General features: G+C 31.8%; 48 protein-coding genes and 4 pseudogenes (2 of these 52 cut by a window edge). 50 read left to right on the forward strand and 2 right to left on the reverse strand.

Annotated features, from left to right (window positions below; genetic code table 11):
• The 18 genes and pseudogenes from nikB to CIW83_RS10435 all read left to right on the forward strand — a co-directional run.
• On the forward strand, positions 1–106 hold the end of the coding sequence (nikB, locus tag CIW83_RS10350) for a nickel ABC transporter permease (protein WP_094900898.1). Its footprint begins 821 nt before the window's first position; the window shows 106 of its 927 coding nt (coding positions 822–927); the start codon falls outside the window, past its left edge; it ends in the stop codon at positions 104–106.
• 29 nt (positions 107–135) lie between these two features.
• Positions 136–1,035, forward strand: a complete 900-nt coding sequence (locus CIW83_RS10355; RefSeq protein WP_094900900.1) for an ABC transporter permease — start codon at positions 136–138, stop codon at positions 1,033–1,035.
• 16 nt (positions 1,036–1,051) lie between these two features.
• Positions 1,052–2,041 carry an ABC transporter ATP-binding protein gene (locus CIW83_RS10360; RefSeq protein WP_094900902.1) on the forward strand — a complete coding sequence of 330 codons (990 nt, stop codon included), beginning with the start codon at positions 1,052–1,054 and terminating at the stop codon, positions 2,039–2,041.
• On the forward strand, positions 2,042–3,001 hold the full coding sequence (locus CIW83_RS10365; RefSeq protein WP_094900904.1) for an ABC transporter ATP-binding protein: 960 nt from the start codon (positions 2,042–2,044) through the stop codon (positions 2,999–3,001).
• Positions 3,002–3,110: 109 nt separating this feature from the next.
• Entirely contained in the window at positions 3,111–4,193 is a 1,083-nt protein-coding gene (eutH, locus tag CIW83_RS10370) for an ethanolamine utilization protein EutH (RefSeq protein WP_235601291.1), read from the forward strand.
• Positions 4,183–5,961 (forward strand): aminopeptidase P family protein, encoded by a 1,779-nt coding sequence (locus CIW83_RS10375; RefSeq protein ID WP_094900908.1) that lies wholly within the window; start codon positions 4,183–4,185, stop codon positions 5,959–5,961. Before eutH ends, CIW83_RS10375 begins: the two co-directional genes overlap by 11 nt.
• Positions 5,962–6,131: 170 nt before the next feature.
• Positions 6,132–7,358, forward strand: a complete 1,227-nt coding sequence (locus tag CIW83_RS10380) for an FprA family A-type flavoprotein (protein WP_094900910.1) — start codon at positions 6,132–6,134, stop codon at positions 7,356–7,358.
• A 172-nt stretch (positions 7,359–7,530) separates the two neighbouring features.
• Positions 7,531–9,404: pseudogene (uvrC, locus tag CIW83_RS10385) on the forward strand (excinuclease ABC subunit UvrC).
• Complete coding sequence (locus tag CIW83_RS10390; protein ID WP_094900912.1) at positions 9,401–9,592, forward strand: PspC domain-containing protein; 192 nt, start codon at positions 9,401–9,403, stop codon at positions 9,590–9,592. Before uvrC ends, CIW83_RS10390 begins: the two are co-directional and overlap by 4 nt.
• Positions 9,593–9,804: 212 nt before the next feature.
• Positions 9,805–13,326, forward strand: a complete 3,522-nt coding sequence (gene nifJ / locus CIW83_RS10395) for a pyruvate:ferredoxin (flavodoxin) oxidoreductase (RefSeq protein WP_094900914.1) — start codon at positions 9,805–9,807, stop codon at positions 13,324–13,326.
• A 354-nt stretch (positions 13,327–13,680) separates the two neighbouring features.
• Positions 13,681–14,625, forward strand: coding sequence for an ABC transporter ATP-binding protein (locus CIW83_RS10400; protein WP_094900916.1), 945 nt, complete (start codon positions 13,681–13,683; stop codon positions 14,623–14,625).
• The gene (locus CIW83_RS10405) at positions 14,622–15,317 is read left to right on the forward strand and encodes an ABC transporter permease (protein ID WP_094900918.1); all 696 of its coding nucleotides are present in this window, start codon (positions 14,622–14,624) and stop codon (positions 15,315–15,317) included. The genes CIW83_RS10400 and CIW83_RS10405 overlap by 4 nt, the downstream gene beginning before the upstream one ends.
• Positions 15,318–15,492: 175 nt before the next feature.
• A complete protein-coding gene (murB, locus tag CIW83_RS10410; RefSeq protein ID WP_369819391.1) occupies positions 15,493–16,404 on the forward strand; it encodes a UDP-N-acetylmuramate dehydrogenase in 912 nt (303 codons plus the stop codon).
• Positions 16,405–17,172 (forward strand): PHP domain-containing protein, encoded by a 768-nt coding sequence (locus CIW83_RS10415; RefSeq protein WP_235601292.1) that lies wholly within the window; start codon positions 16,405–16,407, stop codon positions 17,170–17,172.
• 12 nt (positions 17,173–17,184) lie between these two features.
• A complete protein-coding gene (gene rapZ / locus CIW83_RS10420; RefSeq protein ID WP_094900920.1) occupies positions 17,185–18,042 on the forward strand; it encodes an RNase adapter RapZ in 858 nt (285 codons plus the stop codon).
• Positions 18,043–18,054: 12 nt separating this feature from the next.
• Entirely contained in the window at positions 18,055–19,059 is a 1,005-nt protein-coding gene (gene yvcK, locus CIW83_RS10425) for a YvcK family protein (protein ID WP_094900922.1), read from the forward strand.
• 246 nt (positions 19,060–19,305) lie between these two features.
• Entirely contained in the window at positions 19,306–20,229 is a 924-nt protein-coding gene (locus CIW83_RS10430) for an ABC transporter ATP-binding protein (RefSeq protein WP_094900924.1), read from the forward strand.
• Complete coding sequence (locus CIW83_RS10435; RefSeq protein WP_094900926.1) at positions 20,230–21,021, forward strand: ABC transporter permease; 792 nt, start codon at positions 20,230–20,232, stop codon at positions 21,019–21,021.
• Positions 21,022–21,178: 157 nt separating this feature from the next.
• Here the strand turns inward: CIW83_RS10435 and CIW83_RS10440 are convergent, their stop codons facing one another.
• Positions 21,179–21,700 (reverse strand): hypothetical protein, encoded by a 522-nt coding sequence (locus CIW83_RS10440; RefSeq protein ID WP_094900928.1) that lies wholly within the window; start codon positions 21,698–21,700, stop codon positions 21,179–21,181.
• A gap of 538 nt (positions 21,701–22,238) precedes the next feature.
• On the opposite strand from CIW83_RS10440, the gene CIW83_RS10445 reads away from it, so the two are divergent.
• Positions 22,239–23,858: a hypothetical protein gene (locus CIW83_RS10445; protein ID WP_094900930.1), complete on the forward strand. Its 1,620-nt coding sequence runs from the start codon at positions 22,239–22,241 to the stop codon at positions 23,856–23,858.
• A gap of 391 nt (positions 23,859–24,249) precedes the next feature.
• Positions 24,250–25,146, forward strand: a complete 897-nt coding sequence (locus CIW83_RS10450) for an AraC family transcriptional regulator (protein ID WP_094900932.1) — start codon at positions 24,250–24,252, stop codon at positions 25,144–25,146.
• Positions 25,147–25,274: 128 nt separating this feature from the next.
• On the opposite strand, the gene CIW83_RS10455 is transcribed toward CIW83_RS10450, so the two are convergent.
• Positions 25,275–26,300 carry a M42 family metallopeptidase gene (locus CIW83_RS10455; protein ID WP_094900934.1) on the reverse strand — a complete coding sequence of 342 codons (1,026 nt, stop codon included), beginning with the start codon at positions 26,298–26,300 and terminating at the stop codon, positions 25,275–25,277.
• Positions 26,301–26,456: 156 nt separating this feature from the next.
• On the opposite strand from CIW83_RS10455, the gene CIW83_RS10460 reads away from it, so the two are divergent.
• The 30 genes and pseudogenes from CIW83_RS10460 to CIW83_RS10605 all read left to right on the forward strand — a co-directional run.
• The gene (locus tag CIW83_RS10460; protein WP_094900936.1) at positions 26,457–26,858 is read left to right on the forward strand and encodes an NUDIX hydrolase; all 402 of its coding nucleotides are present in this window, start codon (positions 26,457–26,459) and stop codon (positions 26,856–26,858) included.
• Positions 26,859–26,880: 22 nt separating this feature from the next.
• A complete protein-coding gene (gene whiA, locus CIW83_RS10465) occupies positions 26,881–27,840 on the forward strand; it encodes a DNA-binding protein WhiA (protein ID WP_094900938.1) in 960 nt (319 codons plus the stop codon).
• Positions 27,833–28,219: a GrdX family protein gene (locus tag CIW83_RS10470; protein ID WP_094900940.1), complete on the forward strand. Its 387-nt coding sequence runs from the start codon at positions 27,833–27,835 to the stop codon at positions 28,217–28,219. Before whiA ends, CIW83_RS10470 begins: the two co-directional genes overlap by 8 nt.
• A gap of 117 nt (positions 28,220–28,336) precedes the next feature.
• On the forward strand, positions 28,337–31,810 hold the full coding sequence (locus CIW83_RS10475) for a DNA polymerase III subunit alpha (RefSeq protein ID WP_094901014.1): 3,474 nt from the start codon (positions 28,337–28,339) through the stop codon (positions 31,808–31,810).
• A 78-nt stretch (positions 31,811–31,888) separates the two neighbouring features.
• On the forward strand, positions 31,889–32,083 hold the full coding sequence (locus CIW83_RS10480) for a hypothetical protein (protein ID WP_094900942.1): 195 nt from the start codon (positions 31,889–31,891) through the stop codon (positions 32,081–32,083).
• Between the two features lie 22 nt (positions 32,084–32,105).
• Positions 32,106–33,065, forward strand: coding sequence for a 6-phosphofructokinase (pfkA, locus tag CIW83_RS10485; protein WP_094900944.1), 960 nt, complete (start codon positions 32,106–32,108; stop codon positions 33,063–33,065).
• A gap of 47 nt (positions 33,066–33,112) precedes the next feature.
• Entirely contained in the window at positions 33,113–34,870 is a 1,758-nt protein-coding gene (gene pyk / locus CIW83_RS10490; protein WP_094900946.1) for a pyruvate kinase, read from the forward strand.
• A 12-nt stretch (positions 34,871–34,882) separates the two neighbouring features.
• Positions 34,883–35,893 (forward strand): aldo/keto reductase, encoded by a 1,011-nt coding sequence (locus CIW83_RS10495; RefSeq protein WP_094900948.1) that lies wholly within the window; start codon positions 34,883–34,885, stop codon positions 35,891–35,893.
• Positions 35,894–36,046: 153 nt separating this feature from the next.
• Complete coding sequence (locus tag CIW83_RS10500; protein ID WP_094900949.1) at positions 36,047–36,688, forward strand: GntR family transcriptional regulator; 642 nt, start codon at positions 36,047–36,049, stop codon at positions 36,686–36,688.
• A 192-nt stretch (positions 36,689–36,880) separates the two neighbouring features.
• On the forward strand, positions 36,881–37,354 hold the full coding sequence (grdA, locus tag CIW83_RS10505; protein ID WP_094900950.1) for a glycine/sarcosine/betaine reductase complex selenoprotein A: 474 nt from the start codon (positions 36,881–36,883) through the stop codon (positions 37,352–37,354).
• Positions 37,355–37,409: 55 nt separating this feature from the next.
• On the forward strand, positions 37,410–37,793 hold the full coding sequence (locus tag CIW83_RS10510; protein ID WP_094900952.1) for a GrdX family protein: 384 nt from the start codon (positions 37,410–37,412) through the stop codon (positions 37,791–37,793).
• A 30-nt stretch (positions 37,794–37,823) separates the two neighbouring features.
• A pseudogene (locus CIW83_RS10515) lies at positions 37,824–39,109 on the forward strand (glycine/sarcosine/betaine reductase component B subunit).
• Between the two features lie 24 nt (positions 39,110–39,133).
• Positions 39,134–40,433: pseudogene (locus tag CIW83_RS23690) on the forward strand (glycine/betaine/sarcosine/D-proline family reductase selenoprotein B).
• Positions 40,434–40,535: 102 nt separating this feature from the next.
• The gene (locus tag CIW83_RS10525; protein WP_094900954.1) at positions 40,536–41,633 is read left to right on the forward strand and encodes a hypothetical protein; all 1,098 of its coding nucleotides are present in this window, start codon (positions 40,536–40,538) and stop codon (positions 41,631–41,633) included.
• A 340-nt stretch (positions 41,634–41,973) separates the two neighbouring features.
• Positions 41,974–43,298, forward strand: a pseudogene (locus tag CIW83_RS10530) (MATE family efflux transporter).
• 135 nt (positions 43,299–43,433) lie between these two features.
• On the forward strand, positions 43,434–44,159 hold the full coding sequence (locus tag CIW83_RS10535; RefSeq protein WP_094900956.1) for a linear amide C-N hydrolase: 726 nt from the start codon (positions 43,434–43,436) through the stop codon (positions 44,157–44,159).
• Between the two features lie 2 nt (positions 44,160–44,161).
• The gene (locus tag CIW83_RS10540) at positions 44,162–44,371 is read left to right on the forward strand and encodes a hypothetical protein (protein WP_143598548.1); all 210 of its coding nucleotides are present in this window, start codon (positions 44,162–44,164) and stop codon (positions 44,369–44,371) included.
• A 113-nt stretch (positions 44,372–44,484) separates the two neighbouring features.
• Positions 44,485–45,213, forward strand: coding sequence for a GntR family transcriptional regulator (locus CIW83_RS10545; RefSeq protein ID WP_094900960.1), 729 nt, complete (start codon positions 44,485–44,487; stop codon positions 45,211–45,213).
• A 76-nt stretch (positions 45,214–45,289) separates the two neighbouring features.
• Entirely contained in the window at positions 45,290–46,459 is a 1,170-nt protein-coding gene (locus tag CIW83_RS10550) for an SIS domain-containing protein (RefSeq protein WP_094900962.1), read from the forward strand.
• 103 nt (positions 46,460–46,562) lie between these two features.
• Positions 46,563–47,468, forward strand: a complete 906-nt coding sequence (locus CIW83_RS10555; RefSeq protein WP_201259795.1) for a Gfo/Idh/MocA family protein — start codon at positions 46,563–46,565, stop codon at positions 47,466–47,468.
• Positions 47,420–47,809: a hypothetical protein gene (locus tag CIW83_RS22900; RefSeq protein ID WP_201259796.1), complete on the forward strand. Its 390-nt coding sequence runs from the start codon at positions 47,420–47,422 to the stop codon at positions 47,807–47,809. Before CIW83_RS10555 ends, CIW83_RS22900 begins: the two co-directional genes overlap by 49 nt.
• A 33-nt stretch (positions 47,810–47,842) precedes the next feature.
• Positions 47,843–48,835, forward strand: a complete 993-nt coding sequence (locus CIW83_RS10560; RefSeq protein WP_094900964.1) for an N-acetylglucosamine kinase — start codon at positions 47,843–47,845, stop codon at positions 48,833–48,835.
• An 82-nt stretch (positions 48,836–48,917) separates the two neighbouring features.
• Positions 48,918–49,772: a tagatose-bisphosphate aldolase subunit GatY gene (gene gatY, locus CIW83_RS10565; RefSeq protein ID WP_094900966.1), complete on the forward strand. Its 855-nt coding sequence runs from the start codon at positions 48,918–48,920 to the stop codon at positions 49,770–49,772.
• A 22-nt stretch (positions 49,773–49,794) separates the two neighbouring features.
• Positions 49,795–50,724 carry a 1-phosphofructokinase gene (pfkB, locus tag CIW83_RS10570; protein ID WP_094900968.1) on the forward strand — a complete coding sequence of 310 codons (930 nt, stop codon included), beginning with the start codon at positions 49,795–49,797 and terminating at the stop codon, positions 50,722–50,724.
• 114 nt (positions 50,725–50,838) lie between these two features.
• The gene (locus CIW83_RS10575; RefSeq protein ID WP_094900970.1) at positions 50,839–51,696 is read left to right on the forward strand and encodes an AraC family transcriptional regulator; all 858 of its coding nucleotides are present in this window, start codon (positions 50,839–50,841) and stop codon (positions 51,694–51,696) included.
• A 259-nt stretch (positions 51,697–51,955) separates the two neighbouring features.
• Entirely contained in the window at positions 51,956–52,237 is a 282-nt protein-coding gene (locus CIW83_RS10580) for a CD3324 family protein (RefSeq protein WP_094900972.1), read from the forward strand.
• Positions 52,238–52,461: 224 nt separating this feature from the next.
• Positions 52,462–53,028 (forward strand): DUF1062 domain-containing protein, encoded by a 567-nt coding sequence (locus tag CIW83_RS10585; protein ID WP_094900974.1) that lies wholly within the window; start codon positions 52,462–52,464, stop codon positions 53,026–53,028.
• Between the two features lie 561 nt (positions 53,029–53,589).
• Complete coding sequence (locus CIW83_RS10595; RefSeq protein ID WP_094900978.1) at positions 53,590–54,219, forward strand: helix-turn-helix domain-containing protein; 630 nt, start codon at positions 53,590–53,592, stop codon at positions 54,217–54,219.
• 244 nt (positions 54,220–54,463) lie between these two features.
• Entirely contained in the window at positions 54,464–56,350 is a 1,887-nt protein-coding gene (locus CIW83_RS10600; RefSeq protein ID WP_094900980.1) for an ABC-F family ATP-binding cassette domain-containing protein, read from the forward strand.
• Between the two features lie 16 nt (positions 56,351–56,366).
• Positions 56,367–57,671 carry the 5' portion of a DNA topoisomerase III gene (locus CIW83_RS10605; protein ID WP_094900982.1) on the forward strand. The gene runs 879 nt beyond the window's last position, so only the first 1,305 of its 2,184 coding nucleotides appear in the window; the start codon lies at positions 56,367–56,369; its stop codon lies off the right edge, out of view.

Here is a 57,671-nt window from a genome sequence, read left to right on the forward strand (position 1 = left end):
TTTAGCATCCGTTGTATTTATATCTGTAACTTTTAGTGTTGTTAACCTTTTAGTTGACATGCTATATGCATTTATAGATCCAAGAATAAAATCACAATATAGATAGTTAAGTACTTAGGCAAGGAGGTAAAATAAATGGATAGTAGTGTTAAAAGTAATGGAAACGACTCTAAGGTGAATAAAAAGAAAAGAAGTCAATGGTCAGAAGTGTGGAGAAGATTAAGAAAAAATAAAATGGCTATGTTAGGCTTAACTATAATCGTTATTTTAATATTATTAGCTTTATTTGCAGATATAATTGCTGACTATGAAGAAGTAGCTATAAAAATGAACACTTCAATAAGACTTCAAGGTCCAAGTAAAGAACATATCTTGGGCACTGATGAACTAGGTAGAGATATATTTGCTAGAATGATACATGGTGCTAGAGTATCTTTAAAGGTAGGTATAATAGCAGTAGGTATTGCTATTATAATAGGAGGTACTTTAGGAGCAATTGCTGGATTTTATGGTGGAAAGCTTGATAATGTCATAATGAGAGCAATGGATATTTTCTTAGCGATTCCAAGTATATTACTTGCTATTGCTATAGTGTCTGCTCTTGGTACAAGTATGCTAAATCTAATGATTGCAGTAGGTATATCATCTATACCTAGTTATGCACGTATTGTAAGGGCTTCAGTACTTTCCATTAAGGATCAAGAATTTATTGAGGCTGCAAAAGCAATTGGGGCTAAAGATACTAGAATTATATTAAAGCATATATTACCAAACTCTATGGCACCTATAATTGTACAAGGTACTTTAGGAGTTGCTGGTGCTATATTATCAACAGCGGGTTTAAGCTTTATAGGATTAGGTATTCAAAAGCCAGCTCCTGAATGGGGTGCGATGCTTTCATCAGGCAGACAATTCATTAGAGAGGCATGGCATGTTACTACATTTCCGGGAATAGCTATTATGATTACTATACTTTCGTTAAATTTACTTGGTGATGGTTTAAGGGATGCTCTAGATCCTAGACTAAAACAATAAGGGAGGAGGAACTTAAATGAGCAAGGAATTCTTAAATATTAAAAATTTACACATTCATTATATAACAGAAGAAGGTACTGTTAAAGCTGTAAATGGTATTAATATAGATTTAAACAAAGGTGAGACTTTAGGGCTTGTTGGAGAAACAGGAGCAGGAAAAACAACAACTGCTTTAGGAATTCTAAGGTTAGTTCCCAATCCTCCTGGAAAGATTATTGACGGGGAAATATTTTTAGAAGGTGAAAATATACTAAAGCTTTCAGAGGAAGAAATGAGAATGATAAGAGGGAATAAAGTATCTATGATATTTCAGGATCCTATGACTGCTTTAAACCCTGTAATGACAGTAGGAGAACAAATAGCGGAAGTTATTGAAATACATGAGGATTTATCTACTAAAGAAGCAGACGAAAAAGCTAAGAAGATGCTTGAATTAGTTGGTATACCTGGAGCTAGAGCTAATGACTATCCACATCAATTCTCAGGTGGTATGAAGCAAAGAGTGGTTATAGCCATAGCATTAGCATGTAATCCGGGACTTTTAATAGCTGATGAACCTACTACGGCTCTTGACGTTACTATACAGGCTCAGGTTCTAGACCTTATGAATAATTTGAAAAATGAATTTAATACGGCTATGCTTTTGATTACTCATGATTTAGGTGTTGTGGCAGAAGTTTGTGACAAAGTGGCTATAATGTATGCAGGAGAAATAGTAGAGTACTCAAATATTGAAGATCTTTTTGAAAATCCAAAACATCCATATACCTTAGGATTATTTGGATCTATTCCAAGCCTTGATGAAGACGTAGATAGATTAAAACCAATTAAAGGATTAATGCCAGACCCTACTGATTTACCTTCAGGCTGCAAGTTCCATCCAAGATGTCCACATGCAACAAATGCGTGTGCAGCTAATCATCCAGAAGATATAGAAGTGTCTCCTGGTCACAAGGTAAAATGCTTAATTTATACTGGACAAGTAAAACAGGAGGGGGAAATATAAATGGAACCAATTTTACAAGTTCGAAACCTAAAAAAATACTTTAATACCCCTAAAGGACTACTTCATGCAGTAGATGGTGTTACTTTTGACATTAACAAAGGAGAGACTCTTGGAGTTGTAGGGGAATCAGGCTGTGGAAAATCAACTTTAGGTAGAGTGATACTTCATCTATTAGAATCAACAGACGGTGAATTAGTTTACGAAGGACAAAATATTACAAAGGTTACAAAATCACAGTTTAGAGAATTAAGAAAGAAAATGCAAATTATTTTCCAGGACCCATTTTCATCTCTAAATCCTAGGATGACTGTTAGTGAAATTATTAAGGAACCATTGATAATTCATAAAACCATAAGGGATAAAAAAGCAATAGATAAAAAAGTGTCTGAATTAATGGATACTGTAGGTCTAGCTGAAAGACTTGTAAATACTTATCCTCATGAACTTGATGGAGGTAGAAGGCAAAGAATTGGTATTGCTCGTGCCTTAGCGCTTAATCCGGGATTTATTGTCTGCGATGAGCCAGTATCAGCTCTTGACGTGTCTATTCAGGCGCAAGTATTAAATCTAATGCAAGATTTACAAAAAGAAATGGATTTAACTTATATGTTTATCACTCATGACTTATCTGTTGTTAAACATATTTCAAATGATATACTTGTAATGTATCTTGGTCAACTAGTTGAAAAGGCTGATTCTAAGGAATTATTTATGAATCCATTGCATCCTTATACAAAGGCGTTACTTTCAGCTATTCCAGTACCAAGCTTAAAGTATAAGAGAGAGAGAGTTTTATTAAAAGGTGAAATCACTTCTCCTATAAATCCAAAGCCAGGATGTAGATTTGCACAAAGATGTATCTATGCAAAAGACAACTGTCATGTTGACAATCCAGTAATAGAAGAAATAATGCCAGGTCATTTTGTGGCGTGTCATCATATTAGAGAAATAAATGGATAAAAATAGTTAGATATCAAAGGGAAAAGCTAAAGGCAGATTATCTGCCTTTTTTCTTTTCTAAAATATATAAGTATAGTATAATAAGAATATTATATAGTTGAGGTGGAAAATGCTTAATATAATGGTTGTTTTTTCAATTCTTGCAGGAATTGACAAGATATTAAATAATAGGTTTGGATTAGGAGAGAAATTTGATGAAGGGTTCAAAGCCTTGGGAGGACTTGCTTTAACTATTATTGGGATATATAGTATATCTCCTATTGTAGCAAAGAGTCTTACACCAATACTTTATCCATTGGCAAGAGTTATAAATACGGATCCTTCTGTATTTATAGGCAGTTTATTAGCTCCAGATTTGGGAGGATATACTACTAGTATTGGTATAGCGGCATCAAGAGCTGTTGGAGAGTTTAACGGACTTATACTTTCATCTATGCTCGGAACAATTATATCTTTTACTATACCAGTTGCTGTAGGGCTAATATCTAAAGATGACTTTTATTATTTTGCCAAGGGAGTTTTAGCTGGAATCATGACTATACCATTGGGGATGATTGTAGGCGGGCTAATGATGGGACTGAAGGCAGTAGATATTATTTTTAGCTTGATTCCGGTAGTAGTATTCTCCATAATAATAGTATTTGGGCTGTTAAAGGCCCAAAAAAGCATTATTAAAATATTTAATATTTTAGGTAAGATTATTATAATCGTCAGTACATTTGGATTGATTTTATCTATTGTAAATTTCATGTTTAGAATTGAATTGATCAAAGGTATGATTCCAATTGAAGAGGGAGCTATATTGGTGGTAAAGATAGGTATTATATTGTCAGGAGCCTATCCTATGTTCCACGTTATATCTAGAATATTACATAAGTACTTGTCTAAAATAGGAAAAAAATTTGAACTTGATGAATATTCTATACTTGGAATCTTTAGTTCCTTAGCTAATTGCATTCCAATGTTGGGAATTTATGATAAAATGAATGAAAAAGGAAAGATATTAAATGCAGCATTTGCTGTATCTGGTGCATTCACTTTTGGAGGTCAACTAGGTTATATTTCATCAGTTTCACCAGAGACAGTTAATCCATTTATAATATCTAAGTTAGCAGCAGGTATTTCTGCTATTTTAGTAGCTGTGCTATTATTAAAATTAGAAAAACCTAGGAGGGGTGAGTATGAAAATTAATGAAAGAGTAAAGAAATTAAGAGATTTAATGAAAGATAGAGGTATTAATGCCTATATCGTAAACACTGCAGATCCTCATCAATCTGAATATGTGGCTGACCACTATAAGGGAAGAGTATGGATATCAGGATTTACAGGTTCAGCTGGTACTGTAGTCATTACCCAAGAAGAAGCAATTCTTTGGACAGATGGCAGATATTTTATTCAAGCAGAAAGGCAATTAGAGGGTAGTGAATATAAATTATTTAAAATAGCAATACCTGGATTTCCTACTTATACAGAATGGTTAAAAGATAATCTAAAAGATGGAGATGTTCTTGGATTTGATGGTAAAGTATTTCCACAATCCTCAGTTGAAAACTTGGAAAAAGAATTTAAGGAAAAAGATATTAAATTTGTTGATGAATATGACTTAGTGGGTGAGATTTGGGAGGATAGACCTAAGTTACCTAATGGGAAAGCATTCATACACCAATTAAAATATACAGGTAAAACTGGTAAAGAGAAAATTGAAGAAATAAGATCTGAGATGAAAAAGCACAATGCGGACTATTTTCTTATAGCAAGTCTAGATGATATAGCTTGGACTTACAATATAAGGGGGAAGGATGTAATAAACAATCCTGTTGTAATCTCATATGCTTTAATTTCAATGAATAAGTCTTATTTATTTGTAGATAAGGAAAAGATAAATCTTGAGGTAGAATCTTTCTTAAATGAGAATGGAGTTGAAATTGCTACATATGAAGAAGTAGTCCATTATGTAGAAGAAATAGATAAGAAATCGAGAGTATATGTAGATAAGAATAGAGTTAACAGATGGATATATAAAGCCATACCATCTGAATGTAAAATAATAGATGGTATGGATATTACCACAAAACTAAAGGGAATTAAAAATTCTATTGAGATTGAAAATCAAAGAAATGCTTATATAAAAGATGGAGTTGCATTAGTTAGGTTTTTGTATTGGCTAGATAAAAATATAGGCAAAATACCTATTACTGAAATGTCAGCACAGGAAAGATTACTAGAGTTTAGAAAAGAACAAGAAGGATTTATTGAACCAAGTTTTAATACTATTTCAGCATACAAGGCAAATGCAGCCATGATGCACTATTCTGCTAGTGAAGATTCTAATGCAGAAATTAAAAAAGAAGGTCTATATTTAGTTGACTCTGGTGGACAGTATCTGGATGGAACTACTGATATTACTAGAACAGTAGTTATGGGGCCTATAACTGCAGAGGAAAAAAGAGATTTCACTTTAACTCTAAAAGGGCATATTAATTTAGGGAATGCAAGATTCCTTTATGGTGCAACAGGACATAGTCTTGATGTATTGGCTAGATATCCATTATGGCAGGAAGGTATTGACTATAAATGTGGTACTGGTCATGGTATAGGATATTTGTTAGGAGTACATGAAGGTCCTCATAGAATAGCTATGGTAGCAAATACAGTTGTACTGAAAAAGGGTATGATTGCAAGTATAGAACCAGGTGTATATAAAGCAGGAAGTCATGGAATAAGAATAGAAAATATAGTTGTAGTACAGGAAGATATAAAAACTGATTCAGGTCAGTTTATGAAGTTTGAAATATTATCATTTGTTCCAATAGATATAGAAGCGATAGATGTAAATCTATTATCTGAAGAGGAAAGAAGTTGGGTGAATGAATATCACAAAGAGGTGTTTGATAAACTTTCTCCTTATTTAAATGAAGAAGAAAAAGCTTGGTTGAGAGAGGAAACTAGAAGTATATAAGTTATGATGAATTAGAATAAGTATAACTTTCGGTGCCAGGCACCAAAGGTTATACTTATTCTATTCATGGTTTTGAATAGGTGAAATATGGGTATAAGAAGTAAAGGAATTTTGTTTTTTAAATATTAATTGGAGTTATTAATACATATTAGAATTAGGGGGAAATGAGAATGAACGTGACAAAAGTTAGTGATGATACCTATTTACTTTCAGTAAATGTGGAAAATATATTATTTGAAGGATTATGGGAAATACCAAATGGAGTTGCATTAAATTCTTATATAATTAAAGGGGAAAAAACTGCAATTATAGATGGAGTTTGTGGTTGGGATGGAGTTCCTGAATCATTATTTGCTCTTTTAGATAAGCTAAATATAGACCCTAAGTCAATAGAATATCTTATAATAAATCATATGGAGCCAGATCATTCAGGATGGATTGAAGATTTTAAGAAAATAAATCCCAATTTTAAAGTTGTTTGTAGTAAAAAGTCAGCTGAGTTATTAGATGCTTTCTATGGACATACTGAAAATATTACTGTTGTAACAGATGATGATACTTTAGATTTGGGTAATGGTCATATTTTAAAATTTGTAGAGATCCCTAATGTACATTGGCCAGATACAATAGCAACCTTTGATACTTTAACAGGTACTTTGTTTTCCTGTGATGCTTTTGGATCATTTGGTAATGCTACAGAATCCAATTATGATGATATGTTAAAATCTGATGATATTGATTTCTATGAGAATGAGGCTGTTAGATATTATGCAAATATTGTAGCAGCATTTTCTATGCCGGTTAAAAAAGCTATTGATAAATGTTCTGCCTTACCTATCAAGATTATTGCACCAGGTCATGGAATAGTATGGAGAGAGAATCCTAATAAGATTATAGAAGACTATATTAGATATGCTTCCTATCAGAAGGGACCTGCAAAAGAAGAAATAACTCTTATATGGGGATCAATGTATGGAATGACAGAAAAAGCAGTAAATTATGTTGTGAAAGTATTAGAGGAAGAAAATATAAAGTTTAATGTTCATAGAGTTCCAGAAGTCTCTTGGGGCACAGTATTAGCATCAGCATGGAATTCTACAGGAATAATACTTGCTATGCCAACCTATGAATATAAAATGTTCCCACCAATGGCTGCAGTATTAGAAGAATTAGGAAAGAAAAAAGTATTTGGAAGAAAAGCTTTTAGATTTGGTTCCTATGGTTGGTCAGGTGGAGCTCAAAAAGAACTTGATGAGATTATGAATAAATATTGTATGAAGTGGGATTTCATAGATCCAGTCGAGTTTAAAGGAAGTCCAAGAGACGAAGATTTACAATTAATTGAAACAAGAATTAGAGACTTAGTAAAAGAAGTGAGGAATGCAGTGAATAGTTAAAAGTAAATAGTTAATAGAATGCGATACTAAAAATATTAGTATCGCCTTTTATATATAAATGCGATAATTTTAACAACTAAAAGCTAATTAATTTGCTATAATATAAATATAGGCTTTAATTTAAAGTTTAACATTCAAAATTCAAAATTGGCGAAAGCTGAAGGGTGATCAAATGTTCAACATAGAAGAAGAATTAAAAAAGTTACCTGATAAACCAGGTGTTTATATAATGAAGGATAAGAATGATGAGATAATTTACGTGGGAAAAGCAATATCTCTCAAGAAAAGAGTAAGGCAATATTTTCAATCAGGAAAAAATAATCCACCTAAAGTTAACGCTATGGTTAAGAATATCTCTGAATTTGAATATATAATAGTAGATAATGAAATAGAAGCTTTAATACTTGAAGCGAATTTGATAAAAAAACATAAACCTAAATATAATATTCTATTAAGGGATGATAAGCAGTATCCATATATTAAGGTAACTGTTAATGAAAAATATCCTAGAGTTATGAAAACTAGGCATATATCAAAAGATGGAGCTAAATATTTTGGACCTTATCCTAGTGTATATGCAGTAAATGATGCAATAGAGATTATAAGGAATTTATATCCTCTTAGAACATGTAACCGTAATCTAGATAAAGATATAGGAAAAACAAGGCCTTGTTTAAATTTTTATATAGGAAGATGTTTAGGACCTTGCCAAGAACGTGATGAAAAAAAATATATGGATATGGTAAATGAAGTACTTTTATTTTTGAATGGGAAAGAGGATAAGCTAGTGGATATAATAGAAAACAAAATGAAGGAAGCTGCTAAAGGCCTAGACTTTGAGGGAGCAGCAAAATATAGAGATCAAATAAATTCTTTAAACTTACTTCATGAAAAACAAAAGATTGTATCAACAACAAATGTGGTAGACCAAGATGTAATTGGAATGGCGAGAGGTATTGAAGAAGTATGTATTCAAATCTTTTTTATTAGAGACGGGAAGATAGTAGGTAGAGAACATTTTATATTAGAAGATACTTTTGAAGAAGAGAGAAAGGAAATACTAAGCTCATTTATTAAACAGTTCTATATAGGGGCAGCTATGTACCAAAAGAGATAATAATTGAAGAGGATATTGTTGATATAGAGATTATAAGTAAATGGCTAAGTGAAAAGAAAGGTGCTAAGGTAAATATATTAATACCAAAACGTGGAGACAAAGTAGACTTGATGGAGATGGTAAGAAAAAATGCCTTAGATATGTTAAATCAATATGGCGATAGGTTTTTAAAAAAGGCTAGGGAAAATCAAAAAGCCTTGGAAGAGTTACAAAATATTATTGGTATTTCTAGTGAATTAAATAGAATTGAAGCCTTTGATATATCAAATATTAGTGGAGTAGAATCAGTAGGTTCAATGGTAGTATTTGAAAAGGGAGAGCCTAAGAAGTCAGATTATAGAAGATTTAGAATCAGAACCATAACTGGATCAGATGATTATGGCAGTATGGAAGAGATATTGTTGAGAAGATTTACTAGGGGCATTGAAGAGAGAAAGTTGATGACAGAGAATAAAATAGAGGTAAAAGGATTTTCAATTTTCCCAGATTTAATAATGATGGATGGTGGTAAGGGTCAAGTCAATGTGGCAATTCGAGTATTAAAAGATTTAAATATAAATATTCCTGTGTGTGGTCTTGTAAAAGATGATTTTCACAAAACTAGAGGCATAATATATAATAATAAAGAGATTCGATTAGAAGAAGATTCTTTAGGGTTTAGATTAATATATAAAATTCAAGAGGAGGCCCATCGCTTTGCTATATCTTATCATAGATCACTTAGAACTAAAAAAATGTTTAAGTCTGAATTAGATGATATAAAAGGTATAGGAGAAAAAAGAAAGGTCGAACTTTTAAAGCATTTTGAAAGTATTGATAAAATAAAAAAAGCATCTCTGGAAGAATTAGTAGAAGTAAAGGGTATGAATAGAGTAGTAGCAGAAGAATTATATAATCATTTTAATAAAGAAAAGGAGGAAAAAAGATGAAACAATTATTTTTATCTGATACTGATAAAAAAATATGTGGAGTATGTGGCGGAATTGCAGAATATTTTGATATTGACTCTACTTTAGTAAGACTTGCTTGGGTATTATTATCTCTTTTTACTGTAGCTTTTCCGGGAATAATAGCATATATTATAGCTTGCATGATTATTCCAAAAAGAAGCTTTTAATATTGAAGATGTATTAGATGAAACAAAGCAGATAACAGAATAATGCAAATAATCTGTTATTAAAATTGGGCCTTTCAGAGATTGACTTTCGCTCCAATATTTCATATACTTGAATAGGAACACACTGTCATAAATTACTAATGTTTTAATTGACAGAATGTTAAAATATCTACAAACTATAATAGTTTTTATAATAAAAAGGAGGTTTATATATGGCAAAAATAATGAAGACCATGGATGGAAATACTGCTGCCTCTCATGTTGCTTATGCTTTTACTGATGTAGCTGCGATCTATCCAATTACACCATCTTCAACAATGGCAGAATTAGTAGATGAATGGTCTGCCAATGACAGAAAAAATATATTTGGACAAGAAGTATTAGTTACAGAAATGCAATCTGAGGCGGGAGCAGCAGGGGCAGTACACGGTTCCCTATCAGCAGGAGCATTAACTACTACTTTTACGGCTTCACAAGGTTTATTACTTATGATTCCAAATATGTATAAAATGGCAGGAGAACTGTTACCGGCAGTATTCCACGTTACAGCAAGAGCTATAGCTGGACATGCCCTTAGTATATTTGGAGATCACCAAGACGTTATGGCAGCTAGACAAACAGGATTTGCTTTACTTGCTTCAGGATCTGTTCAAGAAACAATGGATTTAGCAGGTGTTGCACATCTTTCCGCTATAAAAGGAAGAGTTCCTTTCTTACATTTCTTCGATGGATTTAGAACATCTCATGAAATACAAAAAATTGAAGTAATGGATTATGCAGATTTAGAGAAATTAGTTGATTATGATGCCCTTAATGAGTTTAGACAAAGAGCATTGAATCCAGAAAGACCATATACAAAAGGAACGGCACAAAATCCAGATATTTATTTCCAAGCTGCAGAAGCTGCTAATCCATACTATGAAAAGATAGTAGATGTAGTAGTAGAATATATGAACGAAATAAACAAAATTACAGGCAGAGATTATAAACCTTTCAATTACTATGGACATCCAGAAGCTGAAAGAGTAATAGTTGCTATGGGTTCAGTTACCGAAACTATAGAAGAAACTATTGATTACTTAATAGCAAAAGGGGAAAAAGTAGGAGTTATAAAAGTTCACCTATACAGACCTTTTGCACCAAAATACTTCTTCGATGTGTTACCAAAAACTGTAAAGAAAGTAGCAGTATTAGACAGAACTAAAGAAAAAGGCGCTGTTGCTGAACCACTACATTTAGACGTTAAAAATATATTCTATGATTCAGATATAAGACCGGTTATAGTTGGTGGAAGATATGGGCTTGGTTCAAAAGATACTACTCCATCACAAATATTAGCTGTATATGAAAATTTAAAAGCTGATCAACCAAAAGATAGATTTACTATTGGTATAGTAGATGATGTAACTAACCTATCATTAGATATTAATGAAGTTATAAAGACTGAGCCAGAAGGAACAATTAAATGTAAATTCTGGGGCTTTGGTTCTGATGGAACAGTTGGAGCTAATAAATCTGCTATAAAAATCATTGGTGACGATACTGATATGTATGCTCAAGGATATTTTGCATATGATAGTAAAAAATCAGGTGGAGTTACTATTTCTCATTTAAGATTCGGACATAAACCAATTAAATCAACTTATTTAATTACTGATGCAGATTTTGTTTCTTGTTCGAAACAATCCTATGTATATCAATATGATTTACTTAGAGGATTAAAAGATGGAGGAACTTTCCTTCTAAACTGTACTTGGAGTCCAGAGGAATTAGACAAACATCTTCCATCATCAATGAAGAAATATATTGCAGAACATAATATCAACTTCTATACAATAGATGCTACTAAGATGGCAGTGGAAATAGGATTAGGCGGAAGAATCAATATGATAATGCAATCAGCATTCTTCAAGCTATCAGAGGTATTACCATTAGATGAAGCAGTTGCTCACCTAAAAAAATCTATAGTTGATGAATATGGTAATAAAGGTGAAGAGATCGTTAGAATGAATTATGAAGCAGTAGATAAAGGCATCGATGCTTTAGTTAAGATAGATGTTCCAGCATCATGGAAAGATGCAGAAGCTGGAAAGGTAGAAGGTAAAGATGTACCAGAGTTTATTGAAAAGGTATTGATACCAATGAACAGGCAAGAAGGGGACGATCTGCCTGTAAGTACTTTTGTTGGTAGAGAAGACGGATCCTTCCCACATGGAACATCTGCTTATGAAAAACGTGGTATTGCAGTAGATGTACCAAAATGGATACCAGAAAATTGTATCCAATGTAACCAATGTTCATTTGTTTGTCCACATGCAGTTATTAGACCATTCTTGTTAGATGGAGAAGAAGAGAAAAATGCTCCAGAAACCTTTACGACACTAAAGGCTACAGGAAAAGGCTTAGAAGACTTAAGATTTAAGATTCAAATCAGTCCACTAGACTGTACAGGATGTGGAAATTGTGCTGATGTATGTCCAGCTAAACAAAAAGCTCTAGTTATGACTCCATTTGAAGAAGAATATGAAGTTGAAACTAAAAATTGGGAATATGCTATGACAATTAAGGCTAAAACAGATGTAATGGACGAATATAGTATTAAGGGATCTCAATTCCAAGAGCCACATCTTCAATTCTCAGGAGCATGTGCTGGATGTGGAGAAACTCCATATGTAAAACTAATCACTCAATTGTTTGGAGATAGAATGATGATTGCCAATGCTACAGGCTGTTCATCAATCTGGGGTGGATCTGCACCATCTATGCCATATTGTAAAGGTCAAGACGGCAGAGGACCATCATGGGCAAATTCATTATTTGAAGATAATGCTGAGTATGGCTATGGTATGGCAGTAGCTGTTAAACAAATGAGAGATAAGATTGAAAGATTAATGAAAGAATTTATTGAATTAAATATAGATGAAGAATTAAATGGATACTTTAATGCTTGGATAGAAGGTATGAAGGATGCTAAGGCTTCAAAAGCAGCTACAGGAATGATTTTACCAAGATTAAACAAAGATGTAGCGAGTGCAAGAGGAAAAGAAATTCTTGCTGAAATTGAAGAACTTAAAGACTATCTAATTAAGAGATCCATGTGGATATTTGGTGGAGACGGTTGGGCTTATGACATTGGATTTGGTGGACTAGACCATGTTCTAGCATCAGGAGAAGATGTAAACATATTAGTTATGGATACTGAAGTATATTCAAATACAGGTGGTCAATCATCTAAAGCGACACCAACTGCAGCAGTTGCTAAGTTTGCAGCTTCTGGTAAAAAAGTAACTAAGAAAAACTTAGGGCTTATGATGACTTCCTATGGATATGTTTACGTAGCTCAAGTAGCTATGGGTGCTAATATGAATCAACTTATTAAAGCACTTAAAGAAGCAGAATCCTATGATGGACCATCTATAGTTATAGCTTATGCACCATGTATTAACCACGGTATTAGAGTTGGAATGGGTAAGACAATCAAGCAAGAAAAGAAAGCTGTAGATACAGGATATTGGCATCTATTTAGATTCGACCCAAGACTTAAGGAAGAAGGAAAGAATCCATTTGTTCTTGACTCCAAAGAGCCAACAGAACCATTTATGGACTTCATCAACTCTGAGGTTAGATATACTTCATTAAGAAGAACATTCCCAGAGATAGCAGATGAATTATTCCAAGCAGCTGAGGCTGATGCTAAGGCAAGATATGATCAATATAAGAAAATGGCTGAGTAATAATATATAAAATAAAGTTATCGTGACGACGATAACCTTTTTATTTTATATATTATATCAAGATATGTCGAAATATGTCGAAAAACCAGTAAAATCAATAAGTTGACTATGGCATTTAGTAAGGATATAATGGCTTTAATATACAATAGAACAATATAGGAATTCAATAGGAGATATATTTCAAAAGAAGAATTTCAATAGGTATTTGGATGGACTAAAAATTTAAATAAAGAGATATAAGAACAGGGGGAAGGTTAATGAGTCAATGGGGATACTTTGCAATATTCTTAGCTATAGCAATTATAACTAAGGGTTATGGATATTATAATAAAAAGAAAGGAAAGAAAAGGATAGATGAATAAAATAGTACAGGTTAAAAATGTACAGAAAAGCTTTGGGAATAATATAGCTCTTGATGATATTAGCGTTGATTTTAATGAGGGATGTATACATGGATTATTAGGTCATAATGGAGCTGGGAAAACAACATTAATAAGGATTATAGGGGGAACATATAAGCAAGATAAGGGAGAAGTAGAGGTATTGGGACTAAATCCAACTGATGATGGGTATGAGCTTAGAAAAAACATAGGTATTTTATCTGAAAATATGTCCATGTATGATAGATTAAGTATTTATGATAATTTAATATTTTATGGAAGACTTTATAATATAGAGAATAAAGAATTAAAGAATAGAATAGATAGTTATCTTAAGATGTTTCAAATTTCAGAGTTTAAAAATAAGCTTATTAAAGATTGTTCCACAGGGATAAAAAAGAAGGCAGGAATAATTAGGGCAATTATCAATGAACCAAAATTGCTTCTATTAGATGAGGCTTCTAATGGACTAGATCCTATAAGTAAAAGTGAATTTCATGAACTTATTGAGGAACTAGTTAAAATGAAAAAAATCTCTGTGGTTTTATGTAGCCATGACTTAGAAGAAGTGAAGAAACTATGCGAATACATTACTATAATTAAAAAAGGAAAAATTGTATATAGTGATAATATTAATAGCTTATCAAGGAATAAAGAATCTATAGGAATTGTAATAAATACTATTCAAGATTTATTTCAATTTAAAGAACAAATAGAAGAGGAATTAAAAAAGAATAAGGTTGATAATATAGAGTTTGATATGAATTCTATAAAGATGGAGATTGATAGTTTAAATGATATAAATAGCATTCTAAAAATCTTTATGGAATATAACTTTAATATTGTAAATGTAGAACATGAAATATTTGATTTGAATAAACTTTATGTAGATAGCCATAGAGAGGAAAATGCAATATGATAAGAGCTATTATGGAAAAAGAAATAAAAGAATTATTAAAATCAAAAGAATTTATATCATATTATATAATGCTTATTGCTGTTATAGGGATTATTATACCTATATCTGCAAAAGAAAGTATATTGAATAGAAGTTGGTATATAATGGGATTTGTCTTTCAGATTATAGCCAGTATTATTCCATCAGGGTTAACAGCAGATTCTTTTGCCGGAGAAAAGGAACGAAAAACAATAGAAACACTTTTGCTCTCACCAGTACCATTGGCATATATTTTTTTAGGGAAGGTAATATATATAGTTATTGTAACTTTAAGTATTATAGCTATAATTTTTGGAATAAGCTACATATTATTTATAATAATGAATTTTATAGAATATAAAAATTTAGTTTTAAACTTCTATTCTTTCAAAGCTATATATTTTATATTTATTAATTCATTAATAGCATGTTTTTTTACTACTTTTCTAGGAGTTTTAATTTCTTTAAAGAGTAAAACCGTAAAGTCAGCAAATCTATTTAATTATTTTATAGCTATGCCTGTAATTGCACCAGTTCTAGGGAAATTATATACTGGATCTATATCATGGGCTTTTATACTAGTATATCAGTTGATTTTATTGTGTGGTATCGGTTTATTATCATTGATAATTAAAAATAAATTTAAGGCATATTCTATATTAGAAAACATGTAGATATAAAATATTTTAGATGAATTAACTAGGTAGAGCTTAAGCTCTACTTTTTCTTTGCACATAAAGAGTAGCATATAAGAATATTATATTATGATGAATATAAAATAAATTAGTAATACTATAGGAAATTTGATACAATAATAAAGATATGGAGATTACATAAGGAGTGGTTTATTTGAAAAAAGAAGAAATGCAGAAAATGTTTGAAAATAAATCTTTTGGAAAAATATTATTAGATGAGCCAATGAGAAATCATACTACATTTAAAATCGGTGGACCAGCAGATGTAATGGTTATTCCATCTAATGAAGAGGAACTAATAGAAGCAATTAAATTCTCAAGAGAAAATAATATAGATTTTTTAATTATGGGTAATGGAAGCAATTTACTTGTTAGAGATGGTGGTATAAGAGGTGTTGTAATTAAAGTAAATGAAGGATTTAATAAAATAAAAGTAGATGAGACTAGGGTTTATTGTCAAGCGGGAGTCTTATTATCCACTACTAGCAAGGTAGCTTTAAAGCATAGTCTAAAAAACTTTGAGTTTGCATCTGGTATACCTGGTACCATAGGAGGAGCAATTACAATGAATGCAGGTGCCTATGGTGGGGAAATGAAAGATGTAGTGACAACAGTTAGAGCATTGGATAAAAATAATGAAATTAGGGAATATACAAATGAAGAGATGAATTTCAGATATAGAAATAGTAGGGTATGGGATGAAGGATTGATTGTACTTGAAGTGGAGCTAAGCTTAGAAACTGGAGAATACTCAGCTATTGAAGAAACAATGAAAGATTTAACATATAAAAGAACATCAAAACAACCTCTTGAACTACCAAGTGGAGGTAGCACATTTAAGAGACCAGAAGGATATTTTGCTGGGAAATTAATAGAAGATGCAGGACTTCGTGGGCTAAGACATGGTGGAGCCCAAGTTTCAGAGAAACATTGTGGTTTTGTAGTCAATGTTGATAATGCAACTTGCAAGGATGTATTACAGCTGATTTCTGTTATACAAAAAGTAGTAAGAGATAAATTTAACGTAGAACTTGAAAGAGAGATAAAGCTATTAGGAGAGGATTAGATGATAAAGCTAATAGGGGATTATCATACTCACACTATTTATAGTAGTGGTTTTAGAAAAGAAGGTAAACATGCAATAGGTACCATTAGAGATAATGCAGAAGCTGCTTTAGCTAAGGGACTTAGTGAAATTGCAATCACTGAGCATGGACCTGGACATTATCTTTATGGTGTTAGGAAAAAAAGAATTCCTCTTATGAGAGATGAAATAGATAGATTGAATGAAGAATTTATGCCTAAGGGATTAAAGATTTTACTTGGGATAGAGTCCAATTTAGTAGGATTAGATGGAACTCTCGATGTAGATGAAAAACTCCTTAAATATATTGACTTCCTAATTATGGGATATCACTATGGTGCTACCCCAAAAACTTTAAAGGATGGCATAGGATTATATGTATTAAATCCAATATCTAAAATTTTTCATATAGGTAAGGAAAAAGCCAAGGAGTTAAATACCAGAGCATATATAAAAGCTTTAGGGAAATATCCTATAAATATGATTTCTCATCCAGGATCTAAGGCAGTAGTTGATATTGTAGAATTAGCTAGGGAGGCTAACAAATATGGTACGGCTCTGGAGATAAGTGCAAAACATAGCCAATTATCTGTAGAAAGCATTAAACTTTTATTAGATATGGATGTTATTTATATGGTAAATAGTGATGCCCATAGACCAGAGGATGTTGGAAATGTTGAAAATGGAATAAGAAAAGCAAAAGAGGCAAATCTGCCTCTAGACAGAATAAAAAATATTGAGATAAACTAATGAGGTGTTTTTATGGAATTTTTATTGATTACTGGTATGTCAGGAGCTGGTAAATCTCAAGCAATGAAGGTAATGGAGGATATGAATTATTATTGTATGGATAATCTACCTCCTGCCCTTTTGGCGAAATTTGCGGAATTATGTTACAAATCTAGAAAAGATATAGATAAGGTAGCTGTAGTAGTTGATATTCGTTCTGGTGAATTCTTTGAACATCTCTTCAAAGGATTACAAGAACTAAATGATGGTGGAATGACACATAAAATTCTTTTCTTAGATGCAGCTGATAATGTATTGGTAAAGAGATATAAGGAGTTAAGGCGGCCTCATCCATTAAACCCAGAAGGAAGTATAATTGAAGGTATTAAAAAGGAAAGAGAGCTTTTAGAGAATGTGAAGGGAAGAGCAGATTATATAATAGATACGTCTAATTTGACTTTAAGCATGCTAAAAGAAGAGATGTCAAATATATTTCTAGAAGGAAAAGGATCAAGAAATATATCTCTCTCGGTAATTTCTTTCGGTTTCAAGCATGGGACATTATTAGATGGTGATTTGATATTTGATGTACGATTTATTCCAAATCCTTTCTATATTCAAGAGCTAAGAGAGTATACAGGAGAAGATGAGAATGTAAGAGATTATGTATTTAAATGGCCTCAAACCAATATATTTATATCTAAGGTTATAGATATGTTAGAATTCTTGATTCCTCATTATACAAGAGAGGGAAAAACTCAATTGATTGTAGGCATAGGATGTACAGGAGGTGTCCATAGATCTGTGGCAATAGCTAATGAAATAGCTGACATATTGGAAACAAATGGTCATAGGGTAGCAGTAAGCCATAGAGACTATAGATTAAAATAAAGGGGAATATTTATGAGAAGTTTTAAAGTAGAGAAAGAATTATCCATGGAACCTAAATTTGTAGTCATAGGTGGTGGTACAGGACTTTCCATTTTATTGAGAGGACTTAAAAAACTTACATCTAATATTACAGCTATAGTTACTGTGGCAGATGATGGTGGAGGATCAGGTATACTTAGAGAGGATCTAGGAATGCTTCCTCCAGGGGACATTCGTTCTTGTTTATTGGCTCTGGCTAATACGGAGCCTACTATGGAGAAACTTTTACAGTATAGATTTACTGATGGGATACTAAAGGGTCAAAATTTTGGCAATTTATTTATAGCAGCTATGAATGAAATATATGGTAGTTTTGAGAAGGCAATAAAGGAGACAAGTAATGTACTGGCTGTAACTGGAAAGGTACTTCCTATGACTTTAGAAGACGTGAAGCTTTGCGCCGTTCTAGAAAATGGTGATATATTAAAGGGAGAATCCCATATCCCACTTGATGCAATGAGGGCTGGCAGCAGAATAGACTATATCTATACTGAGCCTAAGATATCTTATCCTTTAGATGAATCTGTGGAAGCAATTAATAATGCAGATTTAATAGTCCTTGGACCGGGAAGTTTATATACCAGTGTTATACCTAATCTTTTGGTGAACCATATAGTAGATACTATATATAATGCTAAAGCTCCAAAAGTATATATTACAAATGTAATGACTCAACCTGGAGAGACAGATGGATATGATGTCTTAGACCATGTAAATGCAATACTAAAGCACAGTACATTAGATTTCTTAGACTATGTAATAGCAAATAAAGAAGAAATCCCTATAGATACTTTAGAGAAATATATAATGGATGGTTCTAAGCCAGTATTGATGGGATCAAATGATGAAAAGATATTAAAATCTAGAAATATAAAATTAATAGGTGAGAACTTAATAAATATTAGAAAAGATTATATTAGGCATGATAATATTAAACTTAGTAAACTATTAATGGAAATAGCTAAAAAAGAAAAATAAGCAAAATGCTTATTTTTTCTTTTAGTAAGAATAGATTATGGAAAAATAAAACTATATATAACCATTTATTTTATATATGACTAAAGTCATATATAAAACATGACCCAAAATATTAATTAAGGTTGTAGAAATATTCTATATTTTCATATATACTATATGGGAATAGAGGAAGAGGTATATAGAGATTTAACAGCAAAAGAAATTATATAATTAATCTATTAACAATGGAATCGGAGGGATGATGGGATGGAGGCTGTGGAAGTTATTAATCTGACAAAGCATTATGAAACGGTTAAGGCAGTGGATGATATTTCTTTTAGAGTTGAAAAAGGAAGTATATGTGGAATACTTGGGCCAAATGGCTCGGGGAAAACTACAACTATTAAAAGCATTTGCAATTTAATAATTCCTGATAAGGGCGATATTAAGATATGTGGGAAAGACAACAAGAAGTCTACAAATCGAATTTCAGCCGTATTTGAAGGTACTAGAAATCTCTACTGGAGACTAACCCCAAGAGAGAACTTACGTTACTTTGCAGGTATAAGAGGATTGGGAGGAAAAAGACTAGAAAAAGACATAGATATGATATTAGATAGATTTAATTTGACAGATAAAAGAGATGTTATGGTAAACAACTTATCGAGAGGTATGCAGCAAAAGGTTGCTATAGCTATGACGTTAATCTGCAATACGGATGTTATTTTGCTAGATGAGCCCACTCTTGGTCTAGATGTCCAAAGTCATTCAGATATTAGGAATATTTTAATGGATATAACATCTGACTTAGATAAAACTATTTTGCTTAGTACTCACGATATGAATTTAGTTCAGGATATATGTGATTATGTAGTTGTTTTAAATAAAGGGAAAATAGTTGCAAAAGATAATATGGAAAATTTATTAAATATGTTTAAAACAATGACTTATGAAATTGTGCTTGCAGAAAGTCTCTCTGAAGAAAACAGGAATTTATTAATGGGATTAGATTATGGTTTTTATTTTATAAATAATGGATCCAAAATAGAAATAGATATATTTGATTTTCAAGATATATATAAAATCATAGAAGAATTAAAAAATATAAACATCCTTATAAAAGAGATTAAGCAGAAGGATATCAATTTTGAGAGGGTATATTTAAGCCTCACAGATGGGAAGGTGAGTTAATTGACTAAGTACTTTTATCTATTTAAAGTATCTATGGAAAAAACACTAAAGGAATTGAGCAGATATAAGTTTAATACAATCTCAGACATTATAATCTTTTATGTACTCTTTATGGCAATGTTTCTAGGAGTTAAAAGTTTTGGTATAAATTTTGGCATTTCCCCTATAGATATGGGGAGTAGCTTAGAAGGATTTATAGTAGGATATTTTTTATGGACAATTATGTTGATGGCTTATTCAGGTGCTGCTTATGGCATAATACATGATGCTAATAGGGGGACATTAGAGCAGCTAAATATGTCAGGTATAAAGCTTTCAACTATAGTGACTGTAAGGAGTCTTTCTGATTTGTTAGTAAACTTGATAATTTCTATTGTTCTATTATTTATTATTATGGTGACAACTGATTATCAATTTGAGATAAAGATATTTTCAATTTTGTTTCCTATATTTATAGGTATATTTAGTATATTAGGTATAGGGTTGATTTTTGGAGGCTTAGCACTTATCTTTAAAAAGATTCAATCTTTGCTAAATATAGTCCAATATTTTTTAATAGCTTTAGTTATGGTAAGTCCAGAAAATAAAATCATATACAATTTACTGCCTTTTAGACCTGCGGCAGATAAGGTTATGTTATCTATGAGGAAAGGATATTCATTTGCTGATTTCTCAATATATGATTATGGAATTATGGTAGGCAATTCTATTTTATATTTTAGCATAGGTTTAGTGGTATTTAATAAATGTGTTAAATTGGCTAAAAGGAAAGGTTTGTTAGGTCAATATTAGAGCAAGAAGAATTATAAACCTATAAACTATACTGATAGTAAGATAGTATAAGATTGTTATTATAGAAATTCCTTGGATAAGAATTATATATCCAAGGAATTATTTGTTTTATCAATATTTAAGTTTTTCTTAAATGTAGCACTAGAAGTAAATTTGCTTATTTTTTCTTTTCTTCTATTAATCTAGATATTATATTTCCAGCAGTTTTCTTAGTTAAAGTATCGTAATTTACTTGATAGTTTAACTCTCCAGCTAATTTTTTTATAGTTTCTACCTGTCTAGGAGTGGGAGGTTCTTCTTGATAAGTTGAATAGCCCTCTTCACCATCAGTCACAATAGAATCTTCAATAGATAACTCCTCTATCGCAGTCATCCCAACATTGGTTAGATCTCTAAGAACACGAGCTTTTGCACGAGTAGAAGCCATTCTAATTAAATGTGGAACCAAAGCTGAATTAACAGAATTAGGAGAAGCATCTCCTATATCCTGGAATCTTTCCTTATCAGTAGTAGCTACAGCTTTACATATGGCAGTCATATTATTTTCCTTAGTAGGTATCTGAATTATCTCAACCTCTATAGATATAAGATTTCTTTGATGAGCTAAATCAAGAAGCCCTTCATAGGTTACAAAAGACTTTCCTTGTAAATTTATAATAAATTTTTCATTTACAGTCATAATATCACCTCTCTAAATATATATTTCCCTTAGAAGAATAAAATAGTCATTTATAAGTGCTAGATGACACTGGGTAATTATGGCAATATTATATCATACAGTATACTAAAATTAGTAATAAAAGATAAGATAAATAATAGTGACATCTAGTTTCACAAAGTGTATCATTCTTTTGTGAAAGAAATAGTGTCAATCAAGCCTGTATATAATTGCTTATATAAGAATAACAAGATATATTGGAATATGTCGAATTATGTCTGAATATGTCTAAAAGCTAGTCAGATCAATAGGTTGACAGTTTTTTCAGTGGATGTTATACTGATTTTAGTAAAAATTTTGAAAAATATGAAATATAATGTCAATTTAAAGGTAAAGTAATAAATTATCTTAGCTCAAATGAATCAAGATAATTTATTACTTTAAAACTCTTATGAGAGATAATGTATTTGGATTAAGGACAAGCTAAAATTAATAATGTTTACCTTAAATGATGGTACATCTATATATTATTTTAAAGGCTGATAAAGGAGAGCTGAATATGAGAAAAAAGATATCATTGATTCTACTAATACTTATTTTTGCATTATTCACTAATGGATGCAGTCAAAAAGTAAGTTTAATAGAAACTAAAGAAGAATATTTTACGGCATATGCAAATGAAAATATCAGCATAAAGATATCTAATACAGTGAAAGACAATGAAAATATCTATAATACTATTTTAGAAAGTTTACAAAAAATTAACGGATTTTCACCAATAGAAAAGGTAGAAATAGATATAGATGAGAAACACGTTATACCTAAAGTAGAAGATAGTATCAAATGTAATAGTAGCTTTATAGATACAGAAGAATTTAAAAAAGAGCTTATAAAAAGATCCTATGATATATACGATAATTGGATTTCAGAAGGACTCTATGTAAACATATTCGATATAGGGAAAAAAGACCTAGAGTTTTCTAAATACTATGAGAACCATGAATTTTCATTATTTGGAGCGAGATTCTTTGAGCCATTCGCATCTAAGGATGAAGTAGAAAATGTGCAAGCTGCATCAATTGATTTAGTTGAGTATCTAATAAAAAAGGGGAAGAAAGAGGAATTATTGAGAAATCAAGTATACATATCAGATATTGAAGAATGGGCAAATGATAGAAATATAGATTTATCTTATCAAAGAGGTATAGATAGTCTAATGAACAGGATGGAAGTGAATAAACTAAAACCAAATATATATTTAACTTTAAATACAAAGGAAGAAATCAATGGATTTACCATAGATATAAATACTATGGATGAACAATATGATACTGCAAAGAAAATTGAAGATGCCATATTAAAATTTGATGCAGATATAGTACGAATTAGAGAAGGAATAAAAAAAGATGCTCCTAATTTTTATAGAGATTATAGCCATGTAATAGAAAATATGCCTAAGATACACTATTATTTTGATATAGATGCATTGATTAATTCCGCAGAAGCTGAAAAAGATATAGTTCTTAAAAGTTTGTTAGCACAAATACATGAACATAATCACATATTAATAGGAAATTATTTTAAATCGAAGAAGAATAACAATGCCGTAAGACCACTTTTGTGGTTAGATGAAGGCATGGCAAATTATTTGGATGTTGCATATACAGATTCATCTAAATTTATAATAGAGGAAATGCTTAAATCAATTTCATATGCTAAAGAAAATGATAATAAATTAGATGAAGAAGCAAAAGAATTTATAGATATTATGTTTAAAGTCCTTAAGGAAAACAATATAGAAGTAAATAATCTAAATAAAGTAATGAAAGATAAGGATGGAAGAATAAATGCAACTACAATAATAAGCACAATGGGAGTAAAGTTTGGAAAATTTATCATACCAAAAGGGATTCTGAAAGATGATGAAGTTGGATTAAATATAAGTTCTCAAAATGTATGGCCTATGGGGACGGGAAATCATATTAATTATCGAGCTAATCAAAGTTTTACAAATTATTTAATACACGAATATGGATTAGAAAAACTTCTATATCTAATAGTTGAAGATTTCAGTACATTAACCTATGAAGAGTATTTTGGAAAAAGTTATGAAGAGCTTAAGGTTGATTGGATAGAGTATCTTAAAGAGAATATTAAAGCTATCGAATTGATGCTTTGATATAAAAAGATTATCAAAGTTATATGAATCTTATACCATAGTAAAAAATAAGCTCCAGATTAATTTGGAGTCAGATTGATGATAGCCCCATAATTTTTTCTTGAATTATGAGGTTATCATTATTTTATCTAAGTTTATACTATAGATAAACAAGTTCAGAGATTAAACTATTTATAATAAGATCTAGCATTAGCAAGAGATCTGGTTTCAGCTGGTGCAAGTATATTGCTGAATAATTTTGCCACCAAGGGAGTTATCCATTCTATTTTAGAGAGCATCTAGAAAAAGTTTGTGTTAAAATAAAAAATTAGAATTTAATGGACAGTTTTGTGCAGAATATGACAGGATTAAATTTCCTATACATGGTATGATGCATATGGAGGTGAAAACAATGGAGTGGACAGAAAGTATAAGAGGTGCAATTGGATACATTGAAAATCATTTGCTGGATCATATCGGCGCCGAGGATGTAGCAAATGAAGTTCACATGTCATCTTTCTATCTTCAGAAGGGGTTTAAGTTTATGACTGGTTATTCTATCGGTGAATATATCAGATACCGGAGATTGTATCTTGCGGCATTGGATGTTATTGTAGATAAGGAGAAGACGATAGAAATTGCCTACAAGTATGGATATGATACTCCAGAGAGTTTTACAAAAGCTTTCAATCGATTTCATGGATGTTCTCCTATGCAACTGAAAAAAGATATAAGCGGGATGAATGTATTTTTACCTCTGAAGATTAAAATAACGATTCAAGGAGGAAATGAGATGGATTATGTAGTAGAAAAAATGCAGGGGTTTAAGGTAATTGGATTCGAGAGAGAATTTTCTTTCGATAATTCGTATGAGGAAATTCCAGAATTCTGGGATGAGTTTTGTGAAAAGCATATGACACCTTTATCTGGGAAGGAAAAACCTGAAGGAGAGATTCAGCAGGTAATTTCCGATTGTTGTATAGGTGAATATGGGATTTGTATTGACAATATTGGGGAAGAAGGAAAGTTCCGCTATCTGATTGCAGGTACATATCATGGCGGAAATGTACCGAATGGAATGATTGTGTTTGAGTTTCCAGACATGGAATGGGCAAAGTTTACTTGTTCGGGACCTATGCCAGGAGCATTGCAATCCGTGAATACGAAAATATTTAATGAGTGGCTTCCAGGAAATCCTGATTATGAGATAGCGATGGGCGCTAATATAGAGTGGTATGCACAGGGGGATATCAGAGCAGTTGATTATGAAAGTGAAATATGGATACCGGTTTCTAAGAAACGCAAGTAAAAGACTTCCAATTTGTTGTGAAGATTATAAGTATAATCTTCCTGACAACTTTTAGTTTGGATTAATTCAGTTGTAAGGGGATATTTCATAACTAATTAATTAGTTATGAAATATCCCCTTTATTATATTTATTTAGTTAAATAGGCTATTCCAAGCTTTATCGTATTTTCAATTGCTTCAATATGAGTTCTTTCAAAACTATGAGAAGCATCGACTCCAGGGCCGATTAAACCAACTTTAAAATCATATCCTGCTCTAAGAGCTGCTGAGCCATCAGAGCCATAGAATGGATAGATATCTATTTTATAGTTTATCTCTTCTTCTTTAGCTAAATCAATAAGTCTCTTTCTAAGCTCAAGGTCATATGGGCCAGTGCTATCCTTAGCACAAATTGTAACTGAGAATTCATCTGATGTCTGACCTTCTCCAGGAGCTGCCATGTCTATTGCTATAAATTCAAAGGTTTTCTCTGGTATAGAAGCAGATGCACCATGACCAACCTCCTCATAAGTAGATATAAAGAAATTAGTTGTATAATTAGGTGTGATATTATTATCCACTAAATGCTTAGCTATACCAAGTATAGATATAACTCCAGCCTTATCATCTAGATGTCTTGATTTTATAAACCCTGATTCAGTAACAACTACTCTTGGGTCAAAGTATACAAAATCTCCTACATTTATGCCAAGTTCTAGAGTATCCTCCTTAGAAGAAACCTTTTCATCTATTCTTATTTCCATATTATCAGAGTTTCTTTCTATGGTTTTGGTTCCTTCACCATGGACATGAGATGAAGCTTTAGTGGTCATTATAGTGCCAGTATAAGTTTTTCCATCTAAGGTTTCAACAGTTACATGTTCACCCTCTATGGTGTTCCATACATAGCCGCCTAATTGAGTAATCTTAAGTCTTCCATTTCCTTTTATTTCCTTTACCATGCCGCCTAAAGTATCCACATGACCAGATAATGTTACCTCTTTATCCTTGTTCTTTCCTTCTATAGTGGCGATTAAAGCACCTTTTGTAGTTCGTTTTGTTACTATTCCCAGTTCTTTGAATTTTTCTTCTACAAGTGATACAGCTTTTTCTGTATTTCCAGTAGGACTTGGAATTTTTAATAATTCTTCTAAATTTTTAACTATATATTTCATATTATAATGCCCCCTTTTTTAATATATCTATTATATATTATATTGAGATTATAATTATAAGTCAAAATCATTTAGCAAATCTAGGAATAATATAGTATAATTAAATTAGTATGTTTTTAGGGAATAATCTAATTAATATATTGGGAGTTGGTTTCAATGATTGAAGAAGTAAGTTCTGGAGGTGTTGTGATATTTGGCAATACCATATTGCTATTAAAGAAATTTAATGGAGATTGGGTATTACCTAAAGGTAGAGTAGAAAAAAATGAGAGTATAAAGGATGCTGCCTTAAGAGAAGTATTAGAAGAATCTGGCGTAAAGGCTGAGGTAGTTAGATATATAGGCATGGTCCATTATAAATATAAAAATCTAAAGGAAGATGAAATGGTTTATAAAACCGTTCATTGGTATCTAATGAAAACCAACAGTATGGATTGTACTCCTCAAAAAAAAGAAGGGTTTATTGATGCTTTATTTGTTCATATAGATAAGGCTAAAGATTTAGTAAGATATCAAGATGAAAAAGATATGATTATCAAAGGATTAAAGATGTTGTAAATAGAGATAATGGGGTGATTTGATGTCATTTTCGGCAACGACTAAAAATGAATTGTCAAGAATACCTTTAGCTGATAGTTGTTGCTCTATAGCAGAACTTGCAGCTCTTGTTAGGATGAATGGAACTATACAAATATCAGGAATGAAGAAGATAAACTTAAAATTCACTACTGAAAATGCAGCTATTGCTAGAAGAATATTTTCATTATTAAAAACTATCTACGATACTGATGTAGAAGTTATGGTCAGAAGAAATAAACAACTTAAAAAAAATAATAATTACTTAATAGTGATTAATAATAAGGATATATCAAAAAAGATATTAGAGGATGTAGGATTTATTAGAGGAGAATCAAGTTTTTTTAATCCCAATTTCATGATTCCAGAGGAACTAATAAAAAATAGATGCTGTAAGCGCGCTTATATTAGAGGAGCTTTTCTAGGCGGAGGTTCTATTAGCAATCCAGAAAAAACCTATCATTTAGAATTTGTAACGAGCAACGAGGAACATGCTGTAGACTTATCTAATGTAATCAATTCCTTTGGATTAAATTCAAAAATAGTAACTAGGAAGGAAAATTATGTAGTATATATCAAAGAGGGTGAGCAAATAGTAGATCTATTAAATATTATAGGAGCTCATCAAGCACTCTTAAAGCTTGAAGATATCCGAGTTTTAAAAAATGTAAGAAATAATATTAATAGAATAGTGAACTGTGAAACTGCAAATTTAAGTAAAACTATAGATGCTTCCATGAGACAGGTGGAAAATATTAAATATATTGAAAATACCATTGGTTTAGAAAGATTACCTGATAATTTGAGAGAGGTAGCAGAGCTTAGATTGGAATATAGCGATGCAAGCCTAAAGGAACTTGGTATGATGCTTAATCCATCAGTTGGAAAATCAGGAGTAAATCATAGATTTAAAAAAATAGAAGAACTTGCAGATAGATTGAGAGGAGATAGAAGAAATGTCTAGTATAATAGTAACAAATAACCCATATGTATATGAAAAATATAAGGATAAAATGGAGATGCTTTATAAGGAGGACTGTAATTACATACAAATCCTAGAATTCTTAAGAGATAAAATTCATGAAGGGCATCAATTACTTACTCATCCATTATCAGGCAGCATAAAACCAAATGAAACACCTTATAAAACTATTATGATTTCCAAGGAAAAAGGAAGTCTAGACCAACAAGGCATATTAATAGTTGAAGAAAGTATAGAGACAGCAAAGAAATTTCAGTCAAATAAACCTACTCCAGATTGGACTGAAAGAGTATTAGATGATTTTAGAGTCATAGATTTATCCTTAATAGAAAATGTAATTGATAAGCTAGGACATAGATAAGCAATTAACAAACGACAATTAAACAAATAATAACAAAAAGATTTCCTTATATATAGGGAAATCTTTTGTTTTATGATAGAATATATCTATGAGATAGACAATAGAGAGGGATATTTTATGAGTTATGAAAATAAGTTTGTTCACTTACACGTCCATACAGAATATAGTCTGTTAGATGGATCTATTAAAATAAAAAATTTAATGACTAGAGTAAAGGAGCTAGGTATGGAATCCATTGCTATAACTGACCACGGCTCTATGTTTGGTGTTATTCAATTTTATAAAGAGGCTAAGAAGAAAGGTATTAAACCAATCTTAGGCTCTGAAGTCTATATAGCGATGGATAAATATACAGATAGAGAACCAAAGGATAAAAATCAATATCATTTAGTACTTCTTGCAGAAACTAATGAAGGATATCAAAACTTGATGAAAATAGTGTCTGAGGGATATGTGAATGGTTTCTATTATAAACCAAGGGTAGACCATAGTATTCTTAGGAAATATAGTAAAGGAATCATAGCACTATCTGCATGCTTAGGTGGAGAAATATCACAGCATATACTCAATAATAATGTAGAAAAGGCAAAGGAAATTGCTTTAACATATAAGGATATATTTGGAGAAAATAATTTTTTCATAGAGCTTCAAGATTATGGCCTTGAAGAGCAAAGAATGGTTAATAGAGAATTAATAAGGATATCTCAAGAAACAGATATACCTTTAGTAGCTACCAATGATGTCCATTATCTAAAAAAGGAAGACGCAGTAGTTCATGATGTGTTACTATGCATTCAAACGGCTAGAACAGTAGATGAAGAAGATAGAATGAAATTCCCTACAAATGAATTTTATCTTAAATCTCCAGAAGAAATGAAAAATGTTTTCAGCAATCATTTAGAGGCTTTAGAAAATACTGTAAAGATTAGCCATAGATGTAATGTAGAACTAGACTTTGATACACTGCATTTACCAGAATATAAGGTGCCAGATGGATATACAAATATAGAATATCTAATGAAACTATGTTTTGAAGGCTTACAAGAAAGATATAAAGAAATTACTCCAGAAGTAAAAGATAGATTTGAGTATGAGTTTAATGTTATAACACAAATGGGATATACAGACTATTTTCTTATTGTATGGGATTTTATAAAATTTGCTAAGGATAATGACATAATGGTAGGTCCAGGCAGGGGTTCTTCTGCTGGAAGTATTATTTCTTACGCTCTTAAGATTATAGATATAGACCCCTTAGAGTATGGACTGATATTTGAAAGATTTTTAAATCCAGAAAGAGTATCTATGCCAGATATAGATATAGATTTCTGTTATGAAAGACGGGAAGAAGTTATTCAATATGTTATAGATAAATATGGAATAGACCATGTGGCACAAATAGTTACCTTCGGTACTATGGCAGCTCGTGGCGCTATAAGAGATGTAGGGAGAGCTATAAACATGCCCTACGGACAAGTAGATTATATCGCAAAGCAGATTCCTATGGAACTAGGTATGACCATATCTAAAGCCTTGGAAGTAAATAAGGTTTTAAGGGATACCTATGAGGATGATGAAGAAGTCGAAAACCTTATAGACCTAGCAAAAGCTGTAGAAGGATTGCCCAGACATACATCTACCCATGCAGCAGGGGTAGTTATATCAAAGGAGCCTGTGACAAATTATGTACCTTTATTGAGAAATGGGGATGCAATAACGACACAGTTCAATATGATAGAGTTAGAAGAGCTTGGTCTATTAAAGATGGATTTTTTAGGGCTTAGAACTTTAACTGTAATAAGAGATGCGGTCAATTTAATAAAAGAAAATCATAAGATTAAGATTGATTTCAATGAAATAAGTTATGAAGATCCATTGGTACTTGAAATGTTTGCTAAGGCTGAGACATTAGGGATATTTCAGTTTGAGTCTCCTGGAATGAGGGCATTTCTTAGGGAACTAAGACCAAATGTATTTGAAAACCTTATAGCTGCCAATGCTCTATTTAGACCTGGACCGATGAATCAGATTCCACAGTTTGTTGCCTGTAAACATGATTTTTCAAAAATTGAATATTTGCATTCAAGACTTATACCCATATTAGATATGACTTATGGTTGTATTGTATATCAGGAACAAGTAATGAAGATTGTAAGAGATATAGGTGGTTTTACTATTGGAGGTGCAGATTTAGTAAGACGTGCTATGAGTAAAAAGAAGATGGATGTGATGGAAAAGGAAAGAAAACGATTTGTATATGGGGAAACTGATGAAAATGGAGAAGTAATCATAAATGGTGCAATAAGAAATGGTATAGATGAGAAAGCCGCAAATAAAATATATGATTTAATGATTGATTTTGCTAAATATGCGTTTCCTAAAGCACATTCAGCTGCATATGCAGTAGTGGCATATAGAACTGCATATTTAAAATATTATTATCCAGTGGAGTTTATGGCGGCTCTTATTTCTTCTGTCATGGGAAATACTAACCAAGTATCACTTTATATACAAGAATGTAAAAGACTTGGAATAGATATATTGTCACCAGATATAAATGAATCCTACAATAAATTTACTGTCTCACAAAATAAAATTAGATTTGGGCTTTCAGCAGTAAAAAATGTAGGTGAGAACTTTATAAAGGCGATCGTCAAAGCTAGAGAATCAGGAAGATTTAAAGGATTTACAGATTTTATTGAAAGGATAGAAAAGGTAGATTCATCTGTAATGAATAAAAGGGCAGTTGAATCCCTAATTAAATGCGGGGCAATGGACAGTTTAGGAGCAAATAGAGCACAATTACTATCCATATTTGAAAAAACAATAGATGGAATTCACGCTGATAGAAAGAGAAATATAGAGGGACAATTTTCAATATTTGATACAATAGATGAAAATATTTCAAAAGATCATCTGCCTGATTTAAAAGAATTTCCACAGAATATGTTGCTTACAATGGAAAAGGAAATGGTAGGCATATATATATCAGGACATCCTTTAGAACCTTATAAATCTGAAATTGAAAGGGTTTCTACTATGACTACTTTTGATTTAAGAAACAGTGAAGAAGAAATGGGCGGAGATTTAGATGGACTAAGGGATGGAGAAAGGGTCGTCATTGGTGGTATAATTATTGAAAAGAAGAATATGATAACTAAAAACAATAATATGATGGCATTTATTACACTTGAAGATCTATATGGAACCATTGAGTGTATAGTATTTCCAACTACTTTTGAAAGATATAATAAACTTTTAAAAGAAGATGGATTAGTTGTTATAGAGGGTAAAGTTAGCACTTCTGAAGTAGAAGAACCTAAAATAATAGTTGAGAGAATTTCTGAGCTAAATATGTATAAAAAGGGGAAGATATACTTAAAGATATCTTCGAATAGCTCAACTGACACTTTTAATAGAATTAAGGATACTCTAAAAAAATATAGTGGAGATACACCAGTATATTTATATTTAGAAAAAGAGAAGAAAACTGTTGTAGCAGACAGAACACTATGGATTGATATAGGAGAACAGAACGTAATAATCGAGTTGAAAAAATTACTCGGTGAAGAATCAGTAAAAATTTCTTAAGTTTTTTAATTGTAAACTGGGCAAGTGCCCACTGGGTATAAACTGTGAATTGTGAATTTTATAAAGGAGTGCTTTTATATGTGGACGGCTGTTTATATGGCTACAGGATTAAATAATGCACATGAAGTAGAACGAAAACTTAAGGCAGAAGGTTTTCTTGTGAAAATAAAATACTTTGCTCAAGAAGGAGAGGAAGAACTTTATGAAATATTAGCTCCAGAGTTTGAGGCAGAAGACATTCAAGAAGCCATGATAGAATTGGGAATAATTTAGTTTTTAAATAAGGGGGAATTTTATGAAGACTATAGGAGTATTAACTAGTGGCGGAGATGCCCCAGGTATGAATGCTGCTATAAGAGCCGTAGTTAGAGCAGGAATATTTAATGATTTCAGAGTGATGGGAATAAGACAAGGATATAGTGGTTTGATAAATGGTGATATAGATGACATGAATCTCTCATCTGTTGCAGATATAATACATAGGGGTGGAACTATGCTTAGATCTGCTAGGTCTGATGAATTTAAGACTAAGGAAGGCTTTAAAAAGGCATTAAATGTGTTGAAAGTATTTGGTATAGATGGACTGGTAGTATTAGGTGGAGATGGAACTCTTAAAGGTGCTAAAGAACTATCAAATGCAGGTATACCAACGATTGGTATACCGTGTACGATTGATAATGATTGTGGATTTTCAGATTTCACCATTGGCTTTTTTACAGCTGTAGAAACTGTAGTAGATGCCATATCTAAAATTAGAGATACCTCTACATCCCATGGAAGGGCTAATGTTATTGAAGTAATGGGCAGACACTGTGGTGATATTGCATTATATGCAGGTCTTGCAGGTGGGGCTGAAAGTATAATAGTACCAGAGGTAGAGTTTAATATAGATGAAGTATGCAAAAAGGCAATTCAAGGTAAAAATAGAGGGAAATTACATCATATAATTGTCCTAGCAGAAGGAGTAGGTAATGCCTATGATGTATCTAAGTCCATTGAAGAGAAAACAGGAATAGATACTCGAGTTACAATTCTAGGATATATTCAAAGAGGTGGAAGTCCTACCTCCTATGATAGGATTGTAGCTAGTAAAATGGGGATTAAGGCAATAGATTTGCTAAAGGAAGGAAAAACAGGGAGAGCGTTGGGTATCAAATGTAATCAGATAATAGACATAGATATTAATGAGGCCTTGGAAATAAAGAAAGAATTTGACACTGAAATGTATAATACTGCAAAGATATTATCCATATAATATTTAAAACTAAAACATAAAAGACTAGGTTAAGGGAGGAAGAATAGATGAAAAAAACAAAGATAGTATGCACCATAGGGCCAGCATCAGAGTCTGAAAATGTTCTTAAAGAGTTATTTGTAAATGGGTTAAATGTATGTAGACTCAACTTTTCCCATGGGAGCCACGAAGAACATAAAAGAAGAATAGATAACATAAAAAAAGTTAGAGAAGAACTGAATATGCCTATAGGGATCATGCTAGATACAAAGGGACCAGAAATAAGACTAGGAGATTTTAAGGATGGGACTATAGAAATAGAAGAAGGAGACATATTTACTTTAACTACTAGAGATATAGTAGGAGATAAAAGTATTGTGTCTGTTTCTTATGTAGGACTGCCTAATGATATCGAGAAAGAAAGCAGAATTTTAATAGATGATGGATTAGTGGAACTGAAAGTATTAGAGATAATAGATGGTACGGATATAAAATGTATAGCATTAAATAATGGTACATTAAAGAATCATAAAGGTGTAAATGTACCTAATGTGAAAATCAATTTACCGGCAATTACTAAAAAGGATATAGATGATATATTATTTGGTATTGAAAATGGAATTGATTTCATTGCTGCTTCCTTTGTTAGAAAGGCATCTGATGTTATAGAAATAAGAAAGATATTAGAAGAGAATAATGCGGATTTTATAGAAATAATTTCAAAGATAGAGAACCAAGAAGGTGTAGATAATATTGATGAAATACTTGCTGCATCTGATGGAATAATGGTGGCTAGGGGTGATTTGGGTGTAGAGATACAAACAGAAGAGATGCCTCTTGTACAAAAAGAACTGATTAAGAAATCGAATCTAGTAGGAAAACCTGTAATTACGGCTACTCAAATGTTAGATTCTATGATGAGAAATCCAAGACCTACAAGAGCTGAAGTAACAGATGTTGCAAATGCTATTCTTGATGGAAGTAGTGCTATCATGTTATCTGGAGAAACAGCAGCTGGCAAATATCCTATTGAATCAGTAAAGACCATGTATAATATTGCCATAAGAACTGAGGAGTCATTAGATTATGGTGAGATATTAAAATCCAAGGTTGCTATAACGGAAGTGTCTACAACTAATGCTATAGGAAAGGCTACCTGTACTACAGCTATGGATTTAGGCGCATCTGCCATAATTACAGCAACGTCATCAGGTTATACATCTAAAGCTATATCTAAATTTAGACCAAAATCACCTATAATAGCTGCAACAACCACAGAATCTGTTATGAGGAGATTATCTTTAGTATGGGGTGTTTACCCAGTGCTATCACCTTATAGCAATTCCACAGATGATGTAATAGAATTATCTATTCAATCAGCAGTAGATAAAGGATATATAAAAGAAGGAGATTTAGTTGTTATAACAGCAGGAATTCCTGTAGGTACTTCTGGATCTACTAATCTTATAAAGGTACACACCATAGGTAAGGTACTATTGAAGGGAATGGGAATTGGTAAAGATTCCACATTAGGTAGAGTTTGTATTGCAAATAATGGGGAAGAATTGATGAAAAAATTTAGAGATGGGGATGTTATAGTTAGTAAAGATACTGATAGAGAAATGGTAAAATTTATGGAAAAAGCTTCAGCTATTATAACAGAACAAGGAGGACTTACATCTCATGCTGCTATTGTAGGATTGAATCTTAATAAACCAACTATAGTAGGTGCACAGGATGCCACAACTATATTAGAAGATGGGGAAATAATTACAGTAGACAGTACAACAGGTCTTATATATAAAGGTGAAGCAAGGGTTCTATAAGGGGGGACCGTAGTGGAAAGAAGAATACTAGGAAGAACTAATCTTGAAGTATCTGTAATTGGATTCGGAGGAATTCCAATACAAAGAGTAGACAATGAAATGGCAGTTAAGCTTATCGAAGAATCATGCAATAGAGGTATAAACTTTATAGATACCGCAAGGGGATATAATGAATCTGAAAGTTTAATAGGTGAAGCATTAGAAAAAGTGGGTAGAGATAAATTTGTCCTAGCTACAAAGTCCATGAAAAGAGATTATGATGGAATGCTTCAAGAATTAAGTATTAGTTTAAAAGATCTTAGAACTAATTATATAGATTTATATCAGTTTCATAATGTTAGGAGTCTTGAAGAATTAGATTTTATTTTGAGTGAAAATGAAGCCCTTAAGGCTCTAAAAGAAGCAAAGGAAAAGGGTATAATAAAAGAGATAGGTATAACATCTCATAGTCCGGAAATTTTAGATAAGGCTATAGAGACAGGAGAATTTGCAACTATACAATGTCCATATAATCCTGTTGAACGTCAGGCGGAGGAAGTATTTAAAAAAGCTAAGGAAATGAATATTGGAGTAATAGTTATGAAACCATTGGCAGGAGGTGCCATTACTAATGGAGAATTGTCCCTTAGATTTATAGCGGACAATCCTAATATATCTGTTGCTATTCCTGGAATGGATACATTAGAACAAGTAAGCTCTAATGCACTAGTAGGTATTGATAAAAGGAAATTAACAGATGAAGAAGAGAAAAAGTTATTTGAAGAAGCAAATTCATTAGGTTCTCAGTTTTGTAGGAGATGTGGATATTGTTTACCTTGCCCTCAAAATATAGATATACCAGTACAATTTTTAATGGAAGGCTATTATACTAGATATAATTTGAAAGAATGGGCGAAGTCAAGATATGATGCAATGGAAAGAAGAGCAGTACATTGTGTAGAGTGTGGGCTTTGTGAAGGTAGATGTCCTTATAATCTTCCAATAAGAAAGATGCTTAAAAATGTAGTGAAGAAGTTAGGATAGGTACAGTATGCTTATTGCTATAGTATGACTTAAGGAATAACTAAAAAGAGGGCAAATAGCCCTCTTTTTAGTTATTAATTTTTTTTATTTGCTTATTTTCTCTATAACAAATATAATAATACTTAATAATAACTTTAAGTAAGGAGTATGACTATGAGTGATAGTAAATTAGACACAGATAATATATATGAAATATTAAAAAATAGAATTATACATCTTGAGTATGAACCAGGTCAAGTTTTAAATGAGGTAGATGTAGCGGAGGAATTTAATATTAGCAGAACACCTATTAGAAGGGTATTTCAGCTATTACATGGAGATAAACTTCTAAATATTGTTCCTAGATTCGGTGCTCAAGTTACTCCTATTGATTTTAAGCAGATGAAATATATTTTTGAAGTTACAAGGGAGTTAGATCCATTTGCAGCTAGACTTGCTGTTGAAAGAATAAGTGATGACAAACTTATTGAGTTGGAAGAAATAATATCTAGGCTCAAGAATTATGATATAAGCAAAGATTACCAAAATGCTATTAATGATGATGAGCGATTTCATAATATTATATTCTCATCCTGTGGAAACCCATGGTTACAGGATATATTAACATCCTTGCATTATCATACAGAAAGATTATGGCATTATTGTGAGCAGTATTTTGATAGTATTGATCTCTTTAGTCATACTTTAGGAAAGGTATTAGAGGGAATAAAGGAGAAGGATTCCGACAAAGCAGAAAAATATGCAAGAGAGCATATAGATGAATTTGTTCTCAAGATAAAAAAAGAAATGTTATAAAAAATTTTTAAAAGCCCTAATTTTAGATGATTTGAGTCATCTGAAATTAGGGCTTTTGATGTTTTTTGAAACTTTCTTAATAATTTTATTAAAATACACTTGAAATACAAAACAAAAACATATAGAATGTATTTAAGAAACAAATGAAAAACATTTAACAAACTGAATTAACAAAGAAAGGAAGTGGAAAAAATGTCAATTTTTAATGAAAACTCAAAAGTTATCATTATTGGAGACAGAGATGGTATACCAGGACCAGCTATGGAAGAATGTATAAAGACCACTCCTGCAGAAGTAGTATTTTCAGCAACAGAATGTTTTGTCTGAACGGCTGCAGGTGCAATGGACTTAGAGAATCAAAAAAGGGTTAAAGATTTAACTGAAAAATACGGTGCAGAAAACATGATCGTATTAATTGGTGGTGCAGAAGCTGAATCAGCAGGATTAGCAGCTGAAACGGTTACGGCAGGAGACCCAACTTTTGCAGGTCCATTAGCAGGAGTTCCGTTGGGACTTAAAGTGTATCATGCAGTAGAGCCAGAGTTCAAAGAATCAGTAAATGCTGATGTATATGATGAGCAAATTGGTATGATGGAAATGGTTCTGGATGTTGATTCAATTATTGAAGAAGTTAAAGCTATGAGAGATGAATTTACAAAATTTTAACAATGGATCTAGAAAACAATAAGATTTCTATGATGATATGGGAGGAGGGAAACTTATGACAAGTAAGATAAATTATCAAATTGTGACTAATAATCCGACTGTAAAAAACAATTATGAAGAAGTAACCTTTATTGAAGGTAGCTTTGAAGATGTGTTATTTAAAGTCAGGGATTTAGTTCATACAGGTTTCGAACTTATTAATCATCCTCTAGGAGCAAGTAGTAGAATGTTTTTCTCTCCATATCGTTCAATCATAATTGGTGAGAAGTCACAAAAAATAAATGATATTTATATAGAAACCATTGAAAACAGCATAGAAAACTATAAAAAACATATGAACATCAGGAAACCAGATATGGTAAATGGTGAAGATTATGCTTTAATTGACAGTGAACTTTTAAAGTCATCATTAGAAGAATTTAAAAGGATTTATAATTAAAAATTACAAATAAAATGGAGGTGACTTTCCTTGAAACTTGAACTTAGAAGAATCCATATTAAAGACATCCAGTTAGGAAATGAAACAACTGTAAAAAATGGAGTTCTAACAGTAAACAAAGAGGAATTGATCAATAAGCTTAAAGAAGATGACAGAATTAAAGATGTTAAGCTTGATGTGGCGAGACCTGGAGAAAAGGTAAGAATTATTCCAGTAAAAGACGTTATTGAGCTAGAGTGAAAATCGAGGGAGATGGAAATGGTTTCCCAGGAGTATCTACAAAAATGGCTCAATTAGGTGATGGAAAAGTAAATGTACTTTATGGTGCAGCTATAGTAACAGTTGGTGATATTGTAGGGTTCCAAGAGGGTGTAATTGATATGTGGGGTGAAGGAGCAAAATGGACTCCATTTTCACAGACTTTCAACCTAGTAGTTGATATTATACCTGTGGAAGGATTAGCTCCACATGTTCACGAAACAACCGTTAGATTGGCAGGATTAAAAGCTGCTGAGTTTGTAGGAGAAGCTGGAAGAAATGTAGAACCAGATGAGGTATTAGTATATGAAATGGGAAGCCATGCTGAAGAATCCAAAAAATATTCAGACCTACCAAAGGTGGCTTATGTAGAAATGCTTATCTCTCAAGGATTATTACATGATGGATATATCTATGGTGTGAATAGTCAATTGATATTACCAACCCTTCTACATCCAAACGAGGAATTAGATGGAGCAGTAATCAGTGGTAACTGTGTTGCAGCATGTGATAAGATAACTACTTATCAACATCAAAATAATTCAGCAATCCTTGATTTATATGCACAGCATGGAAAAACTATAAACTTCCTAGGTGTAATACTTACACCAGAATTGACTACACTTGAAGGTAAATTTAGAACCTGTGATTACACAGCAAAATTATGTAAGGGCTTAGGAGCAGATGGAGTTATTATATCTGAAGAAGGTTATGGTAATCCAGACTCTGACTTATTAATGATTTGTAAGAGATTAGAAGATGCAGGTATAAAGACAGTATTAATAACTGATGAATGCTCAGGCTGGGATGGAATGAGCCAACCATTAGCAGATACAGCAAAAGAAGCAGTAGCAGTAGTATCTACAGGAAATGTTAGCCATGTAGTTACATTACCACCAGCAGATAAGGTAATCGGAAGTGACAAGGCAATAGCAACTTTAGCCGGAGGATGGGAAGGATGTTTGGAGGCTGATGGAAGTTTGAAATGTGAGTTAAATGCAGTAATAGGAGCAACTTCAGAAATTGGATATCACAACTGTACGGTTAAATTATATTAATTAGCTTGGAAAGGAGGAGGAAATATGAAATTCAAAGTATTATATTATGTTAATCAATTCTTTGGTCAAATAGGTGGAGAAGAAAAGGCCGGAATGGCGCCAATTTTTAAGAACGAAAATATTGGACCAGCATTAGGATTTAATAGTCTTCTTGGAGAAGAAGGAGAAGTGATTGGAACATTAATTTGTGGTGATAACTACTTTAATGAAAATAAAGAAGAAGCATTAGAATATATAATGAAAGTAATAAAAGAACAAAATCCAGATATGGTTGTGGCAGGACCGGCCTTTAATGCAGGGAGATATGGAATGGCTTGTGCTGGAGTTGCTAATGCTGTAATAGATGAGTTAGGAATTCCTGTAGTTACAGGTATGTATATAGAAAATCCAGGTCTAGATGTGTGTAGATCTAAGGCTTTAGTAGTAAATGTAACAGATTCAGCTGCTGGTATGCGTAGTGCACTACCTGTAATGGCTAAATTAACAACTAAATTAATGAAAAATGAAGAAATAGGTCTTCCAGAGGAAGAAGGATATATCTCCCAAGGTAAGAGACTTACTTGTTTTCTCAGATAAAAGAGGTTCTCAAAGAGCAGTAGAGATGCTGCTAGCTCGTTTAAATAGTGAACCTTTTGAAACAGAATTACCAATGCCAGTATTTGATAAGGTAGAACCAGCATCAGCTATTAAAGATTTAAGTAAGGCAACAATTGCTCTAGTAACTAGTGGCGGTATGGTTCCACACGGTAATCCAGATAGAATTCAATCAGCTAGTGCTCAAAAATGGGGCAAATATGATGTAAGTGGAAGAGATGCGTTAACTGGAGAATATTGTACAATTCATGGTGGATTTGATCCTGTATATGCTAATGAGATTCCAGATAGAGTAGCACCACTTGATATGCTAAAAGAATATCAAAAAGAAGGCATTATAGGTAATGTGTTTCAGTATTTCTATACTACTACAGGTACAGGAACATCTGTTGGAAATGCTATAAAATTTGGTACTGAAATAGGAAAAGAGTTAAAAGAAGCAGGAGTAGATGGAGTTATACTAACATCAACCTGAGGCACCTGTACACGTTGCGGTGCAACAATGGTAAAAGAAATCGAAAGATATGGTATACCAATAGTTCATATGTCTACTATAACTACAATCTCTGAATCGGTCGGAGCTAATAGAATTGTTCCAACCATTGCAATTCCTTATCCAGTTGGAAATCCAAATCTTCCAAAGGAAGAAGAATACAAATTAAGAAAGAAAATGGTTGAAAGGGCTCTAAAAGCACTAAGTACAGAAATAACTGAAGTAACTCAGTTTTAATGAGAATTTCCATTATTAAATTAATAAAGGGGCTGTATTTAGCCCCTTTTTCCTAAGATAAACCAAGTAAGTTACTATTAACAATGATAGGAGATGGTAATTATGGAAAAACAGCAAATAAGCTGGGGAAGAGTTATGACGTACGCAGGCGCATTTATTGCATTTTTAATAGGCTCAGGATTTGCAACAGGGCAGGAGGTACTACAATATTTTAGTTCCTATGGTTATCTAGGAATATTAGGAGTAGTAGTAGTGTTTTTATTATTCCTTTATGTGGGTATTGATTTTGTAACTGTAGGCCAAAAACATAAATTTCCTAAGGGAAGTGATGTATATAAATATTATTGTGGGAATATAATTGGAAGTTTTTATGATTATTTTTCTATTGCTTTTATATATATGTCATTTATAGTTATGATAGGAGGAGCAGGTGCAACTGTAAATCAGCAATATGGACTTCCAACATTTGTTGGAGGAATAATGATGGGAATATTAGCAGCAGGAACAGTAATATTTGGCTTAGGAAAGATAGTAGATGTAATAGGGAAAATAGGACCAGCTATAATTTTCCTAACAATTATTCTAGGAATATCTGCTATAGTAAAAAATCCACAGGGATTAGCTTCAGCAAATGAAATAATACCACAGCTTAATTTATTGAAGGCATCCTCTAATTGGTTTTATGCGGCGGCTTCGTATGTAGGGTTTTGTATGCTATGGCTGGCTGGATTTATGACATCCATGGGTGCATCTAGTAAGAGCAGAAAAGAATCTGTTCTTGGAGTGACCTTTGGTGCTGTAGGATTTAGTGTAGCATTGGCAATCATTACTCTAGGTATCCTTGCAAATATTGAACAATTAGCTGGCTCAATGGTACCATCATTAATATTAGCTGGAAATATAAATTCAACATTAGCTATAATATTTTCATTTATAGTGGTAGCTGGTATATATACAACAGCAGTTCCACTTTTATGGCAAGTTGTTGCCAGATTTTCAGAAGAAAAGACCAATAAATTTAGAATGCTAACAGTAGTATTGGCTGCAATCGGTGTATTTATTGGTTTAAAAGTTCCATTTGATAGATTAGTAAATATAATATATGTAATAAACGGCTATGTAGGTATTATCCTATTAGGATTCATGTTAGTGAAAACCATAAGGGTTAGGGTAGCCGATAAACAACAATTAATTAAGTGAGCAAACTCAATTTGAGTACTCAATAGATTCACAAGGAAATCCTTTCCCCATAAGGACTCCTTCCTCTTAAAATATTTTAGCAAGATATTTTATAAGTTTCGGGTATTTAAAATTTTATGACACATGGTAATATAAGTTAGACAGATGACGTCTAACTTATATTATTTTTGCATATTTTAATTTTACTACTTCTCTTTTTCATATAAAATGATATAATAGATTTATGTTTAGTGACCCGAAATATATAATAAGGTGGTAGAATATGAATAAACAAAATAAAACAGAAATGATATTAAAGGGAAGTATATATAAAGTACTTATTACACTCTCTATACCAATTATGATTAATAGTCTTATCCAGACATTATACAATCTAGTAGATGGATTATATGTAAGCATGATATCTTCAGTTCATTTTGCAGCCACAGCTTTTGTATGGCCAGTAAACTTCCTATTTATATCATTAGGAATTGGCTTATCTATAGCAGGTACTTCACTTTTATCCCAGCTAATAGGTGGAGATAAAATAAAAGAAGCAAAAGAATATTCTACCAACTAATGGCAGTTACATTATTAGCCTCAATAGTGTTTACAATTATGGGATATATCATAAGCCCAACAATTATCAGATTAATGGGTGCTACTGGTGATTTAGCTGAACTAGGAAATATTTACTTGAGAATTACATTTCTAGATATGCCTTTTATGTTTCTATTCTTTAATATCAACTCCATGATGAATGCACAGGGAGATACAATAACTCCTACTGTACTTAGTGGTATTTCTGCAATTATAAATGTAATCTTAGACCCTATATTTATTTTTACTTTTGATATGGGTATAGCAGGAGCAGCATGGGCTACATTAATATCTAGAGCCATTTTAGCTGTAGTTGGATTTATGATGTTATTTAGTGAGAAGAATAAAATTAGACCAAACTTTAGAGGATTTAAATTTAATGGAGAAATAATTAAAGAAATAGTTACAGTAGGTTTACCTTCTACAATTGGGCAATCAGGAGCATCCTTAGGCTTTATAGTACTAAATGGATTTATTGGTTCTTATGGAACAGCTACTATAGCAGCATATGCTATGGTTAACAGAATAACCTCATTAGTAATGCAGCCAGCTATGGGATTAGGATCTGCACTGACTGCAATAGTGGGGCAAAATATGGGTGCAAATCAGATAGATAGAGTAAAGGAAGCATTTCACAAGGCTTTGAAACTTACTATCATCATAGGATCTGTGGGATGTATACTGTTAATAGTATTTGATAACCCTATTATCAATTTCTTTATGCAGTCAAAGGATGATCCTTCTGTTATAGAACTAAGTTTGACCTATTTATTTTATATATCATTATCTATGCCGTTAATGGGAATATTTAGCGTATTACAAGGATTATTCCAAGGTTCTGGAAATACTAAATATTCCATGGCCATGGAAGTAGGCAGACTTTGGTTTGTGAGACTTCCAATGATATTGATATTTAAACATCTTACAAACTGGGGATCTTCAGGTATATGGTTCTCTATGAGCTTTAGTAACCTTATTGTTTGCTTATATGGTTACTGGATATATAGAGGAAATGGATGGCAAAAAAGAGTAATAAAATTAGATGATGAATGCCAAGGTGAAGGAACTCTTGGAATAGTTGAATAAAATAATGATAAAAACGGAGAATTAATTCTCCGTTTTTGTAATTAGGTTATTGATAATTTTGTAATAATTCTTTTATTTGTGTGTTAATATAGAGGAAGAAACAGTTCACTTACATTATGATAAAAGAGGGATAATATGTGTACAGGTATAAAAATAAATTATGAAGATGGTTGTGTTATGGGTAGGACAATGGATTATGAAGTTCCTTTAAATTACAATGTAATTTATTTGCCAAAAAAGTATGAATTTTGTAATGATTTAATGGGGAAGCCTTTGTATTCAAAGTATAAGACATTAGGTATATGTTTTGAAAATCGAGATCCATTGAAAGACGGTATAAATGAGCATGGATTAATGGGAATTACCAATGCTTTTTCAGGGTTCAATCTTTATGCTAATCAAAGTAAATCAGAAAAGATTAATATTTCTAGTCTAAATTACTTGACATATGCGCTTACAAACTACAAATCTGTAAAGGAATTAATTGAGGATTTACCAAATATTCATATGTCTACTAAAGATCATATGGGGGAAAATGTAATATCACCAGATTTTCATTTTATGTTTGCCGATTCTACTAAAAGGTGCATTATTATTGAACCTAGAAAAGGGGAATTGATATATTATGAGAATCCATATGATGTAATGACCAATTCACCAGGCTTTGAATCTCATGTTAGAAGACTGAAGCAAATTTTAGATTTAGACAATCTTGTAGATTTTAACTCTGCTAAAAATTTGCCAGGAGGTTATGACCCTATTTCTAGGTTTATTAAAGCATTTTATCTAACTAAAATGAATGTTAAGCCCAATAGTTCAAAAGAGGCACTTTCATATTCTTATAATATAATGCTGCAATGACTATGCCAAATGGATTTGTTAGAAACGAAAAGTATAATTATACTACTTATACTAGATATATTTGTTCCTATGATTCAAAACATAAACTACTAACTGTAAAATCTAACACTAATCCAACGGTTTATCAGTTAGGATTTGAAGACATAGAAGATAAGGATAAAAGACAAGCGTTTTTTTTAGATACAGATTTTATCGTAGAAAAGTTAAAATAGCAAAGATTGGGAAATCTGTAATATATAATTTATGTAATTGACAATTTTTACAAAATAATATAGACTAGATTTAAGTGGTACGAACCACTATTATAAATAGGGTGGTAATATATATGAAAATTATAGATAAACAAAATAAAATGCCTTTATATTTTCAGCTCATGGATATTATTATAAATATGATTGAAGAAGGTAATCTTAGAGAAAATGATCAATTGCCATCTGAAAGAGAGCTATGTGATATTTATGATATAAGTCGTTCTACAGTTAGACAAGCTATTCAGGAGTTAGAAAAAGAAGGTTATATTTACAAGCTTCATGGTAAAGGTACTTTTGTTTCACCTAAGATGTTTAAACAAAATTTATTAAAGTTTTATAGTTTTACAGAAGAGATGAAAAAAGCTGGTAAGATACCATCATCTAAGGTTCTAGATTTCCAGATTATTAGTTGCAGTGAGAAGCTAAGTAAAAAGATGAATCTAAATATTGGTGAAAAAATATATGTATTCACTAGACTTAGGCTTGCAGATAATGAGCCAATGATGTTAGAAATCAGCTATGTACCTTACACTAAGTTTTCAGGTTTAACTCAAGAACTATTGGAAGAAAATCCTATGTATGATATATTTGCAAAGATGTACAACATATCCATCACATCAGCAGAAGAGGTCTTTCGATCAGTTCTTACTAGAGCAGATGAAGCAGAACTGCTTAAATATTCTTCTGGATTACCTAGTATGATGATAGAGAGGACAACCTATGATAATGAAGATGTAGTTGAATATACAAGAAGTATTGCAAGAGGAGATAAATTTAAATATTCTATATTGCTGGAAAAATAAATTTTTAAAAATAGTGGTAATGACAACATGATGACACTACAATACCACTATTAAAAAAGATTAGGAGGGTGATAAAATGTTTGGACCTAGCGTTCATGATTGGAAAGAATTAAAGGGAATTAATACAGCTACAGAGATATTTAGGCAGCCAGAACTTTGGTTAGAGACATTAAAGATTGTTGAGTTTCAGAGAGAAAAGATTGATAAATTCATTACCGAAAATTTAATTAAGGAAAATATTAGAGTTATTTTTACAGGGGCAGGTACTTCTGCTTATATAGGTGATATTGTTTCGTCTCAATTGAATAAAGGCAAAACTTATATTTTTGAATCAATACCTAGTACTGATATCGTAGTTAATCCAGAGACCTATTTCAAGAAGAATATTCCTATCTTGTTGGTCTCCTTTGCAAGATCTGGAAATAGTCCTGAAAGTATTGCAGTATATGATTTGGCTAATAAATTAATAGGTGATGTCAACCATGTTTTCATTACCTGTAACAAAGATGGAAAATTAGCTGAAATAGCTCAGAATAAAGAAAATGTACTACTGCTCATGATGCCTGAAGAATCTAATGATAAGGGATTTGCAATGACTAGTAGTTTTTCTTGTATGACTCTTGCAGCGGTATTGGTTTTTAATATTAAAGCTTTCGAGGAAAAAAAGAAACAGGTCATGGAAATGGTAGAAATAGGTGATGATGTTCTAAAAAATCAATTTAGTAAGCTGAATAAATTAATAGATTATGATTTTGAAAGAGTAGTATATCTAGGGTCTGGAAGTTTTTATGGCTTATCGAAGGAAAGTTCTCTGAAGCTTTTAGAGCTGACTAGAGGTCAAATAACATCATTTAGTGAAACGATTTTAGGATTTAGACATGGTCCTAAATCAATTTTAAATGATAAGACCTTAGTATTTATCTTTTTATCACTTGATGAATATTCAAGAAAATATGATTTAGATCTATTGAATGAAATATATCATGATTTAGGAGATCATAAAGTCATTGCGATTTCAAACAATTATCTAAAAGAGGTTGAGGAATTATCAGATCATTATATTTATTTAAGTAAGGAAAAAAATAATATTAATGATGATGAGTTTGCAGCATTGCTGTATGCATTATTTGCTCAGGTACTGGCTCTGAAGGTTTCAATCAAAACAAAGATAGAACCTGATAACCCTAGTCCAAGTGGATTAGTTAATAGAGTTGTTAAGGGTGTAAATATCTATGAATATAATTAACAGTTAACAATTAACATTTGTTAGGATCAGTCTTTGGGATCTTTTTAGTGACTGCAGATCGCTTCCTTAATTGTTAATTGCAATATATTTGAGGAGGGTCAATATGGATAGAATAAGAGTTGCTTTAATAGGAGCTGGACAACGTGGAAAGGATGTTTATGGAAATTATGGGTTGAAATATCCGCAAAACATTGAATTCATAGCTGTTGCAGAGCCTAATGATTTGAAACGAAAGGAGTTTTGTGAGAAACATAATATACTTCCTGAGAATGAATTTAAAACATGGGAAGAGCTGCTGACAAAGGATAAATTTTGTGATGCTGTAATCATTGCAACTCCTGATAACACTCATTTTCAGCCTGCATCACAGGCATTAAGAAAGGGTTATCATATTTTATTGGAAAAGCCTATGTCTAATAATCCGGCAGAATGTATTGAGTTAGGAAGATTGGCAGAAGAAAATAACAAAGTATTTATGATATGTCATGTACTGCGATATACCCCCTTTTATTCTACCTTAAAAGCAATTATAGAAGAAGGAGAAATAGGGGATATGATGACTATTCAACATAATGAAAATATTGGATACTTCCATTTTGCTCATAGCTTTGTAAGAGGAAACTGGAGGAATTCGGAGCTATCCAGCCCCTTAATATTACAAAAATCCTGCCATGACTTAGACATTTTATTGTGGTTAGTGGGAAGCAATTGCACAAGAATTACTTCATTTGGTGAGTTGAGCTATTTTAAATCAGAAAGAAAACCTAAAGAGGCTGGGAGTAGATGCCTTAGCTGTAAAATTGAAAATGAATGTCCTTATTCAGCAAAAAAATTATATTATAAGAATATAGGAGGATGGCCTACAACTGTAATTACAGAGACTCAAACTGTGGAATCAATTGATAAAGCTTTGGAGGAAGGCCTTATGGCAGATGTGTTTTTGAATGTGACAATAATGTTATGGATCATCAATCTACTATACTTGAATTTGAAAATGGAGTCACAGTAAATTTTAACTTATCAGCATTTACAAATAAAGTCCATAGAACTATAAAAATAATGGGTACTAAAGGTGTAATTCGTGGTGATGACAGTATGAACGAAATTGAAGTACAGTTATTTGCATCTAATGAAAAAAGAGTTATCAACCCACAAGTAGTAGCTGGAGGTCATGGTGGCGGAGATACAGGTATAATGGGGGATTTTCTATCATTGATTAAATCAAATAAAGGTAAAGCTCTAACCTCTGCTAAGGCTTCTGTTGAGAGTCATATAATGGCATTTGCAGCAGAGGAGTCAAGATTAAACAAAACTGTAGTTGATATGAAAGATTACTATAACAAATTTTAATAGACAAGATTTATAATGATAGGGGGAGTTTTCTTGATATTTCTAGGTATAGATGGTGGTGGAACTAGAACAGAGTTTATAATTATAGATGAAAATGGAAAGATTTTGGGACATACTACCAAGGCCACTTGTCATTATAAACAGACATCTTTACAAAACTTTAAGGAAATTATAATTGACGGTGTAAATGAAGTATGTAGGAAAGCAGATACTACAATATCACAAATTGATTATTCCTTTATAGGAATACCGGGCTATGGAGAAATATTGGATGATGCAGAAAAAATGGATTTAATTATAAATGATATTTTTAAGCAGAATTCTTTTGAATGTGCTAATGACGCTGTAGCAGCATGGGCAGGGTCATTAGCCTGTAAACCAGGCATAAATATAGTAGCGGGTACTGGTGCAATAGGATTTGGTATGAATAAAAACGGTAAATTGCATAGAGCTGGAGGATGGGGATATTTCTGCGGTGATGAGGGTTCTGCATATTGGTTAGGAAAGAAGACTATAGAGATATTCTCAAAGGAAGCTGATGGCAGACTGGAAAAAACACAATTATATGATATATTTAAGTCTAAACTTAATATCAAAAATGATTTTGATTTAATAGATTTAATCTATACTACATATGAGATGAAAAGGGACAAGATTGCAGAACTAGCTATAATACTACATGAAGCTGCTGAGGTAGGAGATAAATTTGCAATAGATGCATTTTCCCAATCAGCCTATGAACATTATCTTACAATTAAAGCTTTAATAGAAAAACTGGATTTCTTATCAGAAGAAAAGGTATTAGTATCCTATTCAGGAGGAGTTTTCAATTCAGGGATATATATATTAGAGCCATTAAAATCATATTTAGATAACTTGAATATGATTATAGAATTGATAAACCCAATATTAACACCTGTAGCTGGTGCTGCATTATATGCTTATAAAATTTTCACACGGGAAGATAATCTTAAAATTGTTAAAGCTCTAAGGGAAGAAGAAATAAAATGGAAAATAAGATATTGATATATAATCGATATTTTATGATTTTATTATTATTAAAGTAAAAAAATAGATCATTAATCTTACTAAAAGGATGGAAGAAGCAATGGATATTATATCAACTAAAGAAATTTTATTAGATGCAAAGAGAAATAAATATGCTGTACCAGCATTTAATATACATAATTTAGAGACTATACAGGCTGTATTAGAAGGAGCCACGGAGTTAAAATCACCTGTAATAATAGCGACTACTCCTGGAACTGTGAATTATGCCGGATTAGAATATCTGGTGTCAATACTTAAAGCAGGGGCTAAAAAGACGAATATTCCCGTGGCACTACATTTAGACCATTGTTCAGATGAGGATTTCATAAAAAAATGCATCAATGCAGGATATAAATCTGTTATGATAGATGCATCCATGGAAAGCTTTGAAAGAAATATTCATATTACAAGAAGAATAGTAGAATTCGCTCATAAGCAAAGGGTTACTGTGGAGGCTGAATTAGGAAGAGTTGGAGGACAGGAGGATAATAGAATTATAGATGATAAAGATGCTTTGCTGACAGATCCTAATATGGCTTTAGAATTTGCAGATAAGACTGCTATAGATTCTCTAGCTGTGGCTATAGGTACTGCCCACGGAGTATATAAGTTAGAGCCTAAATTAGATTTTGATAGACTAGAAAGAATTAATGAAATAATAGATATTCCCCTGGTGCTTCACGGAGCGTCAGGAGTAGGAGATGGAGATATAATTGAGGTGGTTAAAAATGGTATATGCAAGGTAAATATAGCTACTGAAATTAAAATATCCTTTGCCGAAGAAATTAAGAGATATTTCAATCAAAATCCAACTGCTAACGATCCTCGAGATTACTTAACTCCCGCTAAAAGTGCTGCAAAAAAGGTAGTTATGGATAAAATTAGGATTTGTGGGAGTGAAAATAGAGTATAAGTAGTTGATAGGAGGAATATATGTGATATTAACAATTACTTTAAATCCTTCCATTGATAGAAGATACAATATAGATAAGATTGAAAAAGGGAAGATTTTTAGAACGGATAATTATCAATATACAATTGGCGGAAAGGGTTTGAATGTGACAAAGGTAATAAAGACTCTAGATGAGCCGGTAATAGCAACTGGATTCTTAGGGGGAAGCAGTGGAGATTATATAGATAAAGGCTTGAATAATATGGATATTTCACATAGGTTTATAAAAATTGATGAAGAAACTAGATCTTGTTTAGCTGTTATTTGCAGTGATGGAAACCAAATGGAAATATTAGAAAGAGGACCATCTATATCAGAAGATGAGATTGCTGAATTTCTAAATTTATATGAAAAATTATTAGAAAAAGCAGATATTATTTGTGCCTCAGGAAGTATACCCTATGGTGTACCATTGGAGATATATGGAGATATGATTAATCTTGCAAAGAAAAAGGATAAAAAATTTATATTAGATACTAGCGGAGAGGCTTTAAGATTTGGTATTGATGCGGGGCCCTATCTAGTAAAGCCTAATAAAAAAGAGCTGGAGGATTTAACTGGTATAAAGATTGATTCTAATGAACAATTAATTAGAGCAGCTAAAGATTTGTCAAATGAGGATATTGAAATAGTAGTTGTATCATTAGGGGAAGAGGGGGCTATGGCAGTTCACAAGGATGATGTATATAAAGTCATAATACCTAGTATTAGAGCATTAAATCCTATAGGTTCAGGAGATTCTATGATTGCTGGATTTGCTGTAGCTATAAACAGAAACTATGATTTTGAAACCATGTTAAAGGTTGGAGCAGCTTGCGGTACTGCAAATGCGATGGAAAGTGAAACTGGTAAAGTGAATAAAAATAATGTAGATAGAATAATGGAGAAAATATTGATAGAAAAATTAACGTAATATCAGATGAAGATTGTCAAAGTGAAGTTTTTTTCTAGCTCTCTTATTTGTGCATTAATAGAGAGGAAAAAATAGTTCGGTTACATTATACTTGATTGTAAAGGAGAGAAGAGGATGGAATGGATAGAGCGATTAAATAGTGCCATAAGTTACATTGAAGAACATTTAGAAGATGAAGTTAATTATGAACAGATTGCAAAGATTGCTTGCTGCTCTACATTTCATTTTCAAAGAATGTTTTCTTATATAGCAAATGTACCTCTTGGAGAATATATTCGTCGTAGACGTATGACAATGGCAGCTGTCGATTTGCAAAATAGTAATGATAAAGTCATTGATATTGCTTTGAGATATGGATATAATTCTCCTACTGCATTTAACCGTGCTTTTCAAAGCGTACATGGAATTACACCATCGCAGGCAAGAGTAAAAGGTGCATTAATCAAAGCATTCCCTCCAATTAGCTTCAAAATAATAATTAAGGGAGATGTGGAGATGAACTATAGAATTGAACAGAGAGATAGTTTTAGAATCATTGGAGTAGCACAACCTTTATATAAGGAGATTGAGAAAAACTTTGAGATTGTTCCACAAATGTGGCAAAGGGTAGCAGAGAACGGAACTGTGGAAAAGCTTGTTTCCATGATGAATTCTGAGCCCATGGGTGTACTTGGAGTAAGTGCATGTAACGAAGAAGAAAATTGGAAGTATTATATTGCTGTTGCAAGTGATAAGCCTATTGATAAAGAGTTTGAAGAATATATTGTTCCTGCATTAACTTGGGCAATTTTTTATGGAGAAGGTACTATGCCATATTCTATACAAGAACTTGAAAAGAGAATTGTAACTGAATGGCTTCCTACATCAGGCTATGAATATGCCAATGGACCTGATATTGAAGTATATCTATCACCAGATCCGCAAGATGCAAAGTTTGAAGTATGGATACCTGTTATAAAAAAACATAATTAATACAGGTAATTAAATAGAAAATAGGAGGACGGTAAGAGTAAAATCTTGCCGTTTTTTATGTTATTTTAGTTATATTAGATGAAAGTGTAGACAGTTGCATCTTAAGTTCACATAAAGTATACTAATTTAAGAAGGGGGATTGCTTTATGAGAAGATATGTTATTTTTGCATAGCATTGGCTATTGCAATTTAATTGAAAAATTTAATTTGCCATATAGCCATTGCTATTCCTAAAAGAATATTATTTTAGGAGGGCAAAATGAGCTATAAGAGAGCAGAAGATATTCTGCCAGCAGAAATTATTGAATTAATTCATAATTACGTTGATGGAGAATATATATACATTCCTAGAAAAGATAATAATAGACGAGAATGGGGAGAGAGAACCAATATTCGTAGGGAATTAGATGCACGAAATCAACAAATATATGCTGATTATCAGCAAGGACATAAAATTATGGAATTAGCTAAGAAATACTTTTTATCTGAAAAGAGTATACAGCGTATTATCCTTAAAATGAAAAAAACAATTAGAGAATAATAAGTCAATGCACTTTAAGTGTATTGGCTTATTCTTTTTTATGAAAAGAGTTTAAGGTAGAAACGTAGCATAAAAGGAATTAAAATAGATTTTGGAAATAGAACAAAATTTAAGGAGGAAAAAGTATGGGTACACCTTTTTATTTTGCATAGTTAAGGCTATTGCAAATAAACAATATAATGTAATAGCCTTTTGAATATCTCTCATAAACAAAGGAGTGCAAAATGGGCTATTTAAGAAAAATTGAATATAAGATTATACAAAAGGATTCATATAAAATCATTCGCAATTGTTCTGGATGTGGATGTAAAGCAACATATATAAATACAAGGAAGTTTAGAGTAAATGCCAATGGAAAATATTTAGATATATGGTTGATTTATCAATGTGAAAAATGTAAGCATACTTATAATTTAAGTATTTATGAACGAATAAAGGTGACTGACATTTCTAAGATTGAGTATAACAAATTTTTAATGAATGATTTACAGTTTGCTTTAGACTGTGGAAAGAATAAGCAATTATTTTTAAAGAACAAAGCAGATATTGATTGGGAAAGTGTAGATTATTATATTATTGGAGATGATATGGAGTTTAAACAGGGAGATTATATTACAGTATGTAATTCTCAGCAATTAAAAATTCGGATAGATAAATTAGTCGCTAATATATTACATATATCAAGAAGCAAAGTTAAATCATTGGAGAAGGATGGAACTATAGAGATAATATATAATTATTTTGAAGGTATGATAGAAATATTAATTAAGGGAGAATTTATAGGGATATAGTGTTTAACTCAGCCTATGGAGTAATTATTAATAACGAGATTAATTGCCCTAATAATAAGTATATTAAACATTTTCTCTGGACTAGCTATTTTCATGATAGTGAAATAATAGATATAGAATTAGAAAGAAAGTATAGTCAGAAAGAAGAATATTATGGAAATTTGCTTTTGATAAAAAAATATAATGGATGTAATAGAAATGATAAATTACCGTAATATGGTATAAGTGTTACCAATATTTATCAGCATGAAGTATAATGTAAATTAGAAGGTGATTTAGTAGATCAATATATGGAATGCAGCAGCATCATTTGAAATGATTATGCATGGTATTGGTGATATTTTTAGTGTGAACAGTAACATTTTATGATTAGAATAACTGTGAAACCGCTCTATTTTTAACTTACACTGTATTAACTTTCATGAAATGTAACACCTGAAAAAGCTTGATTCTAAGATATGTCAAAGAATTTTGACAGTCTAAAAACAGCTAATGGAAAAGCATTTTGATAGACGGATTCCCAAGATCATGAAACAATAATGGTGTAAGGAGGAAATTCAAATGGAGATAGGTAAGAAGTTAAAAGCTGCTCGTTCAAAAGCAGGACTTACTCAAGAAACAGTTGCAAATGAAATACATGTTTCAAGACAAACAATATCTAATTGGGAGAATGAAAAAAGCTATCCCGATATTGTTAGTGTCATTATTTTAAGTGACCTTTATAAAGTTAGTTTAGACGAACTACTGAAAGGAGATGCCGGTATGATTAAACATTTAGAAGATAGCACAAATGTAGTCAAGAGCAATAAGAATTTGACCATTGGTACGATTCTTTGGATTATCTTTTATGCTGGTCTTTTGATTGTGGATACTTTCTTCTATAAAATTCCCAGGATTGGAGGTTTATGGTTAAATATCTTCGTGATGTTCTTGTTCTTCATAGGGATCCTATGGTATTTTTTCGGCTATATAAAAGTATTAAAGTATATAGACAGAGAGAAGAAAAAGAAAAATTTATGTCTAACTCTATTTATCATACTTTATATAGGGAGTATATTTTTATCATTTCATTTAATAGGGTTAATTATAAATAAATTATGGCTTGAAATGGCCTTAAGAGGTATTCTTGTATTGGCATTATGTGCTCTAGCTAATTGGGGTTATAGGTTGACAATAAAACGATTTAATTAAGTAGTTGAATTATTAATTATTAAAGCGGTTAAGGTCTAAAAAGATTAGGAAATAAAATGAAGCAGCTTGAAAAAGGAAAAACAAGGATTAATATTAAAAAATAAAGAAGAACCAGCTATAGATTATCATAAACAAATTAAAAATATTAGAGCAAAAACGGAGAATTAATTCTTCGTTTTTTGTTTTGCATGTCTAATATATGTTATAATATTAAGTTAGAAAACTTAAATGAAAGGGTAATATTATGAATCTAATATCTATAGAGAATTTATCAAAGGCATATAGCGAAAAACAATTATTTAGGGATATAAATTTTGGAATAAATGATGGTGATAAAATAGGTTTAATAGGTATAAATGGCACTGGTAAAACCACATTTCTAAAGATTATAGCAGGTATAGAGGAGTCTGATACTGGGCGAGTAATTAAAGGAAATAATGTAAATGTTGAATACCTTCCACAGGATATAGACTTCGATCTTAATGCTACTGTAGTAGAGCAGGTTTTCAAAGGTAACTCTAAAAATATTCAGTTAGTCAGAAGATATGAAGAAGCTATTATGAATCCAAATACAAAGAATGAAGAAATTCTAAGATTAACTGGAGAAATGGACGAAGCAAATGCATGGGATTTGGAATCTGAAGCGAAATCAGTATTAACTCAGCTTGGAATTACAGATTTTAATGAGAAGATAGGAAATTTATCTGGTGGTCAAAGAAAAAGAGTAGCCTTAGCATCCGCTTTAATAAATCCTGCCGAACTACTTATATTAGATGAGCCTACAAACCATTTAGACAATACTACAATAGACTGGCTTGAAGAATATCTAAGCAGAAGAAAGGGAGCACTCCTTATGATCACCCATGATAGATATTTCTTAGATAGAGTAGTTAATCAAATAATTGAATTAAATAAAGGAAATATCTATTCATATAAAGGTAATTATAACTATTTTCTAGAGAAAAAGCTGGAGCGAGAAGAAATGGAAGTCGCCAGTGAAAGAAAAAGACAATCCTTGCTTAGAAATGAATTGGCATGGATGATGAGGGGAGCAAGGGCTAGGACTACAAAGCAGAAGGCTAGAATAGAGCGGTTCAATGAACTAAATGATAGAGAAATAGATTCTCCTCATGAAAAGCTTGATATATCTGTAGGAGGAACAAGATTAGGTAGAAAAATAATTGAAATAGAGAATATAGAGAAGTCCTTTGAGGGAAAGAAGGTTATAGATAATTTTAGCTACATTGTTCTAAGGGATGATAGAGTAGGTATCCTAGGACCAAATGGAAGTGGCAAATCAACTTTAATGAATATTATCTCAGGTAAACTTAATCCAGACAAAGGAACAGTAGATATAGGGGAAACAGTGAAAATTGGAGTATTTGCTCAGGAAAATATTCATATGGATAATAATCTTAGAGCCATTGAATTTATAAAGGAAGGGGGAGAATATATCGAAACATCTGATGGAGAAAAGATATCAGCTTCTCAGATGATGGAGAGATTTTTATTTCCTAAAGAACTTCAATGGACACCAATAGGTAAGCTTTCGGGAGGAGAAAAGAGAAGATTACATTTACTTAGGGTGTTGATGGAAGCACCAAATGTACTTCTTCTAGATGAGCCGACAAATGACTTAGATATAACTACGCTGACTGTATTAGAAGACTACATTGATGAGTTTCCTGGTGCAGTAATTATAGTATCTCATGATAGATATTTACTGGATAAGGTAGTTGAGAAACTATTTGTATTTGAAGGAAATGGAAAAATAATAGGATATACTGGAAATTATGAATATTTTAAAGAAGTATCTAAAATGGAAAAAGAAGATAATATGGTAGAAAAGAAACCAGAAAAAAAGGAAAGACAAAAGGAAAATAATAAACCATTAAAATTATCATTTAAGGAGCAAAAAGAATGGGACGAAATAGATGAGATCATTGCAAAACTTGAAAACGATATATTGGATATAGAAACTAAGATGACAGAGGCTTCTAGTGACTATACAAAACTTCAAGAACTTTTCAAGGAAAAAGAAATAATAGAAAATAAATTAGAGGAAAAGATGGAAAGATGGATTTATCTAAGTGAATTAGTGGAAAAGATAGAAGAACAAAAAAGGGATTAAATGAAAGGATGTTTATATGAATAAGATATTAGTTTTAGCAGAAAAACCTTCTGTAGGCAGGGATATTGCCAGAGTATTGAAGTGTAATAAGAAGGGAAATGGATTTTTAGAAGGAGATAAATATATTGTAACATGGGCATTAGGTCATTTAGTTACATTAGCTGATCCCGAAGAATACAATAAAAAATATAAGACTTGGAGTATGGAAGATCTTCCAATGCTTCCAGAAAGGATGAAACTGGAAGTCATAAGACAGAGCAGTAAGCAGTTCTATGCTGTTAAGGAGCAAATGCATAGGAAGGATGTAAAGGAAATAATAATAGCTACAGATGCCGGAAGGGAAGGTGAGCTTGTAGCTAGGTGGATTATAGAAAAGGCAAATGTAAAGAAACCAATTAAAAGATTATGGATTTCATCAGTTACAGATAAAGCTATAAAGGAAGGGTTTAATAATCTAAAGGATGGTAATGCATATGAAAACCTTTATTATTCTGCTGTAGCTAGATCTGAGGCAGATTGGTTCGTAGGTATAAATGCAACTAGGGCACTTACAGTAAAGTATAATGCTCAATTATCCTGTGGCAGAGTACAAACTCCTACACTATCTATGATTGCACAGAGAGAAGATGAAATTAAAAAATTTGTAACAAAAGAATACTATGGGATTACTGCTAACACAAAGGAGCTAAAATTAATATGGCAGGATAATCAAACCAAAGATATAAAGACCTTTGATAAAGGTAAATCCGAAAAAATATTAGAATCTCTAAAAGGTAAAGATGCTAAGGTAATAGAGGTAGAAAAAATCCTTAAGAAATCATACGCTCCAACGCTATATGATTTAACTGATTTACAAAGAGATGCAAATAGGATATTTGGATTTTCAGCAAAGGAAACTCTATCTATAATGCAGAGATTATATGAAAATCATAAGATATTAACCTATCCAAGGACAGACTCTAGATATATATCAGATGATTTGGTGGATACATTAAAGGATAGAATCAAGGCTTGTGGTATAGGACAATATCAAAAGATTGCATCAAAAATACTTGCTAGCCCAATAAAAGTTAATAAATCTTTTGTAGATAACTCTAAAGTAACAGATCACCATGCCATTATACCTACAGAGCAAAGAGTATTATTATCAGAGTTAAATGATAATGAAAGAAAAATATATGATTTAGTAGTTAAAAGATTCTTATCAGTACTTTATGCACCTTTTGAGTATGAGCAAACAACAATCAAAGCTAAGATAGGTGATGAGAATTTTATAGCTAAAGGGAAAAGAACCATATCACTAGGATGGAAGGAAGTATAT

The organism is Tissierella sp. P1, from assembly GCF_002266425.1.
Lineage (GTDB): Bacteria > Bacillota > Clostridia > Tissierellales > Tissierellaceae > Tissierella > Tissierella carlieri.

Bases quoted from the DNA above. Each gene is read 5' to 3' on its own strand.
- CIW83_RS10375 (WP_094900908.1), top strand. From the start codon at position 4,183: ATGAAAATTAATGAAAGAGTAAAGAAATTAAGAGATTTAATGAAAGAT.
- CIW83_RS10595 (WP_094900978.1), top strand. From the start codon at position 53,590: ATGGAGATAGGTAAGAAGTTAAAAGCTGCTCGTTCAAAAGCAGGACTT.
- CIW83_RS10405 (WP_094900918.1), top strand. From the start codon at position 14,622: ATGATAAGAGCTATTATGGAAAAAGAAATAAAAGAATTATTAAAATCA.
- CIW83_RS10480 (WP_094900942.1), top strand. From the start codon at position 31,889: ATGTGGACGGCTGTTTATATGGCTACAGGATTAAATAATGCACATGAA.
- CIW83_RS10440 (WP_094900928.1), bottom strand. From the start codon at position 21,700: ATGACTGTAAATGAAAAATTTATTATAAATTTACAAGGAAAGTCTTTT.
- CIW83_RS10475 (WP_094901014.1), top strand. From the start codon at position 28,337: ATGAGTTATGAAAATAAGTTTGTTCACTTACACGTCCATACAGAATAT.
- rapZ (WP_094900920.1), top strand. From the start codon at position 17,185: ATGGAATTTTTATTGATTACTGGTATGTCAGGAGCTGGTAAATCTCAA.
- CIW83_RS10555 (WP_201259795.1), top strand. From the start codon at position 46,563: ATGGATAGAATAAGAGTTGCTTTAATAGGAGCTGGACAACGTGGAAAG.
- CIW83_RS10390 (WP_094900912.1), top strand. From the start codon at position 9,401: ATGAAACAATTATTTTTATCTGATACTGATAAAAAAATATGTGGAGTA.
- CIW83_RS10510 (WP_094900952.1), top strand. From the start codon at position 37,410: ATGACAAGTAAGATAAATTATCAAATTGTGACTAATAATCCGACTGTA.
- CIW83_RS10540 (WP_143598548.1), top strand. From the start codon at position 44,162: ATGCCAAATGGATTTGTTAGAAACGAAAAGTATAATTATACTACTTAT.
- CIW83_RS10535 (WP_094900956.1), top strand. From the start codon at position 43,434: ATGTGTACAGGTATAAAAATAAATTATGAAGATGGTTGTGTTATGGGT.
- CIW83_RS10580 (WP_094900972.1), top strand. From the start codon at position 51,956: ATGAGCTATAAGAGAGCAGAAGATATTCTGCCAGCAGAAATTATTGAA.
- whiA (WP_094900938.1), top strand. From the start codon at position 26,881: ATGTCATTTTCGGCAACGACTAAAAATGAATTGTCAAGAATACCTTTA.
- CIW83_RS22900 (WP_201259796.1), top strand. From the start codon at position 47,420: ATGGATCATCAATCTACTATACTTGAATTTGAAAATGGAGTCACAGTA.
- CIW83_RS10575 (WP_094900970.1), top strand. From the start codon at position 50,839: ATGGAATGGATAGAGCGATTAAATAGTGCCATAAGTTACATTGAAGAA.
- CIW83_RS10460 (WP_094900936.1), top strand. From the start codon at position 26,457: ATGATTGAAGAAGTAAGTTCTGGAGGTGTTGTGATATTTGGCAATACC.
- CIW83_RS10400 (WP_094900916.1), top strand. From the start codon at position 13,681: ATGAATAAAATAGTACAGGTTAAAAATGTACAGAAAAGCTTTGGGAAT.
- nifJ (WP_094900914.1), top strand. From the start codon at position 9,805: ATGGCAAAAATAATGAAGACCATGGATGGAAATACTGCTGCCTCTCAT.
- CIW83_RS10585 (WP_094900974.1), top strand. From the start codon at position 52,462: ATGGGCTATTTAAGAAAAATTGAATATAAGATTATACAAAAGGATTCA.
- CIW83_RS10365 (WP_094900904.1), top strand. From the start codon at position 2,042: ATGGAACCAATTTTACAAGTTCGAAACCTAAAAAAATACTTTAATACC.
- eutH (WP_235601291.1), top strand. From the start codon at position 3,111: ATGCTTAATATAATGGTTGTTTTTTCAATTCTTGCAGGAATTGACAAG.
- CIW83_RS10545 (WP_094900960.1), top strand. From the start codon at position 44,485: ATGAAAATTATAGATAAACAAAATAAAATGCCTTTATATTTTCAGCTC.
- CIW83_RS10525 (WP_094900954.1), top strand. From the start codon at position 40,536: ATGGAAAAACAGCAAATAAGCTGGGGAAGAGTTATGACGTACGCAGGC.
- CIW83_RS10470 (WP_094900940.1), top strand. From the start codon at position 27,833: ATGTCTAGTATAATAGTAACAAATAACCCATATGTATATGAAAAATAT.
- CIW83_RS10450 (WP_094900932.1), top strand. From the start codon at position 24,250: ATGGAGTGGACAGAAAGTATAAGAGGTGCAATTGGATACATTGAAAAT.
- CIW83_RS10455 (WP_094900934.1), bottom strand. From the start codon at position 26,300: ATGAAATATATAGTTAAAAATTTAGAAGAATTATTAAAAATTCCAAGT.
- CIW83_RS10445 (WP_094900930.1), top strand. From the start codon at position 22,239: ATGAGAAAAAAGATATCATTGATTCTACTAATACTTATTTTTGCATTA.
- pfkA (WP_094900944.1), top strand. From the start codon at position 32,106: ATGAAGACTATAGGAGTATTAACTAGTGGCGGAGATGCCCCAGGTATG.
- CIW83_RS10355 (WP_094900900.1), top strand. From the start codon at position 136: ATGGATAGTAGTGTTAAAAGTAATGGAAACGACTCTAAGGTGAATAAA.
- pyk (WP_094900946.1), top strand. From the start codon at position 33,113: ATGAAAAAAACAAAGATAGTATGCACCATAGGGCCAGCATCAGAGTCT.
- CIW83_RS10415 (WP_235601292.1), top strand. From the start codon at position 16,405: ATGATAAAGCTAATAGGGGATTATCATACTCACACTATTTATAGTAGT.
- yvcK (WP_094900922.1), top strand. From the start codon at position 18,055: ATGAGAAGTTTTAAAGTAGAGAAAGAATTATCCATGGAACCTAAATTT.
- CIW83_RS10380 (WP_094900910.1), top strand. From the start codon at position 6,132: ATGAACGTGACAAAAGTTAGTGATGATACCTATTTACTTTCAGTAAAT.
- CIW83_RS10360 (WP_094900902.1), top strand. From the start codon at position 1,052: ATGAGCAAGGAATTCTTAAATATTAAAAATTTACACATTCATTATATA.
- gatY (WP_094900966.1), top strand. From the start codon at position 48,918: ATGGATATTATATCAACTAAAGAAATTTTATTAGATGCAAAGAGAAAT.
- CIW83_RS10600 (WP_094900980.1), top strand. From the start codon at position 54,464: ATGAATCTAATATCTATAGAGAATTTATCAAAGGCATATAGCGAAAAA.
- CIW83_RS10430 (WP_094900924.1), top strand. From the start codon at position 19,306: ATGGAGGCTGTGGAAGTTATTAATCTGACAAAGCATTATGAAACGGTT.
- CIW83_RS10500 (WP_094900949.1), top strand. From the start codon at position 36,047: ATGAGTGATAGTAAATTAGACACAGATAATATATATGAAATATTAAAA.
- CIW83_RS10550 (WP_094900962.1), top strand. From the start codon at position 45,290: ATGTTTGGACCTAGCGTTCATGATTGGAAAGAATTAAAGGGAATTAAT.